We start from the raw sequence: 41,035 nt of genomic DNA on the forward strand, positions 1-41,035 counted from the left end.
CTCTAACCATTTGGCGCTCCAATACCCAAGATTTTGGGTGCTAATTGTGGATTATTGTGCGCCATTTGGGGGAGCGCGAAGCGTCTTTGAAGGAGAAGCCTGCCCAATTTTGGACAGGTTTTTCCCAAGGGTGCGCTTCAGATTCCGAATCCGAGAAGGCATTCAAGACAAGGAAGAGCGTTTACAATAATTTCAGTGTAATCAACCAAAATCTTACACCGTTTTATGGACAACCCGATGCTGCTCAAGTCAACAACCCGGCATATCCGCATTTTTGCCGGAGAAATTGACTCTCATGGCGAACTGGTTCCTAGCGATCAGGTCTTGACGTTAGATGTAGACCCAGACAACGAATTTAACTGGAACGAAGACGCGCTGCAAAAGATTTATCACAAGTTTGATGAATTGGTCGAAGAATCTAGTGGCGCAGACCTGACAGACTACAACTTGCGCCGCATAGGGTCAGATTTGGAGCATTACATGCGATCGCTTCTGCAAAAAGGCGAAATCAGCTACAATCTCACTGCCCGCGTCACTAACTACAGCATGGGTCTTCCCCAAGTCGCCCAAAAATAACGAGGGGAAGGGGGAATGGGCTTTTTTAAGAGGGGAAAAGGGCAAAGGGGAAAGGGTAAAGGTATGGAAATAGAGAGTTATTTAAATCACTCCTGGGATATTTTTCTTTTCCTTTCCCCCTTTCCCTTTTCCCTTTCCCCCTCCTGAATGGGGAATGGTGAGTCCAGCGAGAAAGGGAGGGTTTCCAAGAGTGCCGGCTCTGGCTCTCCCGTTGGGGGAATGGGGAATGGAGAGAAGGTGAATAAAAATAATTACCAATTACCAATTACCAATTACCTATTACCAATGCCCTATTCCCAATGCGAGCGTGCCCGTTGCCCCCTTTTATCTAATGACTAAATTTTTGGCAAGCAGGCTTATCTTTATGCCTGCTCTTATTTTCCCAGTGTTGCTCAACTTTCAGACACTAGCCGCCGAACTGGTAGGACGTGCAGTTTTACCCGCAGATACTTTTGCTCCTGGTTCAACCACAGGTCAATTCAAGAAGACAAATCGCACCGTTCCTTTTATCAATGCACAACCCGTGCAGGGATTTTCTGCTGTCATACCAGGACCAAAAGTCGGCACTTATCTAGTAATTTCCGATAACGGTTTCGGATCAATTGCGAATTCACCTGACAACGTGCTGCGTATTTACGCACTAGAACCGGATTTTACCACGGGTCAAGTTTTCCCAGTTAATTTCCAAACTGGTGAAAGACTTAAAAGCTTCTCCCTTGAAAGTTTTCTAGAACTAAATGATAAAAGAAATTTAGCTAACTTCCCCATAATCGCTTCACAGAAAGTTTATCGAGGTAGTAGCATTCCCGTCAGTCGCGAAATAGCTAAAAATCGCTTGCTGACAGGAGGAGATTTTGATACGGAATCCTTCCGCCGAGTCAGTGATGGCAGTTACTGGATAGGAGATGAGTTTGGTCCGTTTTTGCTACACGTAGGACAAAATGGTGAATTGCTGGATTCCCCGATTCCTTTGCCGAACTTTCTGGCAACTGATAAGTTAAATTTTGTTAAATCTCCAGATAATCCAGAATTCGCCAATTTGCCTGATGATACTGCCCGAATTGCTGCTGCTAATCTTGGTGGTTCTAAGGGGTTTGAAGGCTTGGCGCTTAACGGGAGCGGTACAAAGCTTTACGCGATGCTGGAAGGGGCATTAAAGGATGATCAAGCGCGATCGCGATCGCGCTTGTTAATTAATGAATTTGATTTAGCAACCAAACAGTACACAGGTAAAGTTTTTTCCTATAAGTTAGAAAACCCCAATTACGCAATAGGTGATTTAACTGCGATTAACGACAGCGAATTTATTGTCATCGAACGCGATAATAAGCAAGGCGATCCTAATAATCCAGCTTTTCAAACACCTGCTCAATTCAAACGCCTTTATAAAATTAATATCACCAATCTAGATAAACAGGGTTTTGTTCAAAAAGAATTACTAGTAGATTTGCTGAAAATATCCGACAAAAAAGGTATTGCTGGGAACCTTACCCCAAATAATATATTTGCATTTCCTTTTGTGACAATCGAAAACGTTTTGCCAATAGATGCCAGAACATTGCTGGCGATCAACGATAACAATTATGCTGATACCATTGGTCGTTATCCAGGGCAAGCCGATAATACTGAATTCATAAAAATTAGGCTAGATAAACCCTTAAATTTACTTAAAAGTCAATAATGTTAAGTTTCATTATCAAATTTGGGGAAAAAATACAGATATTAAGTCTTTGAAAATATAGATAAATTATCTATATTTTTATTTTGAGAAAATTGACTTGGCAATACTGATAAACTATTTTACAATATTTACACATAATTTTCACAGACAATATTCGTATTGGACAATCTATTTTCTTATTTTCTAGCTGGAGCAGAATATTTTTATCTTCAAGAGAATGTTATTAATTTTGATTACAGTTTGATTGAAGTCAATGTGCCAATCTGCTAGGCGCAAGTAGTGTAAGTGGTAATAAACCCAATTTTTGAGTGTCGCATCCGGACTTATTGCCATGAATATGAAGCCAGTAGCAATTAGTGGCTAACAATTCGTTATCTTTAGGCTTAATTAAGGTTAATTTATGTCAACCTACTTATAAACTATAAAAATACCAGCATTATCTGCCTTTTGCTGATGAGATAATTCATAATTAAGCAAACTGCATGTTCTGGTGGGGTTATGATTTGGTAACAGGTCTGTCCTTAATCGATGCTTTGGTGACAAAGAGTAACAGAGCAGAGAAGCTATGATCGGGCTGTAGGGTTTACTTAGGAGCATGTTAATTGGGAAAGTTGATAAAGTTGATAAATTAGTATTAGCACCTGCTGGCTGCCGCGCTGGCATTCCTCTGATTCATTCATCCACTATAAGTCAAGTTAAAACATCAGCGGTCTAAAGTGCCGCTGTCAGTGCTGTTTTTGGAAATTGCTAATCGCTGATCGGTGCGAAAATTATGGAAAATGACGCGGCAAGGCTGTATTGCCCAAATGAACTTTGTCAGACGCCCAACCCCTTAACTCACAAGTTTTGTCAGAAATGCCGTACACCCTTACCGAAGCGTTACCTCTGGGTGGTGGGAGATGGGGAAAGTGTGGGTAATGCCGGAGAAATATTAGCCGATCGCTATTTAGTCATCAGTCAATCAGTTCTTTTAGATACTAAACCCGCTTTTGCACATGAAACTCCAGGGTTAGAAAATTTACAGTCAATCAGACCTTATCTGCGACTAATTCCCTACCGCTTACACGTTCCCCAGGTATATGGAGTGCTACAGCTAGCTAATAACCAGCAAGCGCGAGAAATATTACTTTTAGAAAAACCGCCACTCTTCACCAATAACAGCACCAACCAAGTACAACTCTACAACGATTTAATTACTGCTTGGAGTCATGCCACATCGATGAAGCAACTCAATTGGCTGTGGCAAATCGCTCAACTTTGGCAACCTCTAGCGAGTGAGGGTGTCGCCTCTAGCTTACTCGATCCTAATTTATTACGGGTAGAAGGATCTCTAGTGCGTTTGTTGGAATTGCGCGTAGATTCAACAACACCAGAGTTACCTGAATTGGGTGAATTTTGGCAGCAGTTATGCCTCGAGGCAAAAAGTGCGATCGCCGAATTAATAAATCAAATTTGTCGTTCTTTGATTTCAGGAGAAATAAACTCCTCTGAACATTTAATAGAAGTTTTAGATAAAGGACTGGCAGACGTAGGCAAAACACAAACACCTACGATTAACATTATCACCAAAACCGAAACAGGTCCCAGCCGCCAACGCAACGAAGATGCGTGTTATCCTCCCGAAGGAACTCTTTTAAGCAAACCACCTCACTCTACAGCTTTAGCTATTGTCTGTGATGGTATCGGCGGACACGAAGGTGGTAATGTCGCATCACATTTAGCAATTGAAACGATTCAGCAGCAAGTACAGCATCTCACCAAACTTCCTCCCGACCACATAGTAGCGGCAAATCTGCTGACAGACTTAGAACAGGCAGCAGCAGTCGCCAATGATAAAATTAGTCAGCGCAACGACAGCGAAAATCGCCAAGGGCGTCAGCGCATGGGTACAACTCTGGTGATGGCGTTGCCTATTGCCCATGAAATGTATATTACCCACGTTGGTGATAGCCGCGCCTACTGGATTACACGCCACGGCTGCTATCAAGTTACCCTTGATGATGATGTCGCCTCGCGTGAAGTCCGGCTAGGCTATGCTATTTACCGTGAAGCTGTGCAACAAAGTTCCTCTGGTTCTCTGGTGCAGGCTTTAGGAATGAGTCCCAGTATCTCATTGCATCCTACGGCACAGCGGTTTATCCTGGACGAAGATTCGATTTTCCTGCTGTGTTCTGATGGTTTAAGTGACTTTGACCGAGTTGATGAATATTGGGAAACGGAAATCTTGCCGATTCTCACTGGCGAGACAGATGTTGTCAAAGTCGCTAATAGGTTAATCGAAATTGCTAACACCAAAAATGGACATGATAATGTAACCATAGCTTTAGTACATTGTCAAGTCAAATACTCTGAACCAAAGTCAAACTTGACAGCAGTCATTCCTGAACCTTCACCAATTAAAACTTCTGATTACGCGCCCACAGTAGTTCAAAACACTACCTCAAGCAGTCCCAACCAAAAAACGCAAGTAATTCCAGAAAGAAAGCCCGCAACAGCCTTAAAAGTGCCGTTACAGTTGGGAATTCTCTTATTATTAATTACGGGAGCCGGCTTTTTGGGCTACTGGGCGACGCAATGGTGGCGATCTGGTACAAATATTGGCACTCCTCCCAGTCAGGTGCAGGGTACAGATCCGAGTGTTGTCACTGTACCTGGGCAAGTATCGCTTTCTAATTTAGATGTTGGTTCTGAGATAACCAACGATAAAGAAATAACTTTGAGTAAAAACAAATCTGCCTCAAATTTAGTCTTCACAGCACCAGCAGGCAGTGTTTTGCAAGTTATCGAGAAACCAATTCCCCAACAGCAAGACTCTTTAGTGCGTCTGCAAGTCTGTTCAGTAGGTAGCGGGGCAACTCAACTGAATAATAACACTGGACAAACACTAAAAAAATCTAACAATAAACCAGACACCACTGCTTCTACTTTGGTGAAGAGGGGGCAAGACGGATGGATTAAATTATCGCAACTTCAAGGCTTAAAGCCGTCGATTTCCCGACCGGGACAATCTGGTAAATGTCAAGTTGATAATGAAACTGTAACTCCTTCTGTTAATCAGCCTGGGGTTACGTCTAGACCCAGACCCGCGCTTGATAATGATGACCGATGATGACTTTGCACCACAAAGGTGACAATAACAGTAGAACTGGCAGCTAAACTGTAAAAATTTGACAAGTTTGTTAAGAAAAATTTCTGAGAGAGTTATTATATTCTCCAATACAGTCACGCTTGCCAGACGATGATCTGCTGCCTCAACCCCAATTGTTCTAATCCCGAAAATCCTGACGGGAATAATTATTGTCAGAGTTGTAGCGTACCACTAACACCCTTGTTGAGAGGTCGCTATTTGATCGCCAAGTTACTTTCAGATGAGGGTGGATTTGGTAGAACCTATTTGGCAGAGGATATAGACAAGCTGAATGAACATTGCGTCGTTAAGCAACTTGCCCCAAAAAACCACAGAACTTGGGCGCTGAAGAAGGCGACGGAGTTGTTTCAAGAAGAGGCGAAGCGGCTGCAAGAACTAGGAAAACATCCGCAGATTCCCACTTTATTAGCTTATTTTGAGCAAGACAAGAACCTGTATTTAGTGCAAGAGTTTATTGATGGACAGAATTTGCTTAAAGAAATAAAACAGAGAGGAACGTATAGCGAAAGCGAGATTCGGCAACTTTTACTCGATTTACTGCCCGTTCTCAAGTTCATCCATGAGCGTGGGGTAATTCATCGAGATATTAAGCCACAGAATATTATGCGCCATCAAAGCGACGGCAAGTTAGTGCTGATTGATTTTGGAGCCTCAAAGCAGTTAACTGCAACAGTGCAGACTAAACCTGGGACTATTATTGGTTCACATGGGTATAGCCCAGTCGAACAGTTAAAGGGTGGTGAGGCATACCCAGCTAGTGATTTGTTCAGTTTGGGGGCTAACTGCTTTCATTTGCTGTCTGGAATTTCTCCTTTTCAATTATGGATAGATCATGGCTATAGTTGGGTCGTAAATTGGCGGCAATATTTGCGAAGTCCGGTTAGTAGTGAATTGAGTGAGATTCTAGACAAGCTGTTGGAAAAAGACTTTCAAGAGCGTTATCAATCAGCAGATGAAGTCCTTACAGACTTGACACCTCAGCCTTTACCACTGCCACCAATACCCCCAACACAGCCTTTACTACCGCGAATTCAGGCAATACCAACAGCGCCAGCTACACACTCAAAAGTGCTATTACAGTTGGGAATTCTCTTATTATTGGTTACGGTAGTCGGCTTTTTGGGCTACTGGGCGACGCAATGGTGGCGATCGCAATTAACTCCAAAAATTGGCAGTTCTCCAACTCAGGTGGAAGGCACAGATCCGAGTGTTGTCACTGTACCTGGGCAAGTATCGCTTTCTAATTTAGATGTTGGTTCTGAGATTACCAACGATAGAGAAATAACTCTGAGTAAAAACAAATCTGCCCCAAATTTAGTCTTCACAGCACCAGCAGGTAGTGTTTTGCAAGTTATAGAGAAACCAATTCCTCAACAGCAAGACTTTATAGTGCACCTGCGAGTCTGTTCAGTTGGTAACAAAGCTCAAGTAAACAATAGCACTGGACAAACAGTAAAAAAATTATCTAACACCAAATCCTCCACCACTGCTTCTACTTTGGTAAAGAGGGGGGAAAACGGATGGATTGAATTATCGCAACTTGAGCGCTTAAATCCTTTTATTTGGGCACCGGGACAATCCGGGCAATGTCAAGTTAACAGCAAAGCTGCGCCGGATGTTGTTATTCAATCGCCACCTTGATGATGATGTTCTGCCCCAAAGGTGACATCAGTTATCGAAGCACAAGTAAAAAAAACCTAAAATAATAAAGGGAAGAATCAGAATAAAAAATCAGCAAGGCAGAAATATTTACCTTGTAAAATTGTTCTTGGAAATAATTTGATTAAACCTTTTAGTTTAATGAATCCATGCCATCCCTGAACCTGGCGATCGCCCGTCTCGTCAATATCGGCACCGACAACTTCGCCATTTGGGTGGTCAACGCGCCGTATCCTAGTGGCTATGTTCTGCGTGACTGTGTATGGTCACCACACCTAACTCAAGCATGGATTGACTGGCAGGAAATGTTTGCTGGTCATAGTCGCTTGGATCTTCCTCCCGGTTCAACCCCTCCACCCACCAATCCACAAACTATGGACTTGGTTTCACCCCCCAATGGTCACACCGCTGGTCCTTACACTAGTCGTCTGATGCAATACTTGGGAATAAATTTGTGGCGTTGGGTATTTGACGGAGCTATTCTCGGTAGTCTAGAACGCAGTCAAGGCATGGCTATGGGTGAGCAGACACCTTTGCGCTTGCGATTGGAAATTCGCGACCCAGACCTCATTGCCCTACCTTGGGAAATTATGCAGCGCGAAGCTGGTCAACCCGCAATTTCGCTTAGTAAACAAGTGTTATTTAGTCGCACAACCACAGAAGTAGATCCTCTGCCGGATTTGCGAACAAATCCAGCTTTAAATATTCTGCTGGTTTTGGGATCTGACAAGAAACTTCAACTCGAACAAGAAGCGGCTATTCTCAAAAGAACTCTTTGCGATAGTCCTGTAGTCGGTAATCATTCTCAAGGATATGCGCCATGTACGGTGACTACACTTTTGCAACCAACTCGACAAGAGTTGATTCAAGAGCTAGAAAGCAGAGAATATAATGTTTTATTTTATGCCGGTCATGGTAGTCCAGCACCAGATGGAGGTTTACTGTTTTTGCAACCGGACATGACACTTAATGGCATAGAATTAGCGCAAGTATTAACCCGGAATAATGTGAACTTGGCGGTTTTTAATTCGTGTTGGGGAGCACAACCAGATGGGGTAAATCGCCAAGCTATACCCTCTAGTAGTTTGGCAGAAGTGCTGATTCGTCATGGTGTTCCGGCAGTTTTGGCAATGCGCGATCAAATTCGCGATGATGAAAGTTTAAGTTTTATTCAAGCTTTTGCCCAAGCTTTGCGAAAGCGTTTACCAATTGATGAAGCTGTAGCAGAAGCAAGGCAACATTTGTTAACAATTTATAAGTTCAATCAACCCGCTTGGACTTTACCAGTTCTGTACTTGCATCCCAATTTTAATGGGGAACTGATTCAGAGTTTTGATGAAGGAATTACCGAACTGCCGGAAACTGCCATCCCCAGTATAACTTCATCGGCTCCCACTGCTTGTTTGCGATCGCTTGACAAAGGTGTAACCTGGTTTTTACGAAGTGGTGTCACCCGTATCGGTCGCACGAAAGATAATGATATTGTCATCCCAGAAGGATCTGTTTCTAAACGACACGCAGAAATTTTATGCCGAAATAATCTCAGCGGTGCTACTCCCATCCGAACTTATTCCCTGCAAGATTTGTCCACTTACGGAACTACCTGGTTTTTAGCGGCAAACAGTTGGCAACAAATCCTCCGCCAGGAAGTACCCTTAAAATCGGGAATGCAGTTAAAGTTTGGTAGTCCTAAAGGTGAAATATGGCAGTTTATTATTGAAGATTCTTAAGACTGGGGACTGGGGACTCTTTACTGGGGATAAGGGAGATAAGGCAGACTTGGCAGACTTGGCAGACTTGGGGGCAGGGGGGCAGAAAGACAAAGAAAGACTTGGGGAGAAATATTTCTTCTTTCTTACCCCCGATCCCCCGATCCCCCGATCCCCCGATCCAATGCCCAATCCCCAATAAATCCAAATTATTTTACGGAAATCAGATTCTTCCACCTGTAGCTGTCAATACTGCTAAATAATCAATCGGGAGACGACAAATGGCTAAAAATATGAACGCTTCAGAAACTTTCCATCCCTTACCCTCTCAATTCGATTTAGAATTGTTGTCAGCTCTGCTGGAACCTGAAGATGCTACTTATCCCTGGAATCCTGCTGACGAAGAGTCAGAAATCTATTTTCGAGAACTAGAAGAACAGTTCGCTCAAGATTTAACAGATGAAGAACTAACAACTCATTCGCAAGCTTTTTACGGAAAACTTGACACGCTTTGGTCAGAAATTTCTGATTCTACGCACTACAATGATAATACAAAGAATGTTACTTTAGCTAATCTTCAAAAAACTTTACATTCGGCTTTTGCTGCCAGTGTACCGCAAAGTTGGTTAAACGCGATCGCTCAAAAAGCTTCAGAGATATTAAACACCAGCCGATCGATTGGCGATCAATTATTAGTTGAGTGTGTTCAGACTGTACTACCAAGTTGGGAAACAGAAGACCTTTTAGTTTTAGCGCGTCCTTACGCTTCTGCCATGCGAGGTAACGAACCGCAAAATGCAGATACAATCACGGAGATTAACAATCGAGAGTGGACAGCTTTATCTCAAATCGAACAAGCAAAAGTTAGTTTAGCGATCGCTCACTATGCCTTCACTCAATTAGATAATTTTCAATCAGAAACCTAAATTTAGAATTCTATGCATCTCGGTTGATTTTTTCAATGTGGCAAAGCAGCAGTGTAGCACTTTCTAGCATTTATGTTGCTAGTGTAATAGGGCAGAAAGTACGAAGACTTGTACTGTCAGCTTTTAGTTTTTCTCTGAATGCCTGCGTTATCTTCACGCCCTACGTGCCATTTTCAGAATCTTTAATTATCTTTTTCAAGGTATAACTTCGCCAGCTAATCACAAAATTAAAATAGACGCAAGACAAGCGTCATCTACCCAAAGACATAAAAGATAATTGAAGTTCAACAAACGTAGCGCCTGTAGTTAAAGCATCCAAATAATTCACTTGTCGCCCACGCCCGTCGCCCAAGTCCAGTGCCAGATGCAGATAGCGCGGGAAACCCGACGGCAGGTGCTATAACGTTCGTGACCTCCCAACGAAGAGAGCCATCGCCGGCACTCTTGTCCACCCTTTCTTTCTCGCTGGTCTCACCGCAACGCACTGCCTTTGCAACGCACTGGCTCCCCAAGTCATCCCCCCATCTCTCACTTTGGTCCGACAAAGCGGGTAGCGAAATTTTGCGATCGCGTTGGAGATAATACCCGTGCTTTGAGAATTGCTGCCATCAAAAAGGCGTAAGACAACACCCCAACCACCACCAAAAGTAAGGCATTGATTGATCCTGTTGCGTTCCACAAAGCGTGGAGTGCTGAAGCGCTAACATAACCAACAGGCAAAATCTGCCAACTTCTGCGGGGCTTGAGAACAGCCAACCCGATAAAATACCCTAGATACCCGCTGTAAGCCATGTGTCCGGCAACAGAGCCTAAAATGCGAGGAATTAACAGTTGCAATCCTACTAGTTGACCAGCAGCTACCCCCGATTGTACTGAAGCATTTTGAGTAATGTAAGGTACATACTGTCCTAAAGTTTCTAACAACGTGAAACCTACGGCAGAAGCAGTTCCGAGAAGAATGCCATCTAGAGGTTCCCAAACGCCGACACGTTCGCGTAAAGGCGAGGGTAATAAGCGAGCGATCGCATACGCTCCTAATACTGGCAGCGCCTTCAGTAATTCCTCCATCAAGCCTGCGCCAAAAAAGTAACGTACCAGTAACTCTGTGAAGGTAGTAGCATCTTGAGGTGAGGGCAAGTTACCAGGTAAAATGCCGCGAAATACGAAGATAAATATATCTAGTAAAGGACTGAGTAAAATCAGCGTAGTCGTTAATGCTGAAGCTAGTAGCACCCACCAAGGCTTTTGTTTGCCGCAAAGCTGATAGACAAAATAGTAAGCCGCAAAAGCGATGTAAGTAGCGACAATAACTTGATTGGCTTGCGGATGACCTACCGTGGCAAACATTAGTACTACAAAAACTACTGTCAGCATTCCCGGTATCAGGTATGCTTTACGAGTTAAATCTTTACCAGTAGAAATAATCGGAAACAGTTGAGTGAAGCTTACAGAATCTGGTTTTTGCATCGACTGGAGAGGAGTCGCAGCAGGTGGTAACGGTTTAGAAGCAGGTTGCGACATCACCGTTGCTTGGGGGATGATTTCGTACTCAAACAGTAATTCTGGTCCGTCGTAACCTAAAGTTATGCGATCGCCTGGTTGCAATTCCTGAGTACCTTGCAAGCGTTTTCCATTTAAATAAGTGCCATTAGCACTATTTAAATCAGAAATTACCCAGCTAAAGAAAGCATCTGCGGATGAAGACACGGGACGAACCACCGCATGACGACGGGATACCATCCGATAGATCATGGCATCGAAGACAACTTGGCAATTGGGGTCGCGTCCAATTACCGCGTCTTTACTGGCAAGCAGCGAGTAGCGAGATGCCGACCCAAAACCTGCTTCATTACCAGACACTAGCCGCAGAAAAGCATTATGTCTTGCGTTTTTCCCTGTCATTGAGTTAGAATTCGTTTCTCAATTAATTCGCTTAAATTATCACAGCAGCAGGACTTAACCGCAGCCACATCAACAGCAGCATTGCTAAATACAATATAGCCTCAGTTCCTGTTAAACAATTATAAATTTATAAATCAAAATTTCAGATAGTATTATCCCTGACAGGTAAGGATTCTGGCTATCTAAGGTGTATAAGTGCATTCTTTTTGGTAAGCTGTATGAAGTTATAGCTCATAGTTTATCTGCTTTTAAGCACTATATTAAAGTTTAAATGTCTGGTTATTGATTAAATATTAGTAGTCTTGATGAAGACTAATTGTATTTAAAAATATAAAAAGTATAAAATTTTTAGCGCTCAGTATTTATATCATGTCGGTTAAATCACACATATTGTAGAGACGTTCCAGACCGAACGTCTCTACGACGATATCAGTTGTTTTTGATTACTGACGAGCAACCTTTGACTGCTGACTATCTCAAAATCTATAGACCAAGATGCTTAACCCTCTTTTGTCACTTTGGGAGAATGCAATAGCCGAAAGGCTTACGGGGCTTTATTTTCCACTTTTTGTCTATGAATTTTAGTTTCTATTAGGAAATAAAGCCTAAAATCTTGATGGAATCAAAGTCTCAGAATCTGGCTGCGATTATTGTTTTCCGAGAGTGACAAAACAGGGTTAATTAACTTTCGCCACCTCTAGATGTTCTACCTTTGTGCCCAGTAGTTTCAGGAATTCTGCCAGCCAGCGGGGATGAGCAAGCCAAGCTTGAGCTGTAACTAAGTTACCATCAACTATTGCCTCATCAGCCGATACATCTACGTAAGTTCCTCCAGCAAGGCGTATGTCAGGACTACACGCTGGGTAAGCAGTACAACGTTTGCCTTGGAGTACATCAGCCGCAGCTAACAACTGTAAACCGTGACAGATAGCAGCGATAGGCTTGTTTGCTTGGGCAAAGTGACGGGTAATTTCTAACACTGTGCGATTCAATCGGATATATTCTGGTGCGCGTCCTCCAGGAATTACTAAAGCATCGTAGGTTTCGGCTTTTATTTCCTCAAATGTGGCGTTTAAAGTAAAGTTATGACCAGGTTTTTCACTGTAAGTCTGGTCCCCCTCAAAGTCGTGGATAGCAGTCCGCACCTTATCACCTGCTTTTTTATCGGGGCAAACTGCATGGACAGTATATCCTACCATTTGCAACGCTTGGAAGGGAACCATCACTTCGTAATCTTCCACGTAGTCGCCAACAATCATCAAAATTTTCTTTGTAGACATATTATTGTTTCCTTGGTTGGTTGTTATTTGTTAGTTGTTGGGCAATGGGCAATGGGCAATGGGCAATGGGCAATGGGCATTGGCAGTTACGAATTGAGAATGAGAGATTCTTTCCATGCCCCATGCCCCATGCCCCATGCCCCATGCCCCACTATCCACTAACTAAATTAAATTCGGCGATCGCTTTCGGGAAATTTTCGTTTTCATGTCCCGGACGACTGAGTTTAATTAGGGAAAAACGCTGCAACTCAGTTAAATTCGCCCACTGTTGGGGTGTGATGCTTGTACCTATTTCTTGAGCTTTTTGCTGAAGGCTATCTGGGACATTAGTCGCATCCGTCCATGCGGGATGAGGTTCGATAAATAATGTTGCTGGTGGTGTGCCGTTGCGTTGTAAAATCAAATTCTCAAGATACTCGCGGTATGCTTGAATTTCGCTTTCTGTCGTGCAAGGTAATTCAACTAAAGCTTCACGTTCAACTTGCGTCATATGACTCCAATCGGATAATTTCAGCTTGATACCACAAGTATCGAGTTTGTAGCGCACTTGCATGGGGATGCAACGTAGAGATTCAACAAAATCTGCCTCGAATTTAAAGAATACTGCCATAATATTCCTACGATGATTTAATATTTTGATTTAGAATTACTGTAACGAATAATCCAATAACTTATTGATAAAGCAAAAATTGCAATTGCCAAGCCAATTATTTCAACACCATCGGTTTTTTCTAAATCGAGTATAATAATTTTTCGCGATACAGCAATCAAAGAAGTTACAATAACTAACTCTACCTGAACAACGTGTTTTCGCAGATAAGCTGTGATATTTTCTAATATTTCTAAAGCAATTAAAATATTTAGAAATAAACCAAATATTTTAAATAATGTTCTGTTTATTTCACCATATTCTGTTGTAAAAAGTTCTTTAATCAGAAGCACTCCTAAGTCAAAAATCGCTACCAAAATTACCACAACCATCGCAAAAGATAAAATTTTGGAAACTATCACCTCTATGCTTTCAATGTGGTGCATAAAGTTGTCATCTTTGGTAGCTTCTTTAAATTGCCTGAATAGCTTCCACATCTTCTGCACCCCCCTGTGAAGTAAAAAGTGAAAAGCAAAAACAAAAAAGAAAAACCCCATAGATAAATCTATAGGATGGAAAAAGGATGCCTTACCAATTTGCGCTTTGTATTTATAAGGCGCTTTTTTCTTGTCTTGCATATCTCAAACTACGAGACAGTCAATAGTCAATAATCAATAGTTACAAAAACTATTGACTATGAAATATTCACCAATTCCCCGGATCTCCAAACATATTGTAGTGTATGTCTAGCAGCTTATCATTCTCCAGGTGGCAGTTGATAATGATTATTTGAATGCGTAATATTGATTAATACAGAACGACTTTGAGCCGCCCTATATTTTATCTGTACTTTCGTTAAGAAATGCGTTAGATTGTCACCAAAGGTGGTAGGGATGTCAGCCGACACCACTGGTTAATGACACTTGGTTAGGCAAGGTATTAACAGCAACTGGCACTAGTTGCACCGCACAAGCTTTTAATTGTGGTTGCAGTGAGTCGGGACAAGATTCTGGATGAGTGAGAGCGTTTGCTTCGGAATTTTCTGCCCACAGCGTACCCCAATGCATGGGGACAAAGACTGTACCGGGTGCGATCGCTCTTGTTACATCTTTGCCTGCGATTTTCATCGCTGTTACTTGGATTGAGAAAGCCTTGTGTTTGAAAAAAGCCGCGTTACTAATTCAGCACGAGATGAAACTTCAATCTTGCGAAATATTCGTTTTAATGCTTGCTTAACAGAATTTTCTGTAATCCAAAGTGCTGTACCGATTTCAGCATTTGTTAGTCCCTGTGCTACTAGTTCGGCAATTTCAATTTCACGCTGGGTTAAGCGATTAATCGCCAAAGAATTTAATTCTGTTGGTTGCGACCATAATGTTGCTAACTTGGTTGATAGATGTAGACACAGCCCACTTAAATCGGCAAGATTGTGAACATTAAAAGCAGAAGAACCTCGAACGCGAGTAAAGCCAACTCCGCCAACAAGACGACCATTACTGACAATTGGTCCAGCCATCACATGTCCGTGGTCAAAGCGCGAGCATATAGTCTTCCACATACCAGAAGGTAATAACAATTCTTCATGAACTGGAGCATGATGCTCAACTAAGTAGCGCAAAACTGGATTATGTTCTAAAGATAAAGCCAATTTCATCATGCCCGGAATATTTGTCTGGGTAAGGGGAAGCTCATTAAATAAAAAAAGCTTTGAACGTTGGGCAACAAAATACTCACCGACTTTAACCATGACGTGCAGTCGTAATTCTTGCTCATCACTAGCATGAGCTATTGCTTCAAATAAAGACTGCAAGGAATTTGTCATCATTACTGCTGCCAAGAGTACTCGTTCGAGGACTAGCCGTTATAACTGGCTGTTCTTAGTATAGATTTTGTTGCGATGGCGCGGAGCGCCCGCTGGAAGCGATCGCAATCAAAACATTGACGGAAACATAGTCCTAATTTCCCCCAAGAATCATCAATCATGACGATAGATTTTAACTTTGATAGCGTGCAGCCATCTGTACGCAAGTTTCAAATTGGCTTTTACTGGGTAGCCACGCTTTTCAATCTCTGCTTAATTGCCCAAGTGTTGACGGTAGGACTAGCATTTTTCCACAACTCAGAATGGTGGAATATCCATGTTTGGCTAGTACGCGGATACGGTGGACTGACAGCGATTCTGCTTTTATGGGTGTTCTTGATTGAGTTTCCACGACGAGTGCAAAGCCTTACAGCTAGTATGGCAGTACTACTAGGACTGCAATTTCTCACAATTCACCTAAATTCGCCTTTTCCTTTGGCAGTATTCCACCCACTTATCGGATTCACGCTGTTCTCTGTTTCCACAACTTTAGTTCATCGCGTGCGGCAGATGCTGTTTGCATCAAATAAGGAGTGATTATCTTGAATTACGCTTATCCTGAAGTTCTCGTAGATACTCAATGGGTTGCTGAACATTTGAGCGATCGCAAAGTGCGTCTTATTCAAACCGATATGGATATCACTGCTTATAAGTCTGGTCATATTCCAGGCGCCGTCTTCTGGAACGCATTTACCACCTTCATGCAACCCGATTACCGTTTCAATTTCGATTCTTCGGCATTGTCAGAACTGCTTGCACGCTCAGGTATTGCAAATGATACAACCATCATTATTTATAGCAATCATAATGCTGGTGCTAATTGTGCCTTTTGGTTGCTAAAAGTATTCGGGCATAACGATGTACGAATAATGAATGGTGGTCGGAAAAAATGGCTTGTTGAAGAACGCCCGATTTCTACTGAAATCCCTACTATCACGCCAACAATATATACAGTGCAGAATTTCGATACAAGCATCCGAGCGCTACCAGACCAGGTGCAAGCAGCAATTAACACAGACTCCGTTTTAGTGGATGTGCGTACACCCCAAGAGTATTGCGGTGAATTATTTCTGATGAACCCACCAGAAAAAACTGAGCGTGCCGGTCACATTCCCAATGCAATTCATGTTTTTTATGAATCAGCTTTGAACGAAGATGATACCTTCAAATCAGCGGAAGAACTGTATGCTTTATACCACAGTAAAGGCATCACTCCTGATAAAGAAGTGATAACCTACTGTGCAGTTGGGGCACGCTCTTCGCATACTTGGTTTGTCTTAAAGTATTTGCTGGGCTACGAAAATGTACGTAATTACGACGGTTCTTGGAATGAGTGGAGCAGATTACCCGACACGCCAGTTGAGACTTGAGAGTATTTTGTGGGTGCTTTAAATAACAACTCCACTAGTTAATGACACTTGGTTAGGCAAGGTATTAACAGTAATTGGCGCTAGTTGTACCGCACAAGCTTTCAATTCTGGTTGGAGTGAATCGGGACATGATTCTGGATGGGTGAGAGCGTTTGCTTCGGAATTTTCTGCCCACAGCGCACCCCAGTGCATGGGGACAAAAACTGTACCGGGTGCGATCGCTCTGGTAATTTTAGCCGGAAATTTGGATTTACCCCGACGCGATCGCACTTCCACCCACTCCGAATCTGTAATATTCAACTGTGCTGCATCACGAGGATGAATCTCAATAAACGGTTGCGGATGCATCGAGCGAATTTTTTCAATCCGACCGGTGCGCGTTTGAGTGTGCCAATGTCCGTAAAGTCTCCCAGTTGTCAGCACAAAAGGATAATCAGGATCGGGTGGTTCTGCTAGTCCTCGCGAATGATATGCGCTAAATCGAGCGCGTCCATCTGGAGTATGAAAGCGGAAATCGGTGTAAAGGCGTTTGGAGGGAGTAGGGAGTAGGGAGTAGGGAGTAGGGGTAGAAGAGGATTTTTTATCCCCACTCCCCACTCCCCATTCCCCACTCCCCTTTTCTCCCCCTTCTTCTTCAAAACTGAGAACACCTGTATCAGAATCGATAAATATCGGCTCAGGTTTCTTTTCTGGATGGGGCCATTGAGTCGCACCTTCGGTCTGTAATTGCTCGTGACTGATACCTGTCATATCGCAGGGACGATTGTCAGTCAGTTGCACAAACTCAGTATATACTTCAGCGGAGTTTGTAAAACAAAATTCTTTCTCAAAACCTAATCGCCGACCAACTTCAGCAAAAATTTCCCAATCTGCTTTCGCTTCCCCTAGCGGTGGGCGGAATGCTTGAGATAAGGTGACTACTCGTTCGGAATTTGTCATCACGCCGGTTTTCTCACCCCATTGTGCCGCTGGTAACAAAACGTGAGCGTAAGCAGCGGTTTCTGTGGGATAGTAGGCGTCTTGATAGATTGTAAAAGGCGATCGCCACAGTGCTTTTTTTGTCCGCTCTAAATCTGGCATACTCACAGCCGGATTGGTCGCGGCAATCCACAGTAAACCGACATTACCGTTTTCTAACTCAGCAATCATATCCCACGCCGACAAACCGGGATTTGGGGAAATTTGCCCTGGTTTGAGTCCCCAAAATTCCTCAACTTCCGCTCGCTGCTGGGGATTTTTCACCATGCGATAACCGGGTAACATATGTGCTAAACCTCCGGCTTCGCGTCCTCCCATCGCGTTTGGCTGACCGGTCAAAGAAAAAGGTCCTGCCCCAGGCTTACCTATTTGTCCGGTCATTAAGTGCAAATTAATGATGGTTCTGACTTTAGCCGTACCTTCCGATGATTGATTGACACCCATTGACCACATCGACAGCACCCGCTGTGATTCACCCCAGTAGCGAGCTGCTGTTTCTAAATCTTCAACGCTGATACCGCATCGATGGGCTACCACGTCTGGGGAATAATGGCGAATCACCTCAGCGTATGCAGGAAAGTTGCTGGTACAGTCCTCGATAAACGCGGGATCGATGTAATTCCAGCGCATCAATAAGTGAGCCATACCATTTAACAAGTCGATATCTGTACCGGGACGAATCGCTAAATGTAAATCTGCGGCTTCTGCGGTTGGTGTGCGTCGGGGATCGACGACAATCATTTTTACTTTGCGATTTTTTTTGCGGTACTTCTCCAATCGGTTGAAAACGATCGGGTGACATTCAGCTGTATTCGTACCAATTAAAAAGGCACAGTCGGTTAACTCTAAGTCATCGTAGCAGCAGGGGGGACCATCCGCGCCAAAGCTTTGAATGTAGCCAGCTACAGCGCTAGACATGCACAAGCGAGAGTTGGCATCAAAGTTGTTTGTACCCAAGCAGCCTTTCATCAGTTTCTGAGCGATGTAGTAGTCCTCAGTTTGAAACTGACCGGAACCGTACATGCATAAAGCTTCTGGTCCTTGGGTAAAGCGCACAGTTTGAATGCGCTGGGTGATGATATCAAAAGCTTCATCCCAAGTTGCGCGGCGAAATTCCTGTTCTAAGGAGTCTCGTACCATTGGGTAGCGCAATCTATTTTTATCTAAAGATTCGGCGATCGTTGCGCCTTTGACACACACCATACCTTGACTTGATGGATGCGCTTTATCCCCCCGCACCCGCCAAATTGGAGTTCCTTGGCTATCTCGATTAGTCGGTTTGCCATGTTGCGCTGGGGGCGAAACTTCTAGTCCACAGCCGACACCACAGTAAGGACAGACGGTTTTGGTAATTTCAGTCATGGCGTTTGCACCGTTTTTACCGATTGTCTAAATGTTGAACAAGGTTTGTAGACACATAATTAAAAGCAAATAACTGTGTTTCCAAACCTTTGATATTTAATTCGCATCCGAGAAAATCTGATGGCTTCTGTTAAGAAATTTTCTCAAGTTCGTTTTGAAAACTTTCGGAAGTTTTATCAATAGTATTTTTACCCATTGAATATCAATTACAACAAATAAAATGTGTTGTCTGATACTTTTTATTCATTTATTTTTCGATTTTTTGTTATGTAATTTTGACAATTTCATAACTAAATTTCAACAGAAAAATACAACATTGAACCGTAGATAAACATAGATACACACAGTTTGATTTTCTGTGTGTATCTCAGGTTTGATTTTTAGGAGTTTATTAATAGTAATCCAAACCCAACTAACTACTAACTATTACCTATTATCTAAATCTTATTCTTCCACTAAAATGGGAGATTTTCGGGTTGCAGTTTCTGGTGATTCACCTTCGTAAGCGCCAGCAAAAGAGCCTTTGGGTTCTTTAAGGAAGAAGGCACACATAAAGGCGCAGATTAAAGCAGCTATACCCATTGTGGCAAAGAGTGTTGGTGGATTGGTTAAGCTGTAGATTGTTAGATAAACCACGCCGCCAAAATTACCGTAAGCGCCGACATTACCGGCAATTTGTCCTGTGGATTCTTTCTTAATTAAAGGTACGATACCGTAGGTTGCACCGCAGCCAGCTTGAGCAAAGTAAGCGGCTAATATTGTGACAGCGATCGCCACCGGAAGAGACCAGTTTTTGTTAATAAAATGTGCCATCAAATAACTGACACCAATACCAGCAGAAATAATTGTCATTGTCCATTTACGAGAGCCAAATTTATCAGAAATTAAGCCACCGCTAGGACGAGAAATTAAGTTCATGAAAGGATAGATAGAGGCAATCATCCCCGCTACCACATGCTCTAAACCAAAGGTTCTTTCAAAAAACGCCGGCAGCATGGAAACCGCAGCAAGTTCAGAACCAAAGTTAGTTATGTAAGTGAATTCGAGTAAAGCTACTTGACCAAATTGATAGCGTTCGGATGGGGCGTAAGTTTTTCTGCCAGTTAACAGTTCTCGGTTTACTTTATAAGCTTGATAGCTTTGGTAAGCAAATAATCCGGCTAACAACAACCAAACCAAATACATTTGGCTGAGAGTTAAAAAGTGAATGTTCTTTTGTTCCAAGCGCCAAGCTAATAAACCTAAAGCGAAAATCAAACCAAAGTTTGAGACAATCATCGCCCAGAAGCTTTTGACACTGGTTACTTCCAAAGAACCATTTTTCTTAGGACGTTTGTAAGTTTTGCCAGGAGGGGTATCTTGAACGGTGTTGAAATAAATTACACCGTAAATCGCCGCAATGATACCTGTGAGAGCGATCGCCAAACGCCAATTAGAAGCACCACCAGTCATAAAGCTAGCCGCAACTGCAATCAGGGGTAGGGTAAACTCAGCCCCAAAAGCACCAAAGTTACCCCAACCGCCATAAAGACCTTGGGCTATACCGATATCTTTCGGGGGGAACCATTCCGCCACCATGCGAATACCGACGACAAACCCAGCACCGACAATTCCCATCAGCAAACGACTGATAACCAATTGGCTAAAGTTTTGCGACAGCGCTGTAGCCATACAAGGAACCACAGCAAACATCAGCAGCATTGAGTAAGTTCTTCTCGGACCAAAACGATCCAGAAGCATTCCAATGATAATCCGCGCCGGAATTGTTAGCGCCAAGTTGCAAATACCCAAAGTTTTAATTTGTTCGGGCGCTAATTGTAATTGCTTACCTATGGTTGTTGCAAAGGGAGCAAAGTTAAACCAACAAACGAAGGTGAGAAAGAAGGCAAACCAAGTCTGATGTAAGATGCGGTAGCGACCGGTAAATGAAAGTAAACCTTTGAGCATTATTAAAAAACCTTGAGTAAAAAACCTAAAAATTGCACAAAGAAACCTGTGGACAATTATGTAATTGACCAAATTGGTTGATAGTTGTTAGTTGTTAGTTGTTAGTTGTTAGTTGTCACACATTATTCTTAACTCCTAACTTTTAGTACAGACGTTCCGCCGGAACGTCTCTACAACTCCTAACTCCTAACTTTTAACTCCTAACTTTTAACCACTATCCACTAACTAATAACTAATGACTGCTTCTTTTGCGCGTGCGCCGAAGTTTTCAATTAGCAGTTGGCGTAATACTGGCTGTAAGTCTTCGCAGGGTATGCCTTTAGTGACACAAGTTCCCAAATGTGCTTCTTTACCAACTTTGCCGCCCATATAAATGTCAACTCCTTCTACAGGTTTGCCATTTTTACGTGCTTTAGTTCCCATTAAGCCGATGTCTGCAACTTGCGGCTGTCCGCAAGAGTTAGGACAACCTGTCCAGTGAATGCGTACAGGGTTAGTAAATGTTAACTCGCTTTCTAAGGCTTTAATCATCGCTAGGGCGCGGTTTTTGGTTTCGATGAGGGCAAAGTTGCAAAATTGTGCGCCTGTACAAGAAACTAGTGATCGCGTTAGCGTATTAGGCTCAATTGCAAATTTTTCTAACAACGACTCTGTTAAAAATGTTGCCAATCTTGTATCAGCAATATTGGGGATTATCAAGTTTTGCTCAACCGTCAAGCGGATTTCACTGCTGCCATAAACTTCAGCTAGACGTGCGATTTCAAACATATCGTCGGCAAACAAGCGACCGACGGGAACGTTTAAGCCTACGTAGTTTAATCCGGGTTGCTTTTGTTCATATACGCCGATGTGGTCGCGTTTTTCCCAGTCGATTTCGTCTTTTGCGGCTGCGCTTATCAATGACTTACCCAAACGGTTTTCGACTTCTGAGCGGAATTTGTCTAAACCCCATTCATCAATTAACCACATTAGACGGGATTTTTGGCGATTAGCGCGTAAACCGCGATCGCGAAAAACTTCCAAAATGGCTCTACATACAGCGACTACATCCTCTGGTGGCACCCAAGCATTTAAGGGAATCGCCGCATCACAGCGTTTGGCAGAGAAAAAGCCACCGACCAGGACGTTGAAGCCAAAGATTGGGGATGAGGGAGAGGGGGGGATGGGGAGAGGGGGAGAGGGGGGAGATGAGGGAGCAAATTCTTCCTTGTCTCCTTGTCTCCTTGTCTCCTTGTCTCCAAGTTGTCCCTCTACTTCCCGAAAAGCGGGGACAAAAGCCAAATCATTAATTTCCGCATGAACTGAGTTATCGCGTCCAGCGGTGATGGCGATGTTAAACTTGCGCGGCAGGTTGGTAAACTCTGAGTTACCAGCGCCATTGTTGGTAATCATGTCTTGAATTTGCTGTACCAACTCTCGCGTGTCAAACAACTCATCCGCATCTAATCCAGCGACCGGATCGCCTGTGATGTTGCGAACGTTGTCCATTCCTGACTGCACGCTGGTTAAGCCTACAGCCTCAAATTTATTAAAGATATCTGGTAAATCTTCAATGCGGATGCCCCGCAATTGGATATTCTGTCTGGTAGTGATGTCAGCGTAGCCGTCTTCACCGTAGCGCTGCACTACTTCAGCTAACACACGCATTTGATGAGAAGTAAGAATACCGTTAGGCATCCGCAACCGCATCATAAACTTGCCGGGAGTGACTGGGCGAAAGAACACACCCACCCACTTTAGCCGATGGTCGCGATCGGTTTCGTCCATTGCTTCCCAACCCAAGGAGGCAAATTTTTCGATTTCCGCTTTAACGGCGAGTCCATCTTTTTCTGCTTTGAATTTCTCGAACTTGTTTAAGCTGGGTGTGGTAGTTGCTGTGTCTGTCATGAGTTGACTTCCGTTGCTTTGTTTCTAACTTCGCGTTTGAATATCTGAATGTAGTTTTATCGGTTTGTGGATCTACGATTTTTTTAAAGTAAATTTTTGAGCTTTACGAGAAAGTAGATTTGTTAAAGCTGTTTTCGCTCCTTCATTTAACGATTTGCTTACTACTAAGGTTAAGGTTGCATGAATGTAAAAATAGTATAAATAGCTACGAAATTTTGGTAAAATTTAGGAAAAGGTATCAAAATGATGCTGAAAAAGTATCAAAATGATGTATTTTCTGCATGAAACAAATTTGATACGAGCGATGTCTTGCGACAAGCCGCTCCCTCTTAGTACGCACTTCATTTAAATGTCCAGAACCTGTATGAGTAAAGGTTTAGCGAAGTAAAAAATTGATTTGCTCTGGTATTTGAGATTATCTAAGAGAAAACTTACGCATAATTTTGCTTATGAAACGTCGCGATTTGATTAATTGGGTGGGTTTAGGTTGGCTAGCGAGTTCTTTACCTGTAGTTTTTGCTGCTTGTTCTTCCCAAACAACTTCACCAAAATCCTCAGCATCTGGAGATTGGCAAACAGTCGGTACTTCCGAGGAATTAGATAAGACTGGTCAGTTACTTGCCAAAAACTCACCTGTAGGGGCTGTGTTGGTCATCGGTACGTCTAAAACTAAAAATTTGAAGGCTGTAAACCCCACCTGCACTCACGCAGGTTGTACGGTAACATGGCAAGCAGCAACGAAAAAATTCTCCTGTCCCTGTCATGGTTCAGAATTTGCAGTTGATGGTAAAGTGCAAAAAGGACCAGCCACAAAACCGTTAACAACTTACGCCGCCAAGATTGAGGGGAATTCAGTTTTGGTCAAATAGTTAGTAGATAGTGGATAGTAGTTAGTGGATATTAGAACAACTATCAACTATCAACCAACAACTATCAACCAACAACTATCAACCAACAACTATCAACTATCAACTATCAACTATCAACTATCAACTATCAACTATCAACCAACAACTATCAACCAACAACTAACCAATTGTGAATAACATCAACCAGCTTTTGGTGCAAGCGCGGGCAGCACATGATGCAGGTGATTGGTCACGAGTCTTGCAATGCCTGCAACAGTTGATTCTGGAAGAAAATGGCAAAGACCCAGAGATAGTTAAAAATCAAGCATATTTGCTGGAATTAGCACTCTCAATTCTAGAAATGGGGGATTTTCAGCAACGCTGGGAAATTGCTAAGGTGTTTGTCCGTTTGGGAAATGTTGCTATAACCCCGTTGATTGACATCCTCCAAGATGAAGATGCATCAGAATTGCGGTGGTATGCAGTTCGGATTTTAGGCGATCTGAAAAATCCCAAAGCGATCGCCTCTTTGGTACAATTTCTCCAAAACACTGACGATGAAGAACTTAAAGCGATCGCCGCTGCTGCATTAGGACAAATTGGACAAAGTGCGATCGCTGCTTTATCAGAACTTTTAACATCAGAAGATACACGAGTTTTGGCAGTGCGATCGCTTTCTTACATCCGCCAACCAGAAATTATTACACCTCTATTGAGTGTGGTGCAAGATCCGCTAGTTGAAGTACGCGCTATAGCGATTGAAGCCCTCAGCAGCTTTCACGATTCGCGTATTCCACCGATTCTTTTAAACGCTTTAAATGATGTTGCTGCTGCTGTCAGACGTGAAGCTGTGTTAGGGTTGAGTGTTCGCACTGACTTACACTCAAGTTTAGATTTGGTGGCGAAACTGCAACCCAGACTTTATGACTTTAATCTCGAAGTTGCCCAAGCAGCGGCTATTGCACTTTCGCGCATCGGTAGTGATCAGGCTGCCAAACACTTATTTATAGTGCTGATATCGCCTCCGACACCAATAAAATTACAAGTTGAAATTATCCGCGCCCTGAGTTGGATGAAGACATCATCCAGTTTAGAATATCTCCAACAAGCATTTAATCAACTTTCATCACAGACACTGTGGTTAGAAATTGTCACAGTTTTAGGTCGAGTCAGCGATTCGACATTAACCGCTTCTTCGACAGAAATTTTGCTTTCAATATTGCGATCGCAACATCCAGCAGTTGAGATTGCCTCAATTAAAAGTGCGATCGCTTTATCTTTGGGACAATTAGGTAATATCGAAGCAATTGAACCGTTGATTTCTCTACTATCAGACAATAATCAAGTCGTCAGATTGCACATCGTCGCTGCATTAAAGAATCTCGCACCAGAAACCGCTTATCAACAATTGCAACAATTATTAAATAATCCCGCACTTACACCAGATTTACGAAAAGGAGTTACCGCAGCTTTGGCGGAATGGTAAAGGGCATCGGGCATGGGGCATGGGGCATTGGGCATGGGGCATGGGGCATTGGGCATAGGGCATGGGGCATGGGGCATGGGGCAAGCGTCCAAGTAGGCAAGTGAAATACGTCTAGCTTCTTTTTATTCCCAATGCCCATTGCCCAATTCCCATTGCCCAATTGCCATTACCCATTACCCATTGCCCATTGCCCATTGCCCATTGCCCATCAACATGCCAAAATGTTGACGCGAAACTAATACATCGGTATTTAGTGTGTTTAAATTTTTCACTAAACTTGATTACTTGCTAAAAGAAACTTTCCTCGGTTTGCTGCGGGGAGGTTGGATGAATTGGGCGGCGGTGAGTACCGTCACCGTGTTATTATTTTTATTCGGGTTGAGTCTGCAAAGTTCTTGGCAATTAGAAAAGCTGCTTGACCAATTTGGTAGCCAGCTAGAAGTATCAGTTTACCTGAATGCGGGTGCGCGTTTTGAAGCGATCGCTCCAATAGTTGAGAATTTACCTGATGTCGCGGCAATGCAAACAATCACCAAAGAGCAAGCTTGGAATAAACTAGTTAAGGAACTAGGAATTTCTGATATTGAAGGTGCTACCCAGCAGTTAGGCGATAATCCCTTAGTTGATGAGATTAAGGTGAAAGCGCGTAACTTGCAAGTTGTCCCGACTTTAGCGACGCAACTTGCTAAAATACCTCAAGTTAATGCAGTGCAGTATGTAGATGAAGCTGTGCAACGCATCGCTCAGTTACATCAAGGGTTGAATTGGATTACTTTAACAATTACGATCATTTTGACTTCAACGGCGATCGCTGTCACTTCCACGACAATTCGCTTAATTGTTCTTGCGCGATGTCGGGAAATTGAAATTATGCAACTTGTGGGTGCAACTTCGACTTGGATTTATCTACCGTTTATTTTACAAGGAATTGCTTTTGGCTTAGTTGGCGGTGCGATCGCTTGGAGTTTCATTTCTCTAATTCAGCAGTTTATCACTAAATTGCTCGCTAATCAACCTGAGTTTATCCAATTTCTCACCAACGGTTTGCAACTCACTAGCGGACAAACTTTATTATTACCTTTAATTCTCCTTGGTTTTGGTGCCACAGTCGGATTATTAGGAAGCTTATTTGCAGTGCGTCGATTTGCTAGATAATGGGGGATAGGGCATTGGGCATTGGGCATGGGGCATTGGGCATGGGGCATTGGGCATTGGGCATTGGGCATTGGGCATGGGGCATTGGGCATTGGGCATTGGGCATTGGGCATGGGGCATTGGGCATTGGGCAAAAGCTTATTTTTAATCACCAATCCGTCTTGTAAAGTTCTGATCGGAGGAAACCTCCGCTCAGACTTTCCGCAAAATCTAAAATCTAAAATCCAAAATCGCTATGCGATCGCAATGGGAACGTTTGCTGCAAAATATCGGTGTCTGGTCTGGTTCATTTACCCGTTTATCTCCCCAAGGTGAGTTGGTGAATGATACTCCCTCGGTTGTCTCTTTGGAAGGTTTGAACAATAATCAGACTATTCGCCAAATTATCCGTCTGCGGGAAGATGAAAAAGTTTTAGAATATAGTTCACTAGGACGAAGTGTTCTCTTTTTTGAAAATGGCGAATTTTCTCAAGGTTCGATTCAGTTAGCACCGTATTCGGAATTTGGCGCAGAATTTGGATTTATTCAAAAAAATCGCCGTTTACGCTTGGTGCAGATGTTTGATAAAAATGGCGATTTAGACCAACTTACCTTAATTCGCGAACATTTTGCCGGAACTGAAGCACCACAACGCGCATCTTTAACGATAGATGACTTGTTGGGAGAATGGCGTGGCGAAGGTGTAACAATATATCCTGATTGGCGATCGCCTGATACTTTTTCTTCTACTCTACAATTACGGCTTGATGCTGGGCGATTAATTCAAAGTTTAAGCTTTGGCGAACGGACAATTACCTCAACTGCTACAATTAAAGGCTCTATAATTCACTTTGACCAAGATCCCCAAAAGCAGGTGCAAGTATTACTCTTACCTGATGGTGCTTCTGCTAATTGTCCAGTTAAAGTGCAATTACGTCAAAGCTTTATTTTAGAAGCGGGTTGGTTAATCGAACCTAACTTACGCCAGCGGATGATTCGCAGTTACAGCAATAAAGGCGAATGGGTTAGCCTCACCTTAGTAACAGAAAAGCGAGTTGAAGTAAGTCGATGATAAAAATTCAACTTATATGAAGAAATATAAACTTTAGGTAGGTAGGGTGCGTTACGCCGAAGGCTAACGCACCCTGAATTATCAATGGTGCGTTACGCTGAAGCGATAACACACCCTACGATTTAAATTTATTAACTCGTAGTCGGCGCTTCAACGCTGAAAAAATCCCCAATTTCACGAGTTCAATATTCTAACTCGTAGTCGGCGCTTCAGCGCTGAAAAAATCTCCCATTTCACGAGTTCAATATTCTAACTCGTAGTTAAGATAAAAGCGCTTCAGCGCTTACTACGTTCTTAAATCTTAATTTTCGACAACGGATTAAACAAGCGGGAAAATTCACCCTCTTTAAATGTTTCATTCCAATTTGGGGGTAAACGATGAGGATTAGGATTTTCCCGTGTGGGTATCCGCATGAAGATGTACTCACACTTAACGTTATCTAACTTCGTTTGGGAAGTAATTAACCAATCTTCGATGTAAGCACCTGTAAGAGTCGCACCTCTCAAATCGGTTTTGTTTAATTGCGTTTGTCCGAGGTTAGCTCTAGAAAAATCTGCATTTTGCAAGTTAGATGCACTCAGATTCGCTCCTATTAAAGTAGCATCCTTGATGTTGGCTGCTTGCAAATTTATATTTTGCAAGTTCCAGCCATTCAAGTTTTTGTTTTGTAAGTCTTTCGTAATCAACAATTCTCGTAATTGCAAATCGTCAAGATAAGTTGTTTCCACAGCCGCAAGATGCAACTTTTTCGCTTGATACCAGCAGGTGCGTGTCAAAATAGCTCTGATGAAGCTGGTGTTTTTTAGTCTGGCTTGGGTAAAGTCCGCATCTGTTAAATCGCAGCCTTGAAAACTAGTTCCATATTTTGTCACAAAAGCGATCGCTAAATTTCGAGTTAAGCTTTGCTTTTCATCTCCAAATAAGGCATGACAGCTGACATAAGCACTCAGCAATACTACTGCCACTGCTAATAGTAATGCTACACCCCCAGCTGTCAAATTGACCATTGCTGCTGCCACCGCCACAGCTCCAGCTATTGCCCCCGCAATTGACACGGTGACTGTCACTGCAAGCAATCCAGCGACAATTCCGGCAAATGCGGCGGCTCCAGCTATAACTACGGCTCCTGCTGCTACAATTAGTACTGATGTTGATGCAGTAACAATTACTGCTACTATAGCGGCTAATTCCATTACGCTTGTAACTGCTACTCCAGCCCAAGCTACTGCTACTATACCAGCCCAAGCGATCGCCGCCAAACCTGCCCATGTCATCGCAAAGAGCAAAAATCCGCAGGCTGCTGACAAGGAACGGCGGATAATAATCATAAAAAACACTGACAAAACTATCAAGCTAGCTACGACAACGTAAATATTTTCCCGGTGGCTGTTAACCAGAAGAAATCCTAATAACGAACCGCCAACGGCTGATAGCAGTCCGGATATTGCCGATAGTAGTAATGCAAATATTACCAAAGCGATCGCCCAACGCCGTTGTAAACCTGCTTTCGCATTGCGAAAATTTGCACTATGAAGAATCGCACCAGTAAAATCTGCACCACGAATATCAGAATCAGAGAAATCTGCGCCTGTTAAATCTTGCCCTTTAAAGGATTTGCCTCTGAGCTTCGCACGGCGATAGTTTTGAGCCATGTTCAATTTGAACAGAGTGGAACACTTTTTGCTACAGGTTGTAGGATATCAGGTTTTGGTGAGTTTATTTCTGTTATGTATTTAAATTTTGTTGTTACTTTCTTCTAGCGTGTAAATGAAGTGAATCAATGAACGTTCATCTTAGCCTTTTTTCGATCTGAAGGTAGAAAAATCACCTTTAACAGACGCGAGTTGACATTAAATTAATTTTGTGGTTATGCGATCGCTTTTGCTGTATTATTTAATAATCGGGATATTTTAACTTTTTCCCAAACCTTTATAATTATAATTTTAAAATTTAAAATTTCTTAGATTTATACGCATAAAAAACATTATCACCATTTTTGCTAATTTGCAAGCAACATTACCTTTAAAGACCAAAATTAGCCAAATTTTTGAAAAAACAAATTTTATTAATTTTATTCGCATTAATAATGATAATTTTTGCAATATTATTAGCAATGAAGTCAACAATATTGAGAAAAATCAACATTTATTGACAGCTATCTCACAATGCTTAACTCTTGAGAGATATTAATTTTTGTATATGTATGGCAGTAATTACTAAGACTAAATTAGAGAACAGCGACAAAGCAAAGCTTGGTAGAGTAACATTTGATATTCATCATCATCAACTCGATAAGCGCCAAACCTTTCCAAATGAGGATTCATCATTTGGGCATCAAACAAGACAAATTTTCTTTCTCGCAATCTTTCTACCAACTTGACCATTGCCACTTTAGAACCTTCAGGAATGCGGTAAAACATCGACTCACCAATAAAAGCACCGCCGATCGCAATTCCTAAAATTCCTCCGGCAAGTTCATCACCCAGCCAAGTTTCAAAACTATACGCCCAACCAGCTTGGTAAAGTTGCCAATAAATATCTTCTAACTCAGGTGAAATCCAAGTTGTTTCGCGGTTAGCACACCCCAAGACCACAGCCTTGAAATCACGGTTAATCGCCACAGAAAAACGCTCTTGATTGATAACACGTCGCAAAGACTTAGGGTAGCGAAATCGGTCATCCAAAGGAATGAAAGTGCGATCGCGACTGCTATACCACTCCAAGCCATTGCTATCATCAGCCATGAGAAAATAGCCTTGAGCATAGCCTTGAATAATAGCAGCGACATCATATTGCATACGTTAAGGGCAAAATAAAAAAAGCCATCCTCCTTTGTATCACTCTGCGTATAAGATAAAGAAAATGACTGAACCCATTGGATCAATCACCCTGCCACCGTCAAAAAATCCCCAACAAGAGGGAGAATGGTTGCAAGAAAATTTGTTGCGGTGGCTAGATACAGAGTTTATCCCCGAAGCCGTCAATCAAATTATCGCCCAACGTGCAGCACAGATTTTTGTCCGCCAACGCATGGAAGGAGAAAATGACCTGGGTTCTCTGGTAATTGCCATTGTCACAGAGATGCAGGCATTTGATTTTTCCAAAAGTTTCTATGGAGAGTTTGCGATCGCCAACGCCGTCAGCGATCTACTCTTAGAAAGTCTCGGAATTGATAAGTGTTGTGGGGAATAAGATTTTGGAGCGTGGGAGCGTGGGAGCGTGGATAGTGGATAGTGGATAGTGCTTAGTGGGAGCGTGGTTAGTCGTAAACAACCATCAACCAACAACTATCAACTATCAACCAACAACTATCAACCATCAACTATCAACCAACAACTACCAACTAGCCTTAACCACACCAGGTAAAAGACCTTCGTGTGCCCATTCGCGCAGCACGTTGCGAGACAGCCCGAAATCGCGGTAAACTCCTCTAGAACGACCAGTTACCCAACAACGGTTGTGCTGACGAATACGAGCGCTATTGCGGGGTAGCTGTTGAATTTTCCGGTGAACTTCCAACTTATCAAGGGGAGATTCAGTATTGCGGAACTCTTCTAGCAACGCTTCCCGCTTTTGGGCATATTTTTCAGCTATTCTCACGCGCTTCTTCTCGCGCTCAATCATGCTCTTTTTTGCCATATACTTTTTACTTATTTAAAGACAGCATTTTCCATTCTATCACCAAATGGGGCATTGGGCATTGGGCATTGGGCATTGGGAACGTGGTAATTGTTTTTTCTTTTTCCCATTCCCCATTCCCCATGCCCCATGCCCCATGCCCCATTCCCCAATTCCCCATTAGCCTTCCTCCCCAGCAGAGGGACATAATTCAGCCAATTGACATGCAACGCAGGCAGGCGATCGCGCTTTACAAATGGCTCGACCATGATAAATTAGTCTAATTGACCAATTTTCCCAATCTGGTTGCGGTAATAACTCGATCAAATCTAGCTCAATGCGGATCGGGTCTGTATGTTTAGTTAACCCCAAACGTTGGCTTAGACGTGCAACATGAGTATCTACCGTCACCCCAGCATTAATACCATACCCATGACCCAGCACCACATTAGCCGTTTTCCGCGCTACACCCGGAAGCTTTAAAAGCTCTTCCATTCGGTTGGGCACTTGCGAGTTAAACTGGTTAACAATCATCCGACAAGCAGCTTGGATATTCTTCGCCTTATTGCGATAAAACCCAGTTGAACGCACCAAATTTTCTAACTCTGTCAAATCGGCATTTGCCAAACTCGCTGCATCCGGAAATCTACTAAATAAAGCTGGTGTTACTTTATTCACCCGCTCATCTGTACATTGAGCAGAAAGAATAGTTGCTACTAGCAACTGTACAGGCGTTGAGTAGTTCAAAGAGCAAGTCGCATCAGGATATAAATGCTTCAGGCGCGAAAGAATTTCTCGCGCCCGTTGCTTTTTAGATAGCCTTTTGCCGATAGTACTCACTGGAATAATTTTTGTATCCACTCCAACTGCGTAGTTTCTTTAACTATCAGAAAAAGTCCTAAACCTAAAAGTAACACCAAACCAGTTTGCATTACACCTTCTTGAATGCGAGACGGTAGAGGTTTACCGCGCACACCTTCAATCAGCAGGAAAGCCAGTTGTCCCCCATCCAATGCCGGAAGAGGCAAAATATTGATAATAGCCAGGTTAATGCTGATAATTGCCGCAAATGAGAGCAAATTTGAACTGTCATCAGCAGCCAATTTTGCACCGACTTTAACAATATTAACTGGTCCGGAAACTTGTCCGGCAGTTTGTTGAAAGTTCGTAATCAACTGCCCAAAACCACTCAGCGTACCCACAACTAATTGTTGAAATCTTTTAGCAGCAATGCTAAAAATTTCTAACGGATTGCTGGGACGACGATAAACGGGTTTACCATTAGCACCAAGTTGAATACCAATCAAACCTTTGCCGTCAGTTCCTCTTGCCGGCGTTAGTTTTAGGGTACGTTGTTGATTTTCGTGCTGAACTGTCAGTTCAATTGGCTGATTTGGATGATTTTGAATTTCTTTTCTGAGCAAAGTGCTGGAATTTTCCGAAGCAGGAAGTTCTTTACCGCCAACAGCAAGAATAATGTCTCTTTCCCTAATTCCCGCTTGGTAAGCGATGGACTGTTCGTTAACAGGTTGTACAACCACACCAGGTTGGTAGTTGATTTTCTCCGGAATACCAACGATACCCAACTGAAGAACTAGTACTAAGTAAGCAAATATTAAATTTGCTATCACACCCGCACTGATGACGATCGCCCGATCTAAAATTGGACGGTTACGCAGCAGATTCGGGTCATTCGGCGGAATATCACTATCCGGGTCATCGTCAGGAAAACCGACAAAGCCACCCAAAGGAAAAGCGCGGACAGCATATTCAGTTTGTGAACCTTGGTATTTCCAAATAATTGGACCAAAACCTAAAGAAAAACGGTTGGCGTAAATACCTTGAGACCGTGCTGCGATAAAATGTCCCAGCTCGTGTACCAAGATGAGAACAGCCAAGACTGCGATCGCTGCTAAAACTGGCATAGAGAAAATTAGTGAACCTATTCAGCTATATATACCTTTATTTTAAAATCTGTCAAAGTTTAGCACTTCTCAAAAGAGGCATATTTTCTCGCTTTGTTGGGAATGGGTAATAGGTAATAGGGCAATGGGCATTGGGCAATGGGCATTGGGCATGGAAAGAATCGTATTAGAACGCGCACCCGCGTAAAGCCGCTTCTTTAATTCCCATTGCCCAATGCCCAATGCCCGATGCCCGATGCCCGATGCCCGATGCCCGATGCCCGATGCCCCATTCCCAACCTTTACAACACCTCTCTTTGCAAAAACGGTTGCAGCGCTTTCGGTATACGCACCGTCCCATCTGGTTGTTGATAATTCTCCAAAATAGCTGCCATTGTGCGTCCCACAGCCAAACCAGAACCGTTTAAAGTATGTACGAACTGAGTTCCCTTCTTACCTGCCTCTTTGAAGCGAATATCACCCCGTCGCGCTTGGAAGTCGATAAAATTGGAACAGCTAGAAATTTCTCGATACTTGCCAGATGAAGGCAGCCAAACTTCTAAATCATAAGTTTTGCAAGAAGAAAATCCCAAATCCCCAGTGCATAACTCTACAACTCGGTAAGGTAATTGCAAAGCTTGTAAAATCGCTTCTGCATTTGCCACCAATTTTTCCAGTTCCTCAAAAGAAGTGCTGGGTTCAACAAATTTCACCAATTCAATTTTGTTGAATTGATGCAGGCGAATCAATCCGCGCATATCTCGTCCATAACTACCAGCCTCTCGCCGAAAACACGGAGTATAAGCACAATGGTAGATCGGCAAATCAGCCGAATCGAGAATTTCACCTCGGTAAAGATTAGTTACAGGAACTTCTGCTGTAGGTATTAACCACAAATCATCATCAGCACATTTAAAGCTTTCTTCCGCGAACTTAGGTAACTGACCCGTAGCCGTCATCGAATCAGTATTAACTAAAATTGGCGGACTAATTTCTATATAACCAGCTTGAGTCTGGCGATCGAGCATAAACTGAATTAATGCTCTTTCCAAGGCTGCACCAGCTTTTATCAGCGTCACAAAGCGACTTTGAGCCACTTTCACCGCTCGCTCTACATTTAGAATACCCAACTTTTCGCCAATTTCCCAATGCGGGAGAATATTCGGGTTTTGAGGAATATAATCATCACCCCAACGGCGTACTTCTACATTCTCTTCCTCACTCTTACCAATGGGTGTAGAGTCGCTTGGCAAGTTAGGAAGCGCAAGTACAAGTTCTTCAATTTTCGCTTTGAGTTCTTTTTCCTGCGGTTCCAGCGGACTCAATTGCTCTTTAATAGATTTGCCCTCTTCCCGCAATGCGAGAATTTCTGCTCCTTTCGGGTCAGAACCAGCTTTGATTTTTTTTGGAATTAAACCTGCAATTTCATTACTACGTGCTTGGAGTTGATTTCGCTTTCCCTCCAATTCTCGCTGTTGCCGATCCAACTCTGAAATAGGCTGAATGTCATACTTATTACCGCGACTATTCAACCGTTCCTGAACTACTTCGGGATTTTCCCGTATTTGCTTAATATCCAGCACAGATTTTCTTAATCTCTAGTCCTATAATCTTCCTGTCCAACACATCAGCATATACTGATTTTGGCTTGCTATGACCGGAAAAGCAAGGGGAGACAAGGAGAGTGGGGGAGTGGGGAGTGGGGGAGTGGGGGAGTGGGGGGACAAGGGGCGACGGGTGTGGGGACAAGGGGAACAAAAAAGAATTTCTCCCCCTCTCCCCGTCTCCCTGTCTCCCTGTCTCCTTGTCTCCCCATCCCCCCCTCTCCCCGTCTCCCTGTCTCCCTGTCTCCTTGTCTCCCCATCCCCCCCTCTCCCCGTCTCCTCATTGCGGTTTGGTGATGCGATTAAGCAGCCAAATCGTCCCCATCAGCCCGATAAAGTGAGCCACAAGGGTTTGGGTGTTTGCCTGTACAACAACAATATCCAGGGCACTGATAATTTGAGAAGGATTAATTTGTAAAAGTCCTGAACCTTGTTGCGGTAAAGTTAATGCCTTCGCTAACAATGCGCCAACGATCGCTTCGGCGCCCACTAGCGCTAGAATCAGTCCGACTAAATTGACTATTAACCCCGTCCGTAAAAGTACCATCGTCTCTGCCTTCCGGGGACGGTTGTTAGGATTGGTGGATTGCAGTTGTCTGGCAATTCTGGTATAACGAAAAGCCCAGAATATTGAGCCTGCTAAATTAATTACCGCAGCTACTGCAAAAAATATACCTAAACCAGTTCCCACAGCTGTTTGATTGGCATTCGTGTTGCGAATCAAGCTGGCAAAGACCAAAATTCCGCTAGCAATTACCCCCAGTACTAACTGCGACCAAAAGCTAATCCATCCTGTGAGACGAAATGCTTGGGCTATTTCCTCTAGGGGTGAGGAAGAAGATTGCGATCTGGGCTTTTGTGACATACCGATCACCAATGTGCGCTTACGCTTGCTAAATTTACTATCACACTTACCAGAAAGGAATTGTGTATCTCAAGTACGCAAGTTGTGTACTTAATCTGTGCTGTGCCGTTGTCAAGAGCGTATTTCAGCTTTGAAGGCTAATATCTCACATAGCTTAAATCTTTAAGATTGACACCGGGATAATCACCGGAAAAAAAAGTGTTTATTAAGTTTTAAAAAAAAAACGCATTTTGCCTTTAAAATTGCTTAGATGGCATTTTATGCTTAAGCAGTTCTAACTAGCTCGGCATCACTTGACACAAGGATGGCGGTATATTCGTTGTCTCATCGCTTTTCACCACACCGCAAGCGAGCTTGGGTAGAGGTGTAATTTATTGCGCCTCTAAAACTAGCATACCTGCCCTACGCTTAACCGTAGGAAATGGTGTAATGTTTGCGCTTTGGCAATAAAGCCTTAGTAACGTTAAATATTTACTAGTCAGGAGGGTAGCACTATATACTAACGACCAAAATTGTAGGTTCAACAACTATAAGGCATTTTTTAGCCATTCACTAACTATGAAACTTGAGGATATATATCAATTCTTTGAGAATCCTCCGCCAACTTACCTCTGTCAGGAACTAGCAGTTTGTTACATTTTGCATATTTTGCTAGAAGGTGAATCCTACGGTACTGAGTTGATCCAGAAATTGGAAAACGAATATCCTACTTATAGGCTTTCGGACACTGTGCTTTACAGTGCGATTAAATTTCTGGAAGACCAAAAGGCAATCACTGGGTATTGGAAGAAACTCGAAGGACGCGGACGCCCTAGACGGATGTACCAAGTTTCCCCAGAATGGCTTTCTTCGGCGCAGGATTTAACTCGTTTGTGGCAAGAATACATACAGCGGAGGACAAATTAACCAATAATTAATAATGAATAAGTCTCCTCCTCTACAAAAGTAACAATTTCCTATGGATACTACTATTCTGCCATCCACCTTGCTGCTAACTTTGTTGTTATCGGTCGGGCTGTTTTTCTTTATCCGTGCCTCGACTAAAGACCGCATAGAAAAAGCGCAACTAGTGTCCACTCTCGACGAAGATACTTTAATGCCGAAAATAAAGGAGTATTTTCGCTCGCGGTCTTACCGAGTGGCAGCGGTAGACTCTCAACAAAACCAAGTAACGTTTGAAGGGTTTGTCAGACCCAGCTGGTTTTTGGCTTTGTTTTTAACTTTTTTAGCAGCGGCGGGTATTGTTTCTCTATCATTAGTGTTGTCGCTGCTTTTTCCTAACCTGAGTACGGTGTTTGTAGGGATGGTACTGCTTTCACCCTTGAGTGGTATTTATTATTGGAAAAAAGCCGGAAGACTTGAGAAGGTATTGCTGAAAGTAGAACCAACTCAAAGTGAAAAAGACTTCCCAAGTAAAATAACTGTAATTGCCCATCGAGATGAACTCAGTGAGTTACAGAGGGAATTACAGCTAAAATCTGAATAACCCAAGTTTTGAGCATATGAAGATGATTTCGATCTAAGCTGGTGACGAAAAAAAAGACTTTACCTGGGGGAAAAGCTATTCAATTTCACTCGTAATGCCGTTAAAAGTTTCTTCTTGTCAAAGCAATAAACTTTCACGCTTGAAACACAACTCACATTTTGTCAGTACGCGCTACTTGTGTGACGCGATCGCTTTACCTTCATTACGAGTGAAATATCTAATAATACAAACAATCAACCCTGGCAAACAAGCGCAGTTTGATAGGAGTTGATTGTTTGATATCTTAGACTAGCTCGACTGGCAAATCAGCTGCAAACTTAAAAAAAATTCAAATTTTTAAATAACTGAACAATTTTGCCAGTTAATAATTGTCACAAGCCTCACTCAATCTCTAAGACAACTATTGCTTTTTTAACGGCTAGCCAAAGCTAGAGTTTCTTGACCTGAAGGATTTTCTAATACCCTCAAGCTAGGAAACAGAAAATGGTTCTCTTCTACGTATTGAGCACCAAACAGCCCTTTTTCTGCCCAGAAATAACGGTCTGTGGTGTGTTCATTCCGCTTTACGAGTAGCAAGGCGGGCGGCAATATACCTTCAGCTTGAATAAATTTTCTCGCTGCTGTTACAGGCTTTTCTTCGCCGCTTTCGATGCTATATTGAGGCACATGCTCCAGGATACGTCGCCCTTCTTGGCGACGACGACTCTTCCGTTTGCGTCTCCTTGCCAACCTATTTTCCTCCTCTTTCAAGCTACACAGATTGTAGTTATAGCTACAAAATCCGTCGTCATTATATAAGTTCTAGTTAAAAAAATCAATAGTTTCTTAAGATTTAATACAATAAAAGTAATATCTGTAAATGTAAAGAAATTAAAAGCAGTCAAGTATATAATCCCAAAGAGCAAAGCATTACTTGCAAGTTTTAGTTAAGCTTTATTAAATGAATGAGGGAAAAACTAAGCTGTGTAACTTAATCATCCCTCATATTCTGTAATTTTAAGCAAGATGTGAAAAATGTTAATGTCTGCCAGTTCTGAGTTTATTACTCTGTGCCAAGAGCAAATCGCACTCTTAACCCAAGGGCTGGGAGCAACTTTGAGTGTTGTGTATTTGACGCAAGAATTGGCAGAGGCAACGACAGGTGAAGCAAAACTGATTCCGGTAGTGGTTTACCCGGATACGGCAGTAGTTCGGCGAGAAGACACTGCGGAGGTATCAACACGCAAGTCCTTTACAGTAAGAAATGCTTTAGCATTACCGAAACTGAAGCAGAAGTTATTGACACCATCAACATCGGGAACGTCAAATGAGGCACAACCGCCTTTACAAGAAGAATACGTATTAAATGGCAACCAAATCGTTTTACCTCTAATCCACGAAGGTGTAATGATGGGATTGTTGGTGACAGCCAGAGAAGATAGAGGATGGGATGAAAAGGAGCGCAGTGAAATTCAAAGGATAGCCCAAACTCTGGCGATCGCAATTATTTTAGATCAGCGTCGAGCCTGGTTAGAACACTCGTTGCATCAACAACAAATTATCCAACAAAAGCAACGAGATTTACTCGATAACTTATTGCACCAGTTTCGCAACCCGCTTACAGCTTTGCGGACTTTTGGTAAACTACTTCTCAAGCGACTGCGATCAGGCGATCCTAACCGGGAAGTAGCCGCCAGTATAGTTCGAGAAAGCGATCGCCTGCAAGAATTGCTGCAACAGTTCGATAAAGTCATTGACTTAACAGCAGCAGATTTAGCGCCGTTCAAACTTCCAGACGAAGAAGCATTTGTGGAAGCAACTGTACAAAACGAGCCGAAACCAGCGCTATTATTACCCGGAAGCGAAGATAAAGAAGCTGACTGCGCTTTAGTCGATATCTTAAATCCATTATTAGCATCAGCTAGAGCGATCGCCCAAGAAAGAAAACTGCAATTAATTTCGGATATTCCGCCAAATTTACCTTTAGTCCGCGCTAATTCCAAAACATTGCGAGAAGTGTTAAGTAATATTATCGACAACGCATTGAAATACACTTTTGCTGGCGGTAAGATTTTAATTCAGGCAGGACTAGAAAAACCTCACTTTTGCGGAATTGCCATAAGTGACAATGGTTCTGGGATTCCCCAACAAGATTTAGAACATCTTGGAGAACGACATTATCGCGGTGTACAAGCCGAAACAGAAATTCCTGGTTCGGGATTGGGATTAGCGATCGCCAAACAATTAATAGAACAAATGCAGGGCGAAATTGAAGTTTTCAGCCCTGCAATTAACTCAGTTATTAAATCACCCCACGCACCGGGAACCACTTTTATAATTTGGTTGCCGATTGTTGGTTGATAGTTGTTAGTTGTTGGTTGTGATAAGCTCTTCCACATCTAACTTGCAATAATAGCATTACCCTTGTTTTTGATTTTTCTTTGCCATTTAATTATTAATTCTTCTTGATTTAACAGTTTGTCCAATAAGACTTGTAACTCGGATACGGATTGAAATAATCTGTGTGCTATATATTCCTTGGTAGAATGCCATACAAGTTCAATTAGGTTATAATCAGGGCTATATGCAGGCAGAAAATATAATTGTATATTCGGCAAGTGATTTTCTATTTTGGCAACAATTTCTTTCTTTTTGTGGTAGCTACCATTGTCGAGAATAATTAAAACTTTTGGACCTTGCTGGTGGAAATTAGACTCCTGATTTCCCTGCTGAATCCACTCTAATTTCACAAACTCATTTAATTGTTTTAATTGTTCATAAAAAATATCTCCAGTTCCTTTTTCGATAAAATAGCAGATTCTTTTTTTGTCACTGTATCGTATCCCTCCCATCACATTTACACGTCCACGACTTCTTTGTCCTGTCACTTTCTTTCTTCTACCTTTTTTTCCCCATGTTTTTCGACGAATGACTCGTACACCTTATCCTGTTTCATCCCAAAACCACACGTGAAGGCGCTTAGTCTCTATTTTTGACGCTTCTAAATATCCTTCTAGCTTTTCTTTAAATGCTTCCCTCTTAGCTGAATCTTGTTTGTCCTCCAGACTGTATCTTGCCCAGAGGTAAACGTACTTTTTTTTCTGTAATATTCTCCTTACTTGTTCACCACTTAATTCAATTCCTGTCATCTGTGTTAAGTATGTAGCAAGCCTTGCTGTTGACCATCTACCAAACTCATATCCCAATTCAATTGGGTCTTTTTCGATGGTTTCCATTAACAAATCTATGTACTCTTTCGTTACTTTTTGATAATTACCTTTTTCCCGCCCATCGCGTAACGATTCTAGATTATCCGGGTCTCCATGAACACACCAGTATGCTACTGTTCTATAGCCACAGCCTAAAAAGTAGCTAATCTCTTGGTACGTTTTCCCATCATCCATTAATAATAAAATTAGTATCCGTCGTGTTAACTGCCCAGAGTTGCTTTCTTTCAACTCAGATACTAAAGTTTCTCTTTGCGATCGCGTTAAGTGACCTTTCGCTGGCATAGTCTGAGATACACACTTTATCTAATTGCTATTTTATGCTATTTAGATGTGGAATAGCTTACCAATTCTATGTGAGGTTGCGCTTTATTCGGCCTGCGCTCCCGCGCACGCTGCGCGAACAGGCACGAGATTCCTGGGCTATACAAGTGCAGACTAATTTAAGGTATATACTGTGACAAAAGTATAGTTAATTAGCTTATACCAGAATAAATAAATATTAGCTTTGACAAATCATTATCGTCATTGGGGAGTTATGTCAGATTCTCAAATAGTTGGTGCATTATCCCTGGGGGGTTGCTGTGAAGATAGAGAAAAAGCTTTTTGGCAGCTATGGCAGCAGTATCAAAATTATCTTGCTCAATGTTGCTTGAAGTGGATGGGTAACGCTACTGATGCGGAAGATGCCCTCAGTCGGGCAATGCTGAAAGCTTGGGAGAAAATACGTGATTGTACGGTTGAGATTAAAAACTTTAAGTTTTGGTTAACCCGATTAACTCATAATCTCTGTGTAGATATCCATAGAGAATGTCATCGGGGTGCAATACAGGTTCAGTAAACCAAAAAGTTTTCTCCTCAAGGCGATCGCTAACCAGCCATTGCGTAGTTTTAGGTGCTAGGTGATACTAAATATCTTAAAAGTACTTATGCTTC

Annotated in this window: 40 protein-coding genes and 3 pseudogenes; 20 read left to right on the top strand and 23 right to left on the bottom strand. The window is 42.6% G+C overall.

Going from position 1 to position 41,035, the window contains the following annotated elements; genetic code table 11:
- From AABK37_RS19880 to AABK37_RS19915, 8 genes and pseudogenes are all read left to right on the top strand, one after another.
- On the top strand, nt 1-190 hold a 190-nt coding region (locus tag AABK37_RS19880; RefSeq protein ID WP_432553268.1), incomplete at its 5' end, for a hypothetical protein.
- A 35-nt stretch (nt 191-225) separates the two neighbouring features.
- Entirely contained in the window at nt 226-576 is a 351-nt protein-coding gene (locus AABK37_RS19885) for an NAD(P)H-quinone oxidoreductase subunit M (RefSeq protein ID WP_039741249.1), read from the top strand.
- 364 nt (nt 577-940) lie between these two features.
- Nucleotides 941-2,257 carry an esterase-like activity of phytase family protein gene (locus tag AABK37_RS19890; RefSeq protein WP_432553269.1) on the top strand — a complete coding sequence of 439 codons (1,317 nt, stop codon included), beginning with the start codon at nt 941-943 and terminating at the stop codon, nt 2,255-2,257.
- Between the two features lie 772 nt (nt 2,258-3,029).
- Nucleotides 3,030-5,366: a protein phosphatase 2C domain-containing protein gene (locus tag AABK37_RS19895; RefSeq protein WP_432553270.1), complete on the top strand. Its 2,337-nt coding sequence runs from the start codon at nt 3,030-3,032 to the stop codon at nt 5,364-5,366.
- Nucleotides 5,367-5,495: 129 nt separating this feature from the next.
- A pseudogene (locus AABK37_RS19900) lies at nt 5,496-6,408 on the top strand (protein kinase domain-containing protein); the annotation flags it as partial.
- 805 nt (nt 6,409-7,213) lie between these two features.
- A complete protein-coding gene (locus AABK37_RS19905) occupies nt 7,214-8,794 on the top strand; it encodes a CHAT domain-containing protein (protein WP_432553271.1) in 1,581 nt (526 codons plus the stop codon).
- Nucleotides 8,781-8,975: a hypothetical protein gene (locus AABK37_RS19910; protein ID WP_432553272.1), complete on the top strand. Its 195-nt coding sequence runs from the start codon at nt 8,781-8,783 to the stop codon at nt 8,973-8,975. Before AABK37_RS19905 ends, AABK37_RS19910 begins: the two co-directional genes overlap by 14 nt.
- 79 nt (nt 8,976-9,054) lie before the next feature.
- The gene (locus AABK37_RS19915) at nt 9,055-9,699 is read left to right on the top strand and encodes a hypothetical protein (protein WP_432553273.1); all 645 of its coding nucleotides are present in this window, start codon (nt 9,055-9,057) and stop codon (nt 9,697-9,699) included.
- Between the two features lie 528 nt (nt 9,700-10,227).
- Here AABK37_RS19915 and AABK37_RS19920 read toward each other — a convergent pair.
- The 6 genes and pseudogenes from AABK37_RS19920 to AABK37_RS19945 all read right to left on the bottom strand — a co-directional run bounded on the left by AABK37_RS19920 (nt 10,228) and on the right by AABK37_RS19945 (nt 15,292).
- On the bottom strand, nt 10,228-11,601 hold the full coding sequence (locus AABK37_RS19920; protein WP_432553274.1) for a PrsW family glutamic-type intramembrane protease: 1,374 nt from the start codon (nt 11,599-11,601) through the stop codon (nt 10,228-10,230).
- Between the two features lie 677 nt (nt 11,602-12,278).
- Complete coding sequence (locus tag AABK37_RS19925; protein ID WP_432553275.1) at nt 12,279-12,881, bottom strand: DJ-1/PfpI family protein; 603 nt, start codon at nt 12,879-12,881, stop codon at nt 12,279-12,281.
- A 151-nt stretch (nt 12,882-13,032) separates the two neighbouring features.
- Nucleotides 13,033-13,491, bottom strand: coding sequence for a nitrate reductase associated protein (locus tag AABK37_RS19930; protein ID WP_432553276.1), 459 nt, complete (start codon nt 13,489-13,491; stop codon nt 13,033-13,035).
- 17 nt (nt 13,492-13,508) lie between these two features.
- Nucleotides 13,509-13,967 carry a phosphate-starvation-inducible PsiE family protein gene (locus AABK37_RS19935; RefSeq protein ID WP_432553304.1) on the bottom strand — a complete coding sequence of 153 codons (459 nt, stop codon included), beginning with the start codon at nt 13,965-13,967 and terminating at the stop codon, nt 13,509-13,511.
- A gap of 399 nt (nt 13,968-14,366) precedes the next feature.
- Nucleotides 14,367-14,576 (bottom strand): annotated as a pseudogene (locus AABK37_RS19940) (molybdopterin dinucleotide binding domain-containing protein); the annotation flags it as partial.
- Nucleotides 14,577-14,602: 26 nt separating this feature from the next.
- Nucleotides 14,603-15,292 (bottom strand): helix-turn-helix transcriptional regulator, encoded by a 690-nt coding sequence (locus AABK37_RS19945; protein ID WP_432553305.1) that lies wholly within the window; start codon nt 15,290-15,292, stop codon nt 14,603-14,605.
- Between the two features lie 159 nt (nt 15,293-15,451).
- Between AABK37_RS19945 and AABK37_RS19950 the strand changes: the two genes are divergently transcribed.
- Nucleotides 15,452-15,868, top strand: coding sequence for a DUF6220 domain-containing protein (locus tag AABK37_RS19950; RefSeq protein WP_432553277.1), 417 nt, complete (start codon nt 15,452-15,454; stop codon nt 15,866-15,868).
- On the top strand, nt 15,865-16,701 hold the full coding sequence (locus AABK37_RS19955) for a sulfurtransferase (protein WP_432553278.1): 837 nt from the start codon (nt 15,865-15,867) through the stop codon (nt 16,699-16,701). Before AABK37_RS19950 ends, AABK37_RS19955 begins: the two co-directional genes overlap by 4 nt.
- Nucleotides 16,702-16,719: 18 nt before the next feature.
- On the opposite strand, the gene AABK37_RS19960 is transcribed toward AABK37_RS19955, so the two are convergent.
- From AABK37_RS19960 to AABK37_RS19970, 3 genes are all read right to left on the bottom strand, one after another.
- Complete coding sequence (locus AABK37_RS19960; RefSeq protein WP_432553279.1) at nt 16,720-19,041, bottom strand: molybdopterin oxidoreductase family protein; 2,322 nt, start codon at nt 19,039-19,041, stop codon at nt 16,720-16,722.
- Nucleotides 19,042-19,485: 444 nt separating this feature from the next.
- Nucleotides 19,486-20,988 (bottom strand): NarK family nitrate/nitrite MFS transporter, encoded by a 1,503-nt coding sequence (locus AABK37_RS19965; protein ID WP_432553280.1) that lies wholly within the window; start codon nt 20,986-20,988, stop codon nt 19,486-19,488.
- Nucleotides 20,989-21,213: 225 nt separating this feature from the next.
- The gene (locus AABK37_RS19970; RefSeq protein WP_432553281.1) at nt 21,214-22,875 is read right to left on the bottom strand and encodes a ferredoxin--nitrite reductase; all 1,662 of its coding nucleotides are present in this window, start codon (nt 22,873-22,875) and stop codon (nt 21,214-21,216) included.
- Nucleotides 22,876-23,324: 449 nt separating this feature from the next.
- Here AABK37_RS19970 and AABK37_RS19975 point away from each other — a divergent pair, with 449 nt between their 5' ends.
- The 3 genes from AABK37_RS19975 to AABK37_RS19985 are packed head-to-tail and all read left to right on the top strand — an operon-like array spanning nt 23,325 to nt 25,209.
- Nucleotides 23,325-23,744 (top strand): ubiquinol-cytochrome c reductase iron-sulfur subunit, encoded by a 420-nt coding sequence (locus tag AABK37_RS19975; protein WP_432553282.1) that lies wholly within the window; start codon nt 23,325-23,327, stop codon nt 23,742-23,744.
- A gap of 24 nt (nt 23,745-23,768) precedes the next feature.
- Nucleotides 23,769-23,921 (top strand): hypothetical protein, encoded by a 153-nt coding sequence (locus tag AABK37_RS19980; protein WP_432553283.1) that lies wholly within the window; start codon nt 23,769-23,771, stop codon nt 23,919-23,921.
- Complete coding sequence (locus tag AABK37_RS19985) at nt 23,914-25,209, top strand: HEAT repeat domain-containing protein (protein WP_432553284.1); 1,296 nt, start codon at nt 23,914-23,916, stop codon at nt 25,207-25,209. Before AABK37_RS19980 ends, AABK37_RS19985 begins: the two co-directional genes overlap by 8 nt.
- On the opposite strand, the gene AABK37_RS19990 is transcribed toward AABK37_RS19985, so the two are convergent.
- Entirely contained in the window at nt 25,184-25,348 is a 165-nt protein-coding gene (locus AABK37_RS19990; RefSeq protein ID WP_432553285.1) for a hypothetical protein, read from the bottom strand. The genes AABK37_RS19985 and AABK37_RS19990 overlap by 26 nt on opposite strands.
- A 116-nt stretch (nt 25,349-25,464) precedes the next feature.
- Between AABK37_RS19990 and AABK37_RS19995 the strand changes: the two genes are divergently transcribed.
- Nucleotides 25,465-26,364, top strand: coding sequence for a cell division protein FtsX (locus tag AABK37_RS19995; protein WP_432553286.1), 900 nt, complete (start codon nt 25,465-25,467; stop codon nt 26,362-26,364).
- Here AABK37_RS19995 and AABK37_RS20000 read toward each other — a convergent pair.
- Nucleotides 26,335-26,484, bottom strand: a complete 150-nt coding sequence (locus tag AABK37_RS20000; RefSeq protein WP_432553287.1) for a hypothetical protein — start codon at nt 26,482-26,484, stop codon at nt 26,335-26,337. The two genes, AABK37_RS19995 and AABK37_RS20000, sit on opposite strands and share 30 nt — an antisense overlap.
- A 115-nt stretch (nt 26,485-26,599) precedes the next feature.
- Between AABK37_RS20000 and AABK37_RS20005 the strand changes: the two genes are divergently transcribed.
- A complete protein-coding gene (locus AABK37_RS20005) occupies nt 26,600-27,415 on the top strand; it encodes a DUF3598 family protein (RefSeq protein WP_432553288.1) in 816 nt (271 codons plus the stop codon).
- Between the two features lie 294 nt (nt 27,416-27,709).
- On the opposite strand, the gene AABK37_RS20010 is transcribed toward AABK37_RS20005, so the two are convergent.
- Nucleotides 27,710-29,068 carry a pentapeptide repeat-containing protein gene (locus AABK37_RS20010; protein ID WP_432553289.1) on the bottom strand — a complete coding sequence of 453 codons (1,359 nt, stop codon included), beginning with the start codon at nt 29,066-29,068 and terminating at the stop codon, nt 27,710-27,712.
- Nucleotides 29,069-29,638: 570 nt separating this feature from the next.
- Nucleotides 29,639-30,214, bottom strand: a complete 576-nt coding sequence (gene aat, locus AABK37_RS20015; RefSeq protein ID WP_432553290.1) for a leucyl/phenylalanyl-tRNA--protein transferase — start codon at nt 30,212-30,214, stop codon at nt 29,639-29,641.
- A gap of 64 nt (nt 30,215-30,278) precedes the next feature.
- On the opposite strand from aat, the gene AABK37_RS20020 reads away from it, so the two are divergent.
- Nucleotides 30,279-30,608, top strand: coding sequence for a hypothetical protein (locus tag AABK37_RS20020; RefSeq protein ID WP_432553291.1), 330 nt, complete (start codon nt 30,279-30,281; stop codon nt 30,606-30,608).
- 144 nt (nt 30,609-30,752) lie between these two features.
- On the opposite strand, the gene rpsN is transcribed toward AABK37_RS20020, so the two are convergent.
- From rpsN to AABK37_RS20060, 8 genes are all read right to left on the bottom strand, one after another.
- Nucleotides 30,753-31,055: a 30S ribosomal protein S14 gene (rpsN, locus tag AABK37_RS20025; RefSeq protein WP_432553292.1), complete on the bottom strand. Its 303-nt coding sequence runs from the start codon at nt 31,053-31,055 to the stop codon at nt 30,753-30,755.
- 7 nt (nt 31,056-31,062) lie between these two features.
- Complete coding sequence (locus AABK37_RS20030) at nt 31,063-31,200, bottom strand: hypothetical protein (RefSeq protein ID WP_432553293.1); 138 nt, start codon at nt 31,198-31,200, stop codon at nt 31,063-31,065.
- Between the two features lie 14 nt (nt 31,201-31,214).
- Nucleotides 31,215-31,895: an endonuclease III gene (gene nth / locus AABK37_RS20035; protein WP_432553294.1), complete on the bottom strand. Its 681-nt coding sequence runs from the start codon at nt 31,893-31,895 to the stop codon at nt 31,215-31,217.
- Nucleotides 31,871-32,959 carry an RIP metalloprotease RseP gene (rseP, locus tag AABK37_RS20040; protein WP_432553295.1) on the bottom strand — a complete coding sequence of 363 codons (1,089 nt, stop codon included), beginning with the start codon at nt 32,957-32,959 and terminating at the stop codon, nt 31,871-31,873. Before rseP ends, nth begins: the two co-directional genes overlap by 25 nt.
- 69 nt (nt 32,960-33,028) lie before the next feature.
- Nucleotides 33,029-33,181 carry a hypothetical protein gene (locus AABK37_RS20045; protein WP_432553296.1) on the bottom strand — a complete coding sequence of 51 codons (153 nt, stop codon included), beginning with the start codon at nt 33,179-33,181 and terminating at the stop codon, nt 33,029-33,031.
- Nucleotides 33,182-33,240: 59 nt separating this feature from the next.
- The gene (serS, locus tag AABK37_RS20050) at nt 33,241-34,521 is read right to left on the bottom strand and encodes a serine--tRNA ligase (RefSeq protein WP_432553297.1); all 1,281 of its coding nucleotides are present in this window, start codon (nt 34,519-34,521) and stop codon (nt 33,241-33,243) included.
- 68 nt (nt 34,522-34,589) lie between these two features.
- Nucleotides 34,590-34,826 (bottom strand): hypothetical protein, encoded by a 237-nt coding sequence (locus AABK37_RS20055; RefSeq protein WP_432553298.1) that lies wholly within the window; start codon nt 34,824-34,826, stop codon nt 34,590-34,592.
- Nucleotides 34,823-35,407: a DUF3611 family protein gene (locus AABK37_RS20060; RefSeq protein ID WP_432553299.1), complete on the bottom strand. Its 585-nt coding sequence runs from the start codon at nt 35,405-35,407 to the stop codon at nt 34,823-34,825. Before AABK37_RS20060 ends, AABK37_RS20055 begins: the two co-directional genes overlap by 4 nt.
- A gap of 558 nt (nt 35,408-35,965) precedes the next feature.
- Between AABK37_RS20060 and AABK37_RS20065 the strand changes: the two genes are divergently transcribed.
- Together AABK37_RS20065 and AABK37_RS20070 are read left to right on the top strand one after the other, a co-directional pair.
- The gene (locus AABK37_RS20065) at nt 35,966-36,313 is read left to right on the top strand and encodes a PadR family transcriptional regulator (RefSeq protein ID WP_432553300.1); all 348 of its coding nucleotides are present in this window, start codon (nt 35,966-35,968) and stop codon (nt 36,311-36,313) included.
- Between the two features lie 52 nt (nt 36,314-36,365).
- A complete protein-coding gene (locus tag AABK37_RS20070; protein ID WP_432553301.1) occupies nt 36,366-36,893 on the top strand; it encodes a cofactor assembly of complex C subunit B in 528 nt (175 codons plus the stop codon).
- Nucleotides 36,894-37,304: 411 nt separating this feature from the next.
- Here AABK37_RS20070 and AABK37_RS20075 read toward each other — a convergent pair whose 3' ends face one another.
- Complete coding sequence (locus AABK37_RS20075) at nt 37,305-37,622, bottom strand: DUF3155 domain-containing protein (protein WP_029633439.1); 318 nt, start codon at nt 37,620-37,622, stop codon at nt 37,305-37,307.
- A 285-nt stretch (nt 37,623-37,907) separates the two neighbouring features.
- Between AABK37_RS20075 and AABK37_RS20080 the strand changes: the two genes are divergently transcribed.
- Complete coding sequence (locus tag AABK37_RS20080) at nt 37,908-39,233, top strand: GAF domain-containing sensor histidine kinase (protein ID WP_432553302.1); 1,326 nt, start codon at nt 37,908-37,910, stop codon at nt 39,231-39,233.
- 38 nt (nt 39,234-39,271) lie between these two features.
- On the opposite strand, the pseudogene AABK37_RS20085 reads toward AABK37_RS20080, so the two are convergent.
- Nucleotides 39,272-40,384, bottom strand: a pseudogene (locus AABK37_RS20085) (IS630 family transposase).
- Nucleotides 40,385-40,637: 253 nt separating this feature from the next.
- On the opposite strand from AABK37_RS20085, the gene AABK37_RS20090 reads away from it, so the two are divergent.
- Complete coding sequence (locus AABK37_RS20090) at nt 40,638-40,940, top strand: RNA polymerase sigma factor (RefSeq protein WP_432553303.1); 303 nt, start codon at nt 40,638-40,640, stop codon at nt 40,938-40,940.
- Nucleotides 40,941-41,035: the final 95 nt, after the last annotated feature.

Origin of the sequence: Tolypothrix sp. VBCCA 56010 (assembly GCF_050875635.1) — a bacterium.
Classification (GTDB): Bacteria; Cyanobacteriota; Cyanobacteriia; order Cyanobacteriales; family Nostocaceae; genus Hassallia.

Excerpts from the sequence above, each read along its gene's own strand:
- AABK37_RS19885 (WP_039741249.1), top strand. The coding sequence starts at position 226 with ATGGACAACCCGATGCTGCTCAAGTCAACAACCCGGCATATCCGCATT.
- AABK37_RS19890 (WP_432553269.1), top strand. The coding sequence starts at position 941 with ATGCCTGCTCTTATTTTCCCAGTGTTGCTCAACTTTCAGACACTAGCC.
- AABK37_RS19895 (WP_432553270.1), top strand. The coding sequence starts at position 3,030 with ATGGAAAATGACGCGGCAAGGCTGTATTGCCCAAATGAACTTTGTCAG.
- AABK37_RS19905 (WP_432553271.1), top strand. The coding sequence starts at position 7,214 with ATGCCATCCCTGAACCTGGCGATCGCCCGTCTCGTCAATATCGGCACC.
- AABK37_RS19915 (WP_432553273.1), top strand. The coding sequence starts at position 9,055 with ATGGCTAAAAATATGAACGCTTCAGAAACTTTCCATCCCTTACCCTCT.
- AABK37_RS19920 (WP_432553274.1), bottom strand. The coding sequence starts at position 11,601 with ATGACAGGGAAAAACGCAAGACATAATGCTTTTCTGCGGCTAGTGTCT.
- AABK37_RS19925 (WP_432553275.1), bottom strand. The coding sequence starts at position 12,881 with ATGTCTACAAAGAAAATTTTGATGATTGTTGGCGACTACGTGGAAGAT.
- AABK37_RS19930 (WP_432553276.1), bottom strand. The coding sequence starts at position 13,491 with ATGGCAGTATTCTTTAAATTCGAGGCAGATTTTGTTGAATCTCTACGT.
- AABK37_RS19935 (WP_432553304.1), bottom strand. The coding sequence starts at position 13,967 with ATGTGGAAGCTATTCAGGCAATTTAAAGAAGCTACCAAAGATGACAAC.
- AABK37_RS19945 (WP_432553305.1), bottom strand. The coding sequence starts at position 15,292 with ATGACAAATTCCTTGCAGTCTTTATTTGAAGCAATAGCTCATGCTAGT.
- AABK37_RS19950 (WP_432553277.1), top strand. The coding sequence starts at position 15,452 with ATGACGATAGATTTTAACTTTGATAGCGTGCAGCCATCTGTACGCAAG.
- AABK37_RS19960 (WP_432553279.1), bottom strand. The coding sequence starts at position 19,041 with ATGACTGAAATTACCAAAACCGTCTGTCCTTACTGTGGTGTCGGCTGT.
- AABK37_RS19965 (WP_432553280.1), bottom strand. The coding sequence starts at position 20,988 with ATGCTCAAAGGTTTACTTTCATTTACCGGTCGCTACCGCATCTTACAT.
- AABK37_RS19970 (WP_432553281.1), bottom strand. The coding sequence starts at position 22,875 with ATGACAGACACAGCAACTACCACACCCAGCTTAAACAAGTTCGAGAAA.
- AABK37_RS19975 (WP_432553282.1), top strand. The coding sequence starts at position 23,325 with ATGAAACGTCGCGATTTGATTAATTGGGTGGGTTTAGGTTGGCTAGCG.
- AABK37_RS19990 (WP_432553285.1), bottom strand. The coding sequence starts at position 25,348 with ATGGGCATTGGGAATAAAAAGAAGCTAGACGTATTTCACTTGCCTACT.
- AABK37_RS20000 (WP_432553287.1), bottom strand. The coding sequence starts at position 26,484 with ATGCCCCATGCCCAATGCCCAATGCCCAATGCCCAATGCCCCATGCCC.
- AABK37_RS20005 (WP_432553288.1), top strand. The coding sequence starts at position 26,600 with ATGCGATCGCAATGGGAACGTTTGCTGCAAAATATCGGTGTCTGGTCT.
- AABK37_RS20010 (WP_432553289.1), bottom strand. The coding sequence starts at position 29,068 with ATGGCTCAAAACTATCGCCGTGCGAAGCTCAGAGGCAAATCCTTTAAA.
- aat (WP_432553290.1), bottom strand. The coding sequence starts at position 30,214 with ATGCAATATGATGTCGCTGCTATTATTCAAGGCTATGCTCAAGGCTAT.
- AABK37_RS20020 (WP_432553291.1), top strand. The coding sequence starts at position 30,279 with ATGACTGAACCCATTGGATCAATCACCCTGCCACCGTCAAAAAATCCC.
- rpsN (WP_432553292.1), bottom strand. The coding sequence starts at position 31,055 with ATGGCAAAAAAGAGCATGATTGAGCGCGAGAAGAAGCGCGTGAGAATA.
- AABK37_RS20030 (WP_432553293.1), bottom strand. The coding sequence starts at position 31,200 with ATGGGGCATGGGGCATGGGGCATGGGGAATGGGGAATGGGAAAAAGAA.
- rseP (WP_432553295.1), bottom strand. The coding sequence starts at position 32,959 with ATGCCAGTTTTAGCAGCGATCGCAGTCTTGGCTGTTCTCATCTTGGTA.
- AABK37_RS20055 (WP_432553298.1), bottom strand. The coding sequence starts at position 34,826 with ATGAGGAGACGGGGAGAGGGGGGGATGGGGAGACAAGGAGACAGGGAG.
- AABK37_RS20060 (WP_432553299.1), bottom strand. The coding sequence starts at position 35,407 with ATGTCACAAAAGCCCAGATCGCAATCTTCTTCCTCACCCCTAGAGGAA.
- AABK37_RS20065 (WP_432553300.1), top strand. The coding sequence starts at position 35,966 with ATGAAACTTGAGGATATATATCAATTCTTTGAGAATCCTCCGCCAACT.
- AABK37_RS20070 (WP_432553301.1), top strand. The coding sequence starts at position 36,366 with ATGGATACTACTATTCTGCCATCCACCTTGCTGCTAACTTTGTTGTTA.
- AABK37_RS20080 (WP_432553302.1), top strand. The coding sequence starts at position 37,908 with ATGTTAATGTCTGCCAGTTCTGAGTTTATTACTCTGTGCCAAGAGCAA.
- AABK37_RS20090 (WP_432553303.1), top strand. The coding sequence starts at position 40,638 with ATGTCAGATTCTCAAATAGTTGGTGCATTATCCCTGGGGGGTTGCTGT.